A 57,671-nucleotide genomic window follows, 5' to 3' on the forward strand; every position below is an offset into this window, starting at 1 on the left:
CCTTAACGATTGGTTATTACGCCGATTAATAATTATTATAAAGCGATAATAAATAAAAAGTTAAATAATTCACTTTGTTCAAAAATAACCTATATAGATAAATAATTATATCGTTTTTTGATATTTGATTATTTTAAATGAGCCAAATTATTTTAATATAAATGGCAACGTTAAAATAATATTAACTCCTCTTCAACTAGTAATATTGGGCTACAGCGTTAATAAAATATATTCCGGTTGAAAAATAACTCACAACAATAAATAACAAAAGGTGATGCAGTGAAAGGGATGAAATTTACAGTGTCAGTAATTGGCGCTAGGGGATGACTCGATTCCGTTTTGGCCCTTCATAAAACGGTCACAACGACCATTTTGAAACAATCAAAGCAGGCAGCTATCGCGGCAATATACAAGCGCTCACTCACTTAAAGTGGATGAGCGCAGATCTCATCTAAGTCAACCAGAAACACACACTGTACTAGCGGTTTTTTTGGCTATATCTAATGCACTTTCAATAGAATCCGCAATAGCCAAAGCAACACCTAATCGGCGAGTACCTGCAATTTCAGGTTTACCAAATAATCGTAATTGGGTATCAGACCCCAACGCTGAACCTATATGTGAAAAAACCACATTTTGACTGTGTAAATTGGGTAAAATAACGGCTGAAGCGCTTGGCCCATATTGGCGGATCACACCGATTGGGAAACCAAGAAATGCACGCACATGTAAGGCAAATTCAGATAAACTCTGTGAAATAAGTGTCACCATCCCCGTATCATGAGGGCGAGGTGAAACTTCATTAAAGATGATATCATCACCACACACGAATAATTCAACACCGAATATTCCGTAGCCCCCTAGAGAGGTAACAATTTTCTCAGCAACGTCCTGCGCTTTTTTCAATGCAACCTCACTCATGTACTGTGGTTGCCAAGACTCACGATAATCGCCTTTTTCTTGCCGATGCCCCACGGGTGCACAAAAGTGAATACCATCTATCGCACTGACCGTTAACAATGTAATTTCAAAATCAAAATTAACCATTTTTTCAACAATCACACGTCCCTGCCCTGCTCGCCCACCTAGCTGTGAGTAATCCCAAGCCTGCTCTAATTCATCTTGAGAGCGGATCACACTTTGCCCCTTCCCTGACGAACTCATCACCGGTTTAACAATACAAGGAAAACCAATTTTTTCTGCCGCTGTGACAAAATCGGGTTTGCTATCCACAAATTGGTACTCTGATGTTGGCAGCTTCAACTCTTCTGCGGCTAATCGGCGGATCCCTTCTCTGTCCATAGTAAGCACAATGGCTTTCGCTGACGGAACCACTTTTTGCCCTTGCTGTTCAAGCTCCATTAATACCTGTGTCGCAATCGCTTCAATTTCAGGCACAATAATGTCGGGTTTTTCAATTGAAACGATTTGCTTCAGCGCTTCGCCATCAAGCATATTTATCGTATAACTGCGGTGTGCAATATGCATCGCCGGCGCATTATCATAGCGATCAACTGCAATAACTTCGATACCCAACCGTTGACATTCAATCGCCACTTCCTTGCCTAACTCTCCAGCGCCTAACAACATCACTTTTGTTGCTGATTTACACAGCGCAGTACCTAATTGATTCATAATTGATAACCCTACCGACAAAAAGTTAATATCAATTATATACGCAATCGATTGCTTTTACTATCAAGGATAAAAAGTCACAAAACAAAAACCTCATAACCATTTGATAATAATATCAATAAATTAATCTAGCGGTGTTTTATCACGCCCTGTAATAAAGGGGTCTTTATGTGAAAATTTAATATACTGTTTGCGTAAAATAGCGAATACACAAAACATTAAACCAACCCAGATGAGTGAAAAACTGATGCCTTTAACCCAATCAAATAGCTCATTAAATAAAAATACGGCTAATAAAAATTGAATTGTTGGTTCTATATATTGTGCCAACCCGATCACCGTTAATGATGTTCTTTTAATTGCTGCTGTAAAAAAGAGCAACGGAATTATCGTAACAGGAGCGGCCAACATATAAAGAATTTTGATTTGCCAATCGCCTTGTGCCACTTCACTTAAACCATTAGATACTAACCACCACGTGATCGCTATTGCGATAGGAAGTAGCCAAAGTGCCTCTAGAAATAAAGACGTAATCACATCAAATCGAATAAATTTACGAATTAACCCATATATCGCAAATGCACTACCCATAACTAACGCTAAAATAGGTAATTCACCATACTGCCAAATTTGGTAACCGACCCCCGCACAAATAAAAATAACAGCCATTTTTTCTGCGAAAACAAGCCGTTCGCGAAGAAACAAAACGCCAAGTAAAATAGAAAATAATGGGTTAATAAAATACCCAAGGCTAGCGGCTAACACCTGCCCATGAGTTAATGCGTAGGTAAATGTTGTCCAAGATATCGCCATAACCGACGAACTAAATAAACAGAGGATTATCGATCGTTTATCAGACCATACCTGGCACCACAAAGATTTGTTTTTAATAATTAAGCGAACAAAAAAAAGTATAGGGATAGACCAGATAAGACGTTCAGCAAGCAGCTCTAGAGGTTCAGCGCCGGGAAGTAAACGATAAAATAATGGTGTTATTCCCCATAAGATATAGGAAAAAATAGCAAGGGCCACTCCCGAGCGAAGCAACATAATTTATCCACAATACAATCTGATTAAATATATTAGCTCCGTATCATACGCCAAAATGCAGAAAATAAAACTTGTTAGAAAAAGCGGTTTATTGGGAACTCAAAAAATCAATTGAATAGCTTCTTATTAGGTTTGATTTTCTCGACAAAATTAAAAAGAATCACGTTCTAACAACTCACAAGCAACATATTCAACACGGCTTTGCTGCCGTTCTTCTATAATATGCAAAGCAGCTTATTGGCCTAACTGATAGTGTGGCAACACAACCGTACTTAATGGTGGATAAAACAGCTCCCCAACCCCTATCATATTATCATAGCCAAGTACTGCAATATCTTGTGGGATACGCAAACCATGGCTAAGCAGTACTTGATAAGCTAAAAAGGCAATACGGTCATTTCCACAAATAATGACATCAAAATCAGGTTTTTTATTATCAAAATGACTATTAATTAAAGCTATCACATCTAAATAGTGTTCATCACCTAACTCTAAATGGTATTGCTGAAGTGATGATAGTGGTAAATTAGCATTTGCCCATGCAGACTCCACCGCTTCACGGCGCGTTTTTCCAGCTAGAGTCTCTTGTGGAATATAAAGACAAAGAGGATTTCGATACCCTTTCTCTATTAAGCGATTCACCGCATTAAATTGACCATTAAAATCATCTGGCACATAAGCTGGAAATTGCCCTTTTTTATCTATGCAATTAGCTAAAACCAAACGATTATTATGCAATGCTTCTGGAATAGCCACTTCTCGAAGCCCCATTGTAGTATAAATAATACCATCTGGCCGCTGAGATAATAATTGCCGAACAGCTCTTTCATTATCTTCACTAGATGTAATATTAACAACAAAGCTACTCCAACCAAATTGCCTCGCTGTTTGCTCTATGGAAAGAATGATTTCGACAGAAAACGGGGTTGTTGCTGTATCCAGGGCCAAAACGCCGACGGTTGACACCCTAGAACCTTTTCCTCTAATTTTTCGTGCCGAAAAATCAGGAACATAATTGAGTGACTCAATAGCTTGTTGGACCTGTTTCAAGGTTTCAGGCCTAAGTAATTCAGGATTATTAATTGCCCGTGATACTGTCATCAATGAAACGTTTGCAAGCCGAGCTACGTCTTTTAAAGAAGCCATTACGTATATTCACTCATCGAAACTAGATAAAAATAAATTCTAACATGTTAGATATAAAAAGCACTTAATCTTCATCAATTCACAAGTTAAGTACTATCACCTAAAAAAATAGCATAAAGTTCACATCTAAGACTTTTTCTGACTAATGATTTAAGATATTATTGATTAGCTTTAACAATATTTCCATCAATCACTTTATGTTAAAGAATACATTTAATAAGTAAATTTACCTAAGATGTTACACATCATTAATCTAATATTACTCAATGACACAAACTTTAACTATTGTTTCTATTTTTATATTAAATTTAGCTAGATGATGTTTTTAATATAAATTAAGGTCGGTTATACATTATAAAAAAAACAACGATCAGTAGAAAATATTATTGTGAAATTTAAATTTCACTTTATTTATCTACGTATTTTATCAGATTGATATGAATATCAAATCAGTTCAACAGGAGTATGGTGATGAATAACACCATTCATATAATTGTAGAAAGTGATAATGTCTTTAAGAATAAACTGAAATTAATGATAGAATCTTTTGGTTTCACCTTGAGATTTTATAATAATGAAGAAGTGTTTATGAGTAATTATACTTATCCTAATGAGGATAATGTAAAAGAGTGTATTTTATTATTCTTAAACAATGATGAAAATCGTATTAATCGATTAAACAATATAAGTAATTCATTTGGTATTGTTCCATTCATTGTGCTTGCCGAAGAGCCTTCTGTCAGTCTGTGTCGAGAGAGCTTTAAAGCTGGAAGTTTTGATTTTTTTCCCTTTCCTTTCAAGGACATTGAAATCTCAAATGCCATCAATAGTGCAACGGAATTATTTTTAAGCACGCATGAAAAGCATAAGAAATATACTCATCTCTCTGATAAATTTAACCGCCTTTCGGTTAGGGAAAGAGAAATTATGGATATGATATTAGAGGGCAATACGAGTAAAGAAACGGCTGAAAAACTGTCTTTATCACCAAGGACTGTTGAGGTTCATCGCTCTAACATTTATACAAAATTAGGTATTAAGTCATTGCCACAACTTATTCAAGAATACGAATACATTAATACTTATCCTAAATATATTTAATTCATATGATATGTTTACTTTTCTATAGCGTTATTATTTCTGATGGTTTTATTCTAAACCATCAGAAATTAATTATCTGAGAAATGCTAAAGACACTATAATTTAGATAAATATAGATTAAAATTCTGCCAATTATGAAATAATGATTTATTTTTACATGAGATAAACAATAGTACCACTCTATTATGGATTAAAAAACCAAGTAAATTGATAATTCCAATAGGAATAACAGCCCCTAATACTTACAAGATAAAATAATATTTTTTTAGGTTATTGAAATACTATTTAAAATAAAATGTTTTCTATCACGCCATTTTTTAGTAAGACAATAGCCTTTCTCATCGGTATTCATCCATCATAAATCTAAAAAAACAAGGCTAAAAATAGTATACCGCCTTACCAAATCCCTGCATAATGAGCATCGTTTTCATTTTCTTTTCTCGATACATCAAGTAACGATACAAGCAGATAGCTACGCTTTATTTATCTATTGGCTGTCGTTCAAAATATTGGTAAATTTTGTGCGCTTTGCTATTTTTGTTTTGTTGTTGTCCACAAAAACATGCGAAAGCGCTATTTTTTTACTCATCAGAACACATGCAAGAAACTATTTATAGTCTTTAATGTTGATTTCGTACTGCTTTAGTTTGCGCCATAACGTTGTCCGCCCCATAGCAAGGACTTTATGCATTTGCTGAATTTTACCTTTGCAAGCTTGTGCAACTTCAATAATCAAAGCTTTCTCAACTGAGTGAATATCCAAGTTAGTGAATCGTTGCTCTTCCTTATCTACCTTAAAAGCCTCTTGTTCATAATAGTGGAATTTCAATTTTTCACTCACTTCTCTTGCCAAAGATTGCGTAAGCGCAAACAAAACATTGCAGCAATTCTGAGTTGAAGATATAGCGACAACTAATACAGGCTCACCAGTGTGTGAATATACTGGTGCTAAATAATAAAAGATCCCATGTAGTTCAATTGGAGCTGCATATAGCCTAACTTGTGATCCACAAGTTAAATTACCTGATAACAAGTTTGCTATTTCAAAATTACCGCTAAACTCATTACTAAGCCAAAACGTTTTTCCATCAGTGCTAACGAGAGAACTACGAATATGATCATCATGTAATGAGGCTAATCCATCTTCAATAGTTGTATAAGCAAGCTCAACGATGTCTTCGTAATCATCTGAATTATAATTACTTTCTATTACAGGTGTTGTAGTTGGAAATGTTAAATGGGTTGACATAGTTATCCTTATTCTTCGATAAGAGTTATCTGATTATGTCAACTTGCCATTTAATTTTTATATTCTAGATCAAGTTATTAATTGATAGATTTAAAACCATTGATCTGCATCAATTTTATAATTAAAAGCAGTATATCTGTGTCCTAAAAAACAAAATGGCTAACTTAATTTACCTAAGTTAGCCACATAGACTTTTAAAACGCTTTCATCAAATTACGAAGTAACTATATTCCCCCACAGATCATATTCATCTGCATGCTCAACGAATACTTTCACTATATCTCCAGCGCTAACTCCAAATTCACCATTAAGATAAACCATGCCATCAATTTCTGGTGCATCAGCCATACTACGGCCAATGGCACCTTCATCATCAACTTCATCAATAATAACTAAAATCTCTTTACCAATTTTATCTTGTAATCGCTGTGTAGAAATTTGCTGTTGTAGTTGCATAAAACGATGATAACGTTCCTCTTTAATTTCTTCAGGAACTTGATCAGCTAACTCATTCGCTTTCGCACCTTCGACAGGACTATACTTAAAGCAGCCTACTCGATCTAACTTAGCTTCTGACAAGAAATCTAATAGCATTTGGAAATCTTCTTCTGTCTCACCAGGAAATCCGACAATAAAAGTTGAACGTAAGGTGAGTTCAGGGCAAATTTCACGCCAACGTTTAATACGTTCAAGTGTTCTTTCAACAGCACCAGGGCGTTTCATTAATTTTAAAATTTTGGGACTTGCATGCTGTAACGGAATATCTAAGTAAGGTAAAACTTTACCTTCTGCCATCAAAGGAATGACATCATCAACATGTGGGTAAGGATAAACATAATGTAAACGCACCCATACGCCCATTGAAGCAAGTTGTTCGCATAACCCCACCATGCTGGTTTTTACAGGTTGCCCATCCCAAAAGCCTGTTTTATTTTTAACATCAACACCATATGCGGAAGTGTCTTGTGAAATAACCAGTAGCTCTTTTACGCCTGAAGCGACCAAACGCTTAGCTTCATTTAACACATCACCGATTGGACGGCTATCTAAGTCCCCTCGCATAGAAGGAATTATGCAAAAAGTACAACGATGATTGCACCCTTCGGAAATTTTTAAATAAGCATAATGTTTCGGTGTCAGTTTTACCCCTTGTTCTGGGACTAAACTAAAAAAAGGGTCATGTTCAGGCTTCGGAACATAGTGGTGCACATGGTTAAGTACCTGCTCATAGCTATGTGGACCTGTGATCTCCAATACTTTCGGATGCACTTCACGAATTTGGTTCTCTTTCGCACCAAGGCATCCTGTCACAATCACTTTACCGTTCTCATTCAGTGCTTCCCCAATCGCTTCTAACGATTCCTGCACTGCACTATCGATAAATCCACACGTATTCACAATAACTAAATCAGCATTATCATAGCTTGGAACCACTTGGTAACCATCAGTGCGTAATTCAGTTAAAATACGTTCTGAATCAACTAGGTTTTTTGGGCAGCCAAGAGAGACGAAACCAATTTTTGGCACCGGATTAGTATTTTGCGACATAACTCACTTCTTTTATTGTGTTATAAATATTGTTTTAGAAAAATGGGCGAAATTTTACCTGAAGAATTGAGGGAATTGTATAAATTTTTGTCGAAAATAATCTGTATTTAGAGCTGAAATAGGATAAAAAAATCTTGCTTGAAATAGGCGATTTCTGCAAAGTATTTTTGTAAAAACCACCTAAGAATGTTAATCAACGATTAACTGAACGAGCAATACGTGAGTAAGTGTGCCTAACCCCTCGGATCACAATACTATAATTTAAAATATTCTCAGGTAATGCAATTCCGTTATACCCTGAATCACCAATATGATGTAAATCTGTCCCGGCCATTTTACACATTAATGCTATTTGTCGAATAGTTTGTAAATCTGCACCTTCTTGAGAAGTCCCAATCGCTGTCATTGTCATCACACCTTGGGAATGGCAATAACTCACCATTTTTTGCACAAATTCTAACGAGATCCCGGGGACCGTTCCCGGCGCTGGGAGCAAAATGATATCTGCACCACTGTTAATAAAAGTACGAATATCATCTTCTGTTATGAGTTGCTCAGCTGAAGCATTCAAAACCCCTGAAGCGTGCATTTTCCCTGTAATAAGCACAATATTTTCACCTACAACAGCTTTAAGCTCTTTAAGACTTTGGTTAATTTCCTGATTAGTAACTCCATTTCCAGGGTTTCCCGTTAAAACAATAATGTCAGCACCCATTTCTTTTAACTTAATGGCATTTTTTACTGTTGCTAATCGCCCTTCAGATATTTTCCATTGCTCATCTTGTGTCGGATTATTAAATCCATCAGGGACGGGCTCTAAATTAACGCCTATTGCTCGCCCTGTTAAACGCTTAAGTGTGCGAATGATTTCTTCGGGTTCAATCCCTTCAGGTAGGCCTTGCATAATTGGTTGATTAACATCAAAAACATTTAGTAGCAAGATATCTGCGCCTTGACTCGCGGCTAATTCAGCATTCGTCACTGTCATTAATACAGGTTGAATAGTACCAATGGTTTCGGAAACTAATATCCGCCCTTCACTGGCTTTAATAGATTCTAATAGTTTCTTTTTATTGAAATTTATAATTTCAGAAGCTGAACAATCAAGATAACGTCGTTGCATGGCTGTACCTTTATTTTCAACAAAATTGATGAAGAACTCTTTCGAAATAAAATATCTACGTTCGAAATATATCACGTAGTTAATAATAAACAGCCTAATAGAACACACTATTAGTAAGTTATTTTTTTTAAAATAATAACTATCTCTAACACTCAGATTTTTATATAAAAACAAACTTTTCAGTGGCAAGTAATTTACTTATCGTAAATTACTACTTGTTTTTTAGTAATAGTAATGATTATCATTACAGCTCTATATCACTTATGGTAAGGACTAAAATAATGAAACTCGCCTACAAAGCTGCTGTTTCAGGTCTTGCGTTGTTTTCAATCTCTGCATTAGCTCAAGAGTACCCTCTCGGTCACCCTGTGATCAAAAACGGAATGGAAATCCAAGGTGTTTATCTACAACCCATTACAATGGATACCGAAGAAGGCCATCATGCAATGTCGCACTTAGCAGCAGATAAAGCAGATGTCCACTTAGAAGCAGATATTCACGCGGTTGAAGATAACCCAAATGGCTTTGCAGAAGGTGATTGGATCCCTTACCTAACCATTGAATATTCGGTTACCAAACTCGGTGATAAACCACAAACTCAAACGGGCACGTTTATGCCGATGGTGGCCAGTGATGGTCCTCATTATGGGGAAAACATTAAATTAGATGGCAATGGTAAATACCGTGTCACTTATAAAATTTATCCACCATCACACAATAAAGATGTTGCCTTTGGGCGCCATATTGACAAAGAAACGGGCGTAGCACCTTGGTTCCAACCTTTCGAAGTCTCTTGGGACTTTGACTATGCAGGTGTTGGCCGTAAAGGTAGTTACTAATTTTAATCGAAATTAACTAAGGGCTTAATCAAGGAAGTTTTCTTGCATGAGCCCTTTTTTGTTCGTACTTATTATTTGTACTTATTATTTTATTTGTTTGTACTTATTAAAGGATAAACCAAGCCAAAATGAAAACATTACTGCGTTTTTTACTGGTTATCGCTTGTACAATAATTCCCCTATCTTCATTTGCTGCGGAAAAATACACTGTCGAATTAGAAATGAAAAATGGTGATCTCATCCCACGTGTTCTTGAAGTTCCCGCAAAAACGATTATTCGAATTAAAATTACCAATACAGGCACTGAGCCCGCAGAATTTGAAAGCATTCAGTTAAGAAAAGAAAAAGTTTTAGCACCTGGAGCAAGCTCAGTTGTTGTTATCGCACCACTAAAACCCGGTACTTATTCTTTTTTTGATGACTTCCACCTTTCTCACCCCAAAGGCGAGATCATTGCGAAATAAAAGGATTTAATATGGGACAAGTTCTATTTGTTGTTTGGCGTGAAAGTTTTGAGGCGCTACTTGTCATTGGCATTATTTATGCGTGGATTAAACGTCATCCTGACGCACAAAATGGTATGAAATACCTTTGGGCTGGTGTCGCTATAGGGGTTATTACCTCCATTTTACTAGCACTTCTAATTTATGGCGTATTCAATGTCCTTGATGATACAGGACAATCACTGTTCATGATTTTTATGGAATTACTCGCCTGTATTTTGATTGTCCAAATGGTGTATTGGATGAACAAACATGGCAGCTCAATGAAATCAGAAATTGAATCAGGAATTAGCCGTAATGCCTCTCATCATAACTGGTGGGGAGCCGCACTAATTATTGCCATTGCCATCGCCCGTGAAGGAAGCGAAATCGTCGTCTTCCTATCTAGTTTTATTATGTCTTTAACCGCATCTAATGCATCGGCTTTCTTTATCGAGGTAGGTGGTGGAATTGCAATTGCAGGTCTTACACTTTATATCTTCTTATTAACAAATCGCTTAGTTTCTTGGTCTATCTTCTTTAAAGTTACAGGGGTTATTCTATTATTCCTTGCATTATCTCTGTTGCTTAAAGGGGTCGAAGAAAGTGCAAACTTACTAATCGAATATGATTTTACTATCCCTGACTTTTTAATTTATCCCGCTTGGGATACAACTGCATTTCTCGATGATTCTGGTATCGCTGGCAATTTTATCTCTTCTTTCTTTGCTTATCGTTCACAACCTATTTGGCTCAGCGTCATTACCTTTGTCCTTTATTGGGCTATTGTGATCCCATTGTTTGCTCGGAGCAAAAAAAATGTCTAGCTCACTGAGACGGAATATCAAATGGATATCTTTTAGCTTAATACTCAGTGCTGCGCTGCCTACTTTAGTTCAAAGCAAAGCACTGAGATCCCCTGTGCAAACAGGGGATAACATCATTATTGCTAAAGGGGATATACCCACTCCAGAAAAATATCAACATGCAATCCAAACCTATCTCACCTTTGCCAATACTGAGCTAGCAGAAATGGTCACGCAATTGGAATTATTGCAACAGAGTTTACAGCAAGGAAAGCTACAACAAGCTCAAACTGCATATATTCAAGCTCACCAGCATTATGAAACAGTGCGCCCGATTATTATTCTATTTGGTAATACAGATAGGACGATTAATCCAAGAGCCGATTATTTCCTCGATAAAGAAACTGATTATCGCTTTACGGGGTTTCATCTTGTTGAGTACCAATTATTTGAGCAAAAAAATGCAAAACTTGCTTTAACCGCAAACCAAGATTTATTACTCAAAGGGCGTGACTTACATAAACGAGTGGTAACTGAAACTATTGAAATACCAAAGCTCGTGCAAGCCTCGGCTGATTTTATTGAAATGATCTTAGAAACGAAATTAGGCGGTAAAGAAAATATCTACAGTTTGTCTGATTTAACTGATATTGCCGCTAATTTAAAGGGATCACAAAAAATAATTGAGGTTCTTAAACCTTTTATCAAGCCAGAAACACTTGAGAGAATACAACAGAATGAGCAACTCATTAATCAAATAATGCAGCCATATCAACTGCCAAATACCACTACCACATATCAACCTTATAGCCAATTACAATTAAAAGACAAAATGGCGCTTTATTCATTACTCACTCAGCAAGCTGAAACCTTAGCGAAATTACGTGCTGAGCTCGATGTCGATGTTTACTATAAATATTAAGGCATATATTTATGCAAGCTAAACTAAGAAGTATATTGCAAACCAACGGAATGTCTCGGCGTAATGCCCTAAAAATGCTCGCTATTAGTAGCGCAGTTTTAGCGGCTCCAACATTAAAAGCTCAAGGGAAAATTGCTAATTGCCAACTCACCTATAACAAAGCAATCAATTACCTTGGGTTTAACCAAGCCGGTGTTTTAACGCCTGAACCCAAAAATGCCAGCTTTATTGCATTTAATATTACAGCGAATTCTGTTGAACAATTACAAACTGTTTTTACTTTACTGACTCAGCGTATTGCTCACTTAACTCAACCCCAAATAGAGCCGTCAATCAATAACGATAAGATCCCTCCTGCAGAGTCAGGTATTCTTGGGACACAACAACAACCCGACTCACTAACTATCACTGTTGCTTTAGGGAATTCTCTTTTTGATAACCGGTTCGGCTTAAATAAAATTAAGCCTAAACATCTTAGTGAAATGACCAGTTTCCCTAACGATCGACTAGAACAAAAATGGTGTGGTGGTGATCTCCTTCTGCAAATATGTGCGAATAGCCAAGAAAGCGTTATCTATGCATTACGTGACATTCTACGTCATATTTCGCCATACAGCTTTCCTCTCTGGAAAATAGATGGCTTCTTACCTGCACGGGATATTGATAACCACTCAACTCCTATCAACCTTTTTGGTTTTAAGGATGGAACAGGAAATGCGCCTGCCGATGACAATTCGTTAATGAACGAATTAATATGGATAACAAAAGGTAGCCAAGAACCATCTTGGTGCGACGGAGGGACATACCAAGCAGTACGTCTTATTCGTTTTAATTTAGAGTTTTGGGATAGAACACCATTAGAAGATCAAGAAAATGATTTTGGTCGGCATAAAGACTCAGGGGCTCCAATCGGCATGAAAAATGAGCATGATGATCCTAAATTTGGCGAAGATCCCCATGGTGACCGTATTTTATTTGATTCCCATATGCGTCGTGCAGAGCCTCGTAATCCTGAACGTTATACCGCAAAACTGAGGCGTAGAAGTTACAGCTATTCACTCGGGCTGACCGAAACTGGGGCCCTCGATATGGGGTTGATTTTCGTCTCTTTTCAGCAAAATTTAAAAACAGGCTTTATTGACACTCAAAAACGTCTCAATGGCGAACCACTTGAACGTTATATCAAACCTTTTGGTGGTGGATACTATTTTGTATTACCAGGAGTCGAATCAGCACAAGACACCCTTGCTGAAAAAATGTTTACGGCTTTAAAACAAACCGAGTGATGATACTGATAAAATAAAGCCCCTATTACACTTTCTATAGGGGCTTTACTCGGAGCGATATCATCAATTATTCAACATGTTAATTAATAAAATGCCCTCTAGATTTGTATTCATTATTATTTTTTACGTTCATTCACATCCGCTTCGACTTCTTGCTTCCAGTCCTCTGATATTGGCGCAGACATTTGTTTAGCTTCCACCGCTTTATTTACAGCACGATAAGCCTTATCGTATCCAGTCCCATCTTGGACATAACCCGTGGCATTTGAACTTTTAATTCCAATATTTTCAGCTTCAGAAATGGCATCAATATTGGCACCTAAGAAAATAAAATCCCATTTGTCTTCTGTTTCTGCTGACTTAATCATCGCTTTAATTTTTGCTTGGGAATACTTACGGCTACTATTTTCTTGCCCATCGGTAATGATTACAAAAAGAACATTATTATTTTTAGTAACTTTTCTATTTTCTTGCATTTTTTCAATGCCTTCTCCTATTGCGTCCAATAATGCGGTATAGCCACCAACAGGATAATCATCAAGCGTTAGATTAGAAACTTTTTCAATGGGTTCTCTATTATGGAGTAAACTTGTTTTATCATTAAATAAAATAGTTGTAATGTAGGTCTTTGCTTTTTTTCCTTTATTTTCAGTCAATACACTATTATATCCACCGATTGTATCAGTCTCGAAACCTGACATTGAGCCACTTTTATCAAGAATGAATACTAAATCCAAAACATCAGGATCTTTTTTGGTATCAATAATAGTTGTACTGCTAGCGATAGAAGAAAATAAAAACAAAAATACAGCTGATATGACGGTGAAAACAGATTGTATGGATAAATTCATCGCCGAGTTCCTTGGTGAGGTTAATAAAAATATAACCACCTCAATCTCGCTTTTTCACCAAATATTTCAAATAAGATTACTCTGTATACTTAATAAGCATTTTCTTAATTAATTTCAAAAAACCACTATCACATAAAAATAATATTTTTAATCAATACACAAAAAAGTAAATATACTTAAATGGTTACTCTTTCAACCAAATACCATTTTCTCTAAGTATGTTAATTTCTTGAATAAAATTATTATACTTTATATTTTCAGCAACAGAGCTTGACGAAGCGCTTCGAGACTGTTCAAGTACTAATTCTGTGATAGCATGGTGAAATTCTTGGTTTAATTCTTTATGAATATCAACATCATCGGTATTTTTTAATAGTGTAACCAACTGAATTAATTTTTCGGCTTTTACCTGTACATCTGGATTATCAAAAATAACTGTTGGAACTTCATACATAAATAGCATATTGATAGAATCTAAAGTTTTATGACTAGCAGGATCCTGCAATAAGCTTTGACCATATTCATTATCTAAATAGGTAACTAATTCTTGTTTATCAAAGCACTTAGACTTAATATTTCCATCTAATTTATCATCATAAAGTGTAATTGAATCAGGAAAGCTTTCACCCACAGGGTAGCTACACCTGAATATATTTGTATCAATAAGCGTCGCGTTGGAACTGCGAGCGGGTAGTTCAAGCTCAGGCCCATTAATTGTAATGGGGTAGCTCGCAGGCTTAAACTTATCTTCTTGGCCATCGACGGCATAGACTTCAGATAATGTGTAATAAACAAAATTATTTGGGTTAATAATACCACCAGAGTTATTTTCAAAAACAAAAAAATCTGTCACATGACCTTCATCACTTTTTAACTGGTGTAACCCACTAGAAAGTAAAACAACCCCTTTATCATCTGGTAAAACGTCATAATCTTTACCATCTAGCGTAAACGTAATAGTGTTTTCACTTGGATTACTATAATAAAATTTGCCTTTACCACTTAAAAGATCCATATCATCACAAGCGGAAAGTAACATAACTGCAGAGACAATACAGCTATATTTTAGTATAGTATTCATAATGTTATTCCAAAGCTTTTTAAAATTAATTTATTAACTAAAAACACCAGAGCTATCCATGATGCTCTTTAACATATTATTGTCGATATTAGAAACCATTATTCAGTTATTCGAATAAAATAACTTTACGATAAATGCGATAATAACCAAACTTAGTGGATATATCTCATACGTTATTTTCACGCAATACTTTTAACAATACCTGAAAAACCTCATCCATTAATGGTGTTGTTTGCTGGCTATTGCGAATTAAAGCGACTGTACGCGTTAACTCAGGTTGTTGTAATTGCAAAACTTTCAATTCAGGGTCACGTAAATGTACAGTATAAAGCTGTGGTAAAATAGCAATCGCTAATTTCGAACGAACTAAGCCATATAAGGTTTCAATATAATCTACTTGATAACGAATATTTAATTTTAGTCGGTGACTTTCCACCGTAGCAGCAACTAAACGTTGAATATTTCCTTTCGAAAATACGGCAATATCACGATTATTTAGCAATTTCCACGGCAAGTGAAACGCATTAACAGATACAGGGTCATCATGATGAATAACGGCAACAAAAGGGTCATCCTGCAATGGAAAGATATTTAAATTTTGAGGCACTGAGCTATCTAACACACCAATGCCAAAATCAATTTCATGATTGATAAGCTTTTCCACCAAAGCGTCATTCGTTTGGTCATAAAATTCAATATTAAGCCTCGGAAAATATTGAGTTAATAATTCAGGTACTGCTGGAAATAACAAAGAACTTACGGAAGGAACTAACCCAATACGTAATGTACCATCCCCTCCCTCTACGATGATTTTCTGAATTTCACTAAATGCACGGTGAGAAACACTCAGAATTTGCTGTGCATATGGCAAAATTGCAGCGCCTAGCTCCGTTAATGTTACGGATGAAGCTGTGCGATTAATTAACTTTCCTCCAATAACCGTTTCTATTTGCCGCAAAGCACTACTCAAAGCAGGTTGGCTCACCGCTAGACGATTTGCTGTCTCGGTAAAATGACGCAGTTTTGCTAATGTCACAAAATACTGCAGTTGTTTGAGCGTGAGTGCTGGCAGTCTCTGCCAAGGTTCTATCATAATAATGTACTTTTATTTTTATTGGGTTAGCCAATATATCTGTTCATTATAACCATTTCTTATCGCATGATAAATTTTATCATCTTGGCAAACGTTTGCGTTGCTCATAAAGTAACAGTCATAAACTGTAGCAATGGTAACTTTATGTGCATAACAAAACAAAATAGGCGTCATGTCATTCAATCCGCTAAAGGTGAAAAGCCTTTTGACCTTTTACTCGCTAATGCCAATATTGTCGATATGGTCACAGGTGAAGTTCGCCTTGCAGATATCGGGATAACCGGCAACCTAATTGCTAGCGTTCACCCTACAGGAACTCGTAGTGATGCAAATGAAACCCATGATTTATCTGGCTATTTCATTTCACCCGGCTTAATAGACACTCACGTCCATTTAGAAAGCTCACACTTACCCCCTGTTCGTTATGCAGAAATAGTTCTAGCCCAAGGAACAACAGCTGTCTTTTGGGATCCCCATGAACTTGCCAATGTATTAGGTTTAGAAGGTGTACGTTATGCTATTGATTCTAGCCGAAATTTGCCGCTAGATGTTATGGTTGCAGCCCCTTCATCAGTGCCATCAACACCTGGCTTAGAAATGTCTGGTGCGGATTTTGCTGGGAATGAAATGTCAACTATGCTGAGTTGGCCGGAAGTCCGCGGTGTGGCTGAAGTTATGGATATGTTTGGTGTGCTCCATGGCAGTGATAGAATGGAAGAGATTTTAAATGCAGGAATTACATCAGGCAAACTTATAGAAGGCCATGCAAGAGGTTTAAAAGGGGCTGAGCTCCAAGCTTATCTGGCGGCTGGCGTCACCTCTGATCATGAATTAACTTCGGCTGAAGATGCCCTTGAAAAGCTGCGTGCAGGCCTTACGTTAGAAATTCGAGGCTCACATCCTTATCTCCTTCCCGATATTGTTGCCGCATTAAAATCTTTACCTCATTTATCATCACAAATTACGGTATGCACAGATGATGTGCCACCCGACATGTTGATTGAAAAAGGTGGAATTATTGCGTTGCTAAACCTTTTAATCGAGCATGGAATGCCGGCAACTGACGTACTGCGCTTTGCCACATTCAATGCGGCAATACGCCTACAACGCCATGACCTTGGCCTGATTGCTGCGGGGAGAAAAGCAAATTTAGTCATTTTCGATTCATTGGAAATATTAAGAGCACAAGCGGTGTATGTATCAGGGCAAAAAATTGCAGAAAACAACCAACTTATTAATGCGTTAAGTATCCCTGATAATATTTTACCACCACGCGATACCATGCGACTTTCGCCAATAACCCCAAATGATTGCACATTAAAAATTGATGGAATCAATAATGGTAGTGCGCGTTTACGTCACATTCGTGGAGCACGCTTTACCCAGTGGGGAGAAATTGACGTACAAATCAAAAATAGCGTGGTACAACTGCCGAATAATTTCAGTCTTATTCGAGTTCAGCACCGTCACGGCCGTCACGATGCTTTACCTCAAATAGCCTTACTTGAGGGCTGGGGGGAATTACGCGGAGCCATTGCAACTAGCTATTCACACGATTCACATAACCTCGTTGTGCTTGGTCGTGATCCTGATGATATGGCCACTGCCGCTAATTTATTAATCGAAAGTGGTGGAGGTATGGCGTTAGTACAAAATGGCAAGGTTTTAGCTCATGTCGCAATGCCAATTGCCGGTATGTTATCTGATTTACCCGCAACTGAACTGGCCGCTCAATTTCGTCAATTACGTGAATTAAGTAGTCAAATCGCAGATTGGGAGCCGCCATATCGAGTCTTTAAAGCCATTGAAGGAACTTGTCTTGCATGCAATGCGGGACCGCATTTAACTGATTTAGGATTAACTGATGGAACAACGCGTCAAATCGTTAACGCAATCATCCATACTGTTAAGCATGCCTAGAAAACTATAAATATCAAAAATAATAATAGGAGAGCCAATTAATGGCTGACAATTCAATAGATAAGCCAACATCAGGGAGTTGGCTGGAAAGACGCTTTGCTTTACGTGAGCGTGGAAGTTCAGTGAAAACAGAGTGTTTAGCCGGAATTACTGGTTTTTTAGCCGCGGCTTACCTTCTTGTGGTGATCCCCGGTTTACTTGCCGCTGGAGGGATGGATAAAGGCGCAGCAACCACTGGAACGATTATTGTCTTCGTTATTGCCAGTTTATTAATGGCATTCTACGCAAACTTACCCTTTATTGTTGGCCCTGGTATCGGAGGTTCTGTTCTTGTCGGTATTACTCTTGCAGGCAGTGAAGGTATTGACTGGCAAATAGGGCTAGGCATTGCTTGTTGGTCAGGGATCTTATTTTTTCTATTAACTAAATTTGGCTTGCGTGAAGTCGTTACACGCTCTGTCCCTCAATCAATTAAACTCGGATTAACTGCATCAATTGGTCTTTTCGTTGCCGTTTTAGGCTTTCGAAATGCAGGATTAGTCCTCGCTAACCCAAAAACAAATGCATTAATGCTTGGTGATTTCCTTTCTCCTGGAGCGTTAGTCGCACTCGCAGGCTTTTTCATTGCCATTGCTCTACAAGCTCGCAAAATACCAGGCGGAATTTTATGGGCAATTTTATTTGCCACCCTTTTGGGTATTCCATTTGGCGTCACAAAATTACCTGAAAGTTTTATTGGTATTCCACATTCTGTTGCCCCTGTCTTAGGCCATGTTGATTTAATTGGCGCACTAAATATCGCGTTTCTCCCTTTCTTATTTGTCTTTTTTGCCGCTGAATTTTTTTCAACGATGGGAACAACATTAGCCGTTGGCGGAGAAGCCGGTTTATTAGATAAAGAAGGTAATATGCCAAATATTAACCGCCCTTTTATCGTTGATTCTATTGCTGCTGCATTAGGCCCGTGGGTTGGTATTCCTGCGGCAACCGCACTCATAGAGTCCTCCGCTGCCGCAGAAGCTGGGGGGAAAACAGGTATGACCGCCCTTGCCGCTGCCTTTATGTTTTTATTAATGCTGTTATTTACGCCTATCGCATTAATGATCCCAGCCCAAGCCACAGCTCCAGCGCTCATTTTAATTGGACTAAATATGTTCAGCGGCTTACGAAAAGTGGACTTAGGCAATTTTACTGATGGCTTACCGGTATTAATGATGGTGATGATTACGTTAATCGCTAATAGTTTTGGTACAGGCATTGCGGGTGGGCTGCTATTTTATATTTTAATCAAAGCGGTTGCAGGCAAATGGAGAGAAATTCCAATTAGTTTGTGGATCCTCGCGGTACCGCTTGTTTATTATTTTTCAACGTTAGTAAAACACTAATACCACGAGTGCCAGAAAAGCCGATACATCTGTTGTCGGCTTTTCTATTCGAATAAATTTAGTTCAAAACTGCATGAGCTTCTATTTCTATTAACCATTCCGGCAAGGAAAGCCCTGAAACAATAACCCAAGAAGATGCAGGTGGCATATTGGGAAATTTTTCTTTTAATGCTTTCGCAATATCAGCTTGTTCCTCATGGCTATTAAAGCCCTCTTTGATATAAATACGTAGCATAGCCACATGAGATAAATCGCCACCGGCCTCATGCAGTACATGTTCAATATTAATTAATGATTGCACGGTTTGTTCGTAAATTCCCCCAGCAACAGTTTCTTCCGCAGCATTCACACCAACCTGGCCTGATAGAAATAATTGTCGGGTTCCCGTTGTTTCTACGGCTTGGCTAAAGCCGTACTGCAAAGAATTGAAGACAGACGTTGGATTTATCAATTTTTTAGTCATTTTTGTTCCATCTTGAATAAAACAGTGAGGCAGTATAAGACTTTTTCTTTTCAATTCATTAAATATCAGGCAAACGTTATTTAATTAGTATAATGAATCAAAAAATATTTTTGCAAAATAACCAATGCTTTTTCTGCTCGGGGTGGAGTCACCATTAATGTCGCGCTCTATGATATTTAACCATGCCAATACCCATATAAACAGTAATCCAATCAACAAAGTAAGCCAATAAATCAATAAGTTATATTTATAGCTCAAATAAAATCATACTATTATTTTAATCAATAATATTCGCATTAATTCCACTGAGGTTAAAAGCAATTAATCGTTCAGATACTGAGCCCAAACGACATGTCCAAGACATCAATTTTCATTTGAATTATTAAGCGCATTCTACATCATGTAGCATTACCCCTCTTCTCTTATATTTGCTAAGCGTCTTACATGCGGCACATCACACTTCTCATCATTCATATTGAATACGGTTTTATTACCACGAGATAAAGCCAGTGCAAATATTAGTCACTACATAAATGTTCCCCAAATACACATCAGATATAAACATCATAATTAACAATTAGTTAAGTTAAAAATGAATAATCTATTGCAGAATTTAATGACTCAATAAATGAAAAAGTAAAAATATCGCGGTTAACTAAAAGTTATAGATACCCAAACAAAACTCATTGTTAAATAAAAGTTACGCAAAGTAACTTAATTTATCGCTAATGTTAAATAACAACAGTGAAAGTTCTGGTAAACTAACTTGAGGTAAAATAATGATCCTAGATGCCAGCTACACTTTATTAGTCGCTTGTTTGGCGCTATTGATTGGTATGTTTGTTGTAAAATACACACCTTTTCTACAAAAAAACCATATTCCTGAAGCCGTTGTTGGCGGTTTCATTGTTGCTATCATTCTACTAATTGTTGATAAAACAGCAGGATACTCATTTACTTTTGATGCCTCGCTACAAAGCATTTTAATGATTACCTTCTTTTCATCAATTGGATTGAGCTCAGATTTTTCGCGATTAATAAAAGGTGGTAAGCCACTTGTCTTATTAACTATCGCGGTGACTATCTTAATTGCTATTCAAAATACCGTTGGTATGGGAATGGCTGTCATGCTTAATGAAAGCCCATTTATTGGTTTAATTGCGGGTTCAATCACACTAACTGGTGGCCACGGCAACGCAGGGGCTTGGGGACCAATACTGGCTGATAAATATGGAGTGACAGGTGCCGTTGAATTAGCCATGGCATGTGCAACCTTAGGTTTAGTACTCGGTGGGTTAATTGGCGGCCCTGTTGCTCGCCATTTATTGAAAAAAGTTTCAATCCCTAAAAGCACTGAACTCGAAAAAGAAACGATCGTCGAAGCTTTCGAACAACCGAGTGTTAAACGAAAAATTAATGCTAATAATGTTATTGAAACCATCTCAATGCTAATTATCTGTATTGTCGTGGGCGGCTATATTAGCGAGTTTTTTAAAGATACCGTCATGCAATTACCAACCTTTGTTTGGTGTTTGTTTGTTGGCATTATAATTCGTAATGTCTTAACGCATGTATTTAAACACGAAGTTTTCGAGCCAACGGTTGATGTTTTAGGTAGCGTTGCCTTGTCCTTATTCTTAGCAATGGCGCTAATGTCTTTAAAATTCGGTCAGCTCGCCAGTATGGCAGGCCCTGTTCTAATTATTATTGCCGTACAAACGGTGGTTATGGTTCTATTTGCAACGTTTGTTACCTTTAGAATGATGGGCAAAGATTATGACGCAGTTGTTATTAGTGCTGGGCACTGTGGGTTTGGAATGGGAGCAACACCAACCGCAATAGCAAATATGCAAACAGTCACTAAAGCATTCAGTCCTTCTCATAAAGCCTTCTTAGTGGTGCCAATGGTAGGTGCATTTATTGTCGATATTTCAAATAGTATCTTAATTAAAATCTTTCTCGAAATTGGTACGTACTTTACCTAGCACACAATCATAAAGGCCAGGCTATAACTTATGTATATAGCCTGGCCTTCACTTTTTATCTCTTTTTAATTTATACCGCCTAATTTCCTTCACCATTTTCAGTACTAAATGAAGAGTTATTCAGATTAATTTGTATTAATTCGGTAGAATATGCGAATTAATACCAACAGTCGGTTTCTGTGAGTAAAGACAAATAATAGGTTTCTGAAAATGAAATTAAGGCATCTCGATATTTTTTATGCGGTCATGACCTGTGGTTCTTTAACCCGTGCAGCGGAGGTTTTACATATCTCACAACCCGCAGCAAGTAAGGCCTTAAAACATGCAGAACAACAACTTGGCTTAGTCTTATTCCAGAGAATAAGAGGAAAATTAATTCCGACTGCTGAGGCAAACCTACTATTTGAGGAAGCCAAAGAAGTTTATCATAATTTAGATAAGCTCAGAATTTTAGCGCAAAACTTATCACGTGATCCACAAGGTAAATTAGCCATTGGCTGCTTACCTAGCTTAGGGCTAAACTTAGTGCCTGAAGTAACCGCGCAATTTATAAAAAAGCACCCCAATATCAAACTCACGATCGGTACACATCATACAACGGATATTCTGCAGCTATTAACCCAACAAGATCTCGATATTGGTATTGGCTTTAATCTTGAAATTGAAGGGGGGATTACTGTTCTCCCCATTGCTGATATCCCATTAGTTTATGTAGATAGCAAATTACCATTACACTCCCCTGTATCACTCACTGATATCGACCAAGAGCGTTGGATCCACCCTGGTTCTGATTCCTTATCTCAGCTATTACAAAAGCGTCACGAGTTTGCAGAATCAAGTATTAGTGTGCACACCTACCATATGGCAGCAGAATTTGTCCAAGCTGGATTAGGCTGCAGTATTACCGATATTTTTTCAGCCGAACACACATTACCTGAATCGATGATTTACCCATTACAGGAAGGTTTACATCTTGCCGTATCTGTTTTTCATCGAGCAGATAAGCCATTAACCAAAGCCGCACAGAATTATGTTAACACCTTGGCATCCACACTCGAAAAAAGAAACAAAGTAGTTAACCAAAAGTTATACTCTAGTAATGAAAACTCAATTGTTTAGTTAGCTTATTCGCCGTTAAATAATAACATCTTGGTTATTATGGGTTACGGATTATTATGACTAAACATGTGGTGGTAATTGGAGCTGGTGTTATTGGTTTAAGCACCGCCTATTCATTAATTAAAGCAGGCCAAACCGTAACATTAGTTGAATCAGATACCGATGTCGGTATGCAAACCAGTTTTGCTAACGGTGGGCAGCTCAGCTATCGCTATGTATCACCCCTTGCTGATGCAGGTGTTCCTTTACAAGGCTTACGTTGGATGGGGAAAAGTGACTCACCTTTAAATTTAAAAATAATGCCTTCATTACAACAATGGTCTTGGTTAGCGCAATTCACATTAGCTTGTAACCGTAAAACCAATAAAGTTAATGGTGCCCATCTTTTACGTTTATCACTCCTGAGCCAAGAAATAATGAATAAATGGCGTAGCAATGGTGATATCGCTGATTTTGCTTGGGAAAAATCAGGGAAATTAATTATTCACCGTGATAATAAAAGTTTCCAAAAAGCCAGTGAAACGGTTGATAAACAATTTCAAAAAGTATTAACACCCGCTGAAATTGTTGAACTAGAGCCTTCTTTAAAAAAGATACAGTCTCAGCTAGTAGGTGCAATATATGCCCCTGATGATGAGAGCGCTGATTGTTATTTATTCTGTAAAAATCTACTGCAATATTTACTCACACAACCTAAATTTAAACTTTGTTTGCAGCACAGTGTTAAATCTTTCATTACTCAAAATAACGAAGTCACTGGAATAGCCACTCACCAGGGAACGATCCAAGCTGATGATTTTATTGTTTGTGCAGGAAATGGTAGCCACGAATTATTAAAACCACTGAATATTAATGTTCCTATTTTAGGGTTAAAGGGGTATAGCCTAAGTGTCGAATACCCGCAAACTGAACATATTGTTCCGAAAATTAATGTTACCGACTACGCCAATAAAATTGTCTATGCCAAACTGAATGACCAATTACGCATTGCTGCAATGGTTGATATTGGCTATGACAATCAAGGTTTACGTGAAAATAGAATACAAGCACTCAAAAATATTATAAAAAATACCTTCCCTGAATTACCCAAAATTAACGATGCTGAAAGTTGGTGTGGCTTACGCCCTTCAACACCCAAAGGCCCTCCTTTATTAGGAAAAACTGCCTATAAAAATTTATGGCTTAATATTGGACACGGTAGTTTAGGGTTTACTCTTGCCGCAGGCAGCGCGGAAATATTGACTCAGCTTATAACAAAACAAACATCCCCCATTTCTTTAACTGGATTAACGAGGTAATCATGTCAATTAAACGGAACACCCCGAAACCACGCTTAGCAGACAGCGTTGAATATGCAGGGATAGTTTATTTATCAGGGCAAGTACCTAATGATCTAACTGGCGACATAATTCAACAAACAACTGAGGTTTTAGCGAAAATTGATGCCTTACTCGCTGCAAGCGACAGTGATAAAACTCGAATTTTATTTGCTCAAGTTTGGATTAAAGATATGGCAAGGGATTTTTCAGCGTTTAACGCTGTGTGGGAAAAATGGATGCCAGTTGAAAGCAGCCCAGCCCGTGCTGCTGTTGAAGCCAATATGGCTCGAGACCAAGTGCTTGTTGAAATAATGGTAACAGCCGCTAAATTTTAATATTACATTTAATAATAGCAGCGAGATCTTATAATAAAGATCTGCTGCTTTTTATTCATTATTTTTCAATTCATTCTATCAGATAGAAAATGACTATTTTTCAATTTAACAAATATACTCAATCCCATTACGAATAATAATATTTTATTATTTACCACATTAATTAGTATTAATTTTATAAAAATAAAAATCACAAGACTATTATTAATTAATAATTGGAGAAATAAAATGAACGAAACTGTGATTGAATATATTTTATCTAAACTATATGACTTAGGAATTGAAGATATTTTTGGTGTACCGGGTGATTATTCCTTTCCTACTAATGATACGGTTTGTACAATGCCTTATTTACGTTGGGTTGGTAACTGCAATGAACTCAATGCAGCCTATGCTGCTGATGGGTATGCTAGAGTTAAAGGAATGGCCGCATTATCAACAACATTTGGCGTTGGCGAACTAAGTGCGCTAAATGCGATAGCGGGTTCTTTTGCAGAACGATTACCAATATTTCACTTAGTTGGGATGCCACCAAGCCAATCACAGCAAAACCAACGCATTGCTCATCATACATTAGGAAATGGAAACTATGATGCATTTTATAAAATGAGCCAGCATATTGTCTGTGCTCATGCCATCATTACCCCTGAGAATTGTATTGAAGAAACAAAGCGACTAATAGCTTGTGCATTACATGAACGACGCCCAGTTTATTTTGGATTACCTGCTGATTTTGCAATGCAGCCTATTATCAAACAAACTAATACCCCCTTATCATTAGAGCCAAAAAGCTGTTCAAAAACGCTAAAAATCACCGTTAATCAGATAATTAATAAATTAATTAATAGTAAACAAGCCTGTCTATTGGCTGGCTCTATATCTTTACGTTTAGGGCTAGAAAAAGAGTTACAAGATATTATTGAACATACCCAAATTCCCTATGCAACCCTCTTTATGGATAAGAGCGTGTTAGATGAAACTAACACACAATATATGGGAATGTATGCAGGTGATTTCATCAATCCACAAGTGACTTCATTTGTAGAAAGCTGTGATTGTATTTTAAATTTCGGCACAATTATGTCAGATTTTAATACGGCTTGTTATACCTCAAATATTAAAACTGAAAACATCATCCATATTATGGATAACTACGTAATTATAGATGGCCAATGCTACAATAATATTTATATGAAGGATATTCTTTTAGCCTTAAAGAATAATTTAATATCTCCTACTCATTATCCTTTTAGTCAAAATTCATTCCCAAGAGCACAATCACTTGGGGAGCCAATCGTTTCAGCCACAAAAGAAATAACGGAAACATTCTTATACCCTCGATTAGAAAAAATGCTCAAACCTAACGATATGATATTTGGTGATACAGGCACATTCACCATGGGCTTAGCATTTGCACTTTTACCTAAAGGTGCATCCTTTCAAACTCAATCTTTGTGGGGATCAATTGGTTGGGCGACTCCTGCTGCATTAGGTGCAGCCTTAGCATCTCCCTTTCGTCGTATTATTTTAATAACCGGTGAAGGTGCTCATCAATTAACTATGCAAGAAATTAGTCAATTTGCACGATTCGGATTAAAACCTATTATTTTTGTTCTAAATAACGATGGCTACCTTATCGAGCGACTATTTTGTCGAGAACCTGAATATTATTATAACGATGTTGCTAAATGGAATTATGCACAACTACCTTCGGCACTTGGGTGTGATGATTGGTATTGTAAAAAAGTAACAACCTGCGAGGAACTCAATGACACCTTACTGCATATTGAAACTCTAGAGACCGCAGCTTACATTGAAATAATTACCGATCGGTATGATGCATCAAAATATTTGGTGAAAATGGGAGAAGCGATTACCTCCATATATTAACTAGATTATTTGTAATTAGCTCCGCCATCTAAAATGGCGTGAGCTATTAGAAATACAATTACGTTATATTTAATTTATACCCATCAATTTCTTAGTTTTATATGCAGTATCTGATGAGGTCACGCCATTTTTATAAGCAACAATGTCGGCCATTATCGCTAAAGCAATTTCAGGTGGTGTTTTGCTACCTATCGGAATACCAATGGGGGCATGGATACGCTCTATTTCCTCTTCCATCATCCCACCGGATGCGATAAGCCGTTCACGACGGCGAGCACTCGTTCTTACTGACCCCATTGCACCAATGTAAAAAGCATCTGTATTAACCGACTCCATCAGTGTTAAATCATCAATTCGGGGATCATGGGTTAAGGAAACAATGGCAGTATTTGGAGAACAACCTTGTTCTTCTAAATAGCGAGCGGGAAATAAAGAAACAACCTCAACTTGAGGTGGAATTTGTGGTGCAAACCGCGCTAGTTCGTCTTCTCGGTGATCGCAAATAATGACCTCAAACCCTAATGTTAAGGCAAAATTAGCGCAATAAGCTCCGACGGTAGAAATTCCTGCAATAATTAACCGAGGAGGAGCCGCAATATATAGCTGAATTTTATCACCATCACGTTCTATCTGTGTTGGTTGCTCTGATTTATTAGCTATATGAATTTCACCGCTCTGCGGCAAGGTGACTTTCTTGATAATCGCCGAATAACCCAATAGCGCATTTTGGATCTCAACAAGGTAATGAAGCGATTTTTCATTATTGGGTAAATATTCAATCAAAACATCTAAGCTGCCATCACAGGGCAAGTTGACTTTAGTTTCAATCCCACCTCTTCCATAGCGAACAACTTGGCTGCGACTAACATAATCAATATTTTTGATTCGTTGAATAAAATCCTCTTCAATGCAGCCACCAGAAAGCGAGCCTACATATTGGCCATTCTGTTTTGCAACCAGCAAGGAGCCAGGACTTCTAGGCGAAGAGCCATAAGTATTCAATACTGTACATAACCAAACTGGCTGCTCTTTTATCCAATCAACAGCTTGGGAGATAACAAAAACATCTTCACGCAACATATTTGTTCCTTACTCGTTATCAACACTTGGATAATCAATATCTTTCACAACATTTTCATCATTTATGTCTAGTTTATAGACAAAATTATTCTGTAATATTGATTTTGCCCCTTCATCTCCAGACAATTTAATTAAATCTGAATAATATTTTGCAGATATTCCCACAGGATGTCCCGGCAAGCCATTATATACTGGCCGTACTAATGTATATTGTTTTAATTTATTCGCTACACGGATAAATAAATGGCTATTGATGTATGGCATATCCGCCAAATGAATTATCCACCCATCTAAATTTGAAGTGTTTTTAACACCAAATGCGATTGAGTCGCCTAACCCATTACTATTAATCAATGAGTATGGAATATTAAATTGTAAACAATTATTAATGACACCTTCATTCTCAGGCCGTGTTACCACATGCATAGGAAGTCCACTATCAATTGAATTACATAGTGTTTTTTCAAAAACTGTGTTTTCCTCTAACACAAAGTTTAATTTACTTCCTTTACCTCCAGCATTTTGAAAACGTTCACTTTTTCCTGCTGCCAATATTAAAATGCCAATATTCATAGTTTTTATTTTAAATCGATATACTGATTGCATACCTCATAAATAAAGTATATTCAGTAAGATCACAAGAACTACTTAATCATTAATTTGAAAATTATTAAGAGAAGTATAATATAAATGTGATACAAGTAATTTTTCTATGTGACTATAAAAATAAAAATACTGATGTAATAATAATAAGTGTAAGGGTGTATTATGAGCAAAAGCAATGTCGAACTCTCCCGCAGACACTTTCTAAAATGTGCCGTTATAGCGGGAATATCTGTTTATTTAGCCCCTTTGTATAGCCGTGCTTTCGATGTGCTATTCGAAGAAAAAATCCTTCAATCTCCTGACTGGAACCCGGTCGACAAACAAATCAAATTCCGTATTGATGGTTTTGCCAAAGTCCAAGGGGAGAAAGTCTTCGCCAGAGACATTCGTGCACGTGATATCCCTCACTGGCCAAAACAGCAAGGCCATGCATTTTTACTCCGCGTGACTCAAGCCGATAAAGTTTACCAAGGCTTTAACCTTGATCTGCTAAAAGATGGCCTGATGCCTGACCGCATCGTAACCGCAAGTGATTTAGAAAAAGATGGTGTCGCTTTCCCTGAATTTTATGGCGAGGATCTATTGCTTCCTGAAGGAAAAACACCAGCCTACCTCGGCCAAGCCGTCGCATTATTGATTTACCATGATTTTGCTAAATTTCGTTTTGCCAAAGAAACCTTAAAATTCCGTGACGATGTTATCCAATATGGCGCATTAACTGGCCCATTAGAACGAGACCCATGGGGAAGCTACCGTGGCGTGCGAGTTGGCAATGAAAACCCTTATGAGCCCGATATTTACTCAAGCCTAAAAGACATGCCAATCTCCCCTATTGGCATGAAAAAACACTTACCCGTTTGGCCTGAAGGCCGCGAAGGTGGAAAATTAGACCAACAAGGCATGCTATATGCTGATGAGCTCGCCAAACAACTGGAAAACCCGCCAGAAGACTGGTTAGTGATCAAACGAAAATACTTTTCTCAATCGATAGATACTGCCGCCTTAGAGCCTGATAATGCTAACGGTTGGTACGACGCCAAAACACAGTCATTCCATCTTGTTATTCCGACACAGTCCCCTCAGGAGGTTGCGGCATCATTACCAGAGATGTTGGCAAAATCACATTTCCCAATTAAGCAAATTTTCCTACACCCTTGTTTTACCGTTGGTTATGGTTCTAAAGACCACACTCCATTCCCCTATTATGGGGCGATGGCAACATTATATGGAGACGGAGTCCCTATTCGTCTGGCTAATGACCGTTATGAACAATTTCAATCCACCATCAAACGCCATGCTTTCGATATGGATTACACCTTAGCGGTTAATAAAAAAACGCATAAAATTGAAGCTCTTTCAGCTTCTTTTATCGGTGACGGCGGTGGTCGCTGTAATTTTACGCCTTCCGTTGTTATGGTCGGGGCTACAGGTGCTCAAGCTATCTATTATATTCCCCGCAGTGATTTATCTGCGGTCGGTATTGCATCACGAGCAGTAGATGCAGGTTCAGCTCGCGGTTATGGCACATTACAAGCCATGGCTGCAACCGATATGTTAATGGAAGAAGCCGCAAAACTACTCAAAGCCGACCCCATCGAGTTCCGCCTTAAAAATATCATCAAGTCTGGGATGAAAAATACCCAAGGGGCAATCCCTGGTGGCGCTATTCGTGCAGATGAAGTGTTAACTCGCTGTGCTGCGCATCCAATGTGGACAGATAGAGCCAAACGTAAAGCCGACTTTGAAGCGAAAAATAGCGGTAAACTATTTGGCACAGGGATTTCTTGTGTGCAAAAAGACTTCGGAACAGGCGCGGAATCCTCCTTTGCTCGCGTGGAACTCACCCCCGAGGGGAAAATTGCCATTTACCATAGTGGTGCAGAAATTGGTACAGGCATGTCCACGTCCCAATCGGTGGTTTGCGCTAAATGGTTAGGAAAGCCTGCGGAACAAGCTCATTTTTCTGTTGTTGATTGGTCAATTTTACCGATGGTATCGACAGGTAACCCATTTGCCATGTCACAAGATGAACAAAACCACCTAGCTCAAAACCCATTATGGACACCGAACTACTGCTCACCTGCGAGTGCCAGTAATTCCGCCTATTATTTCACCCATAGCACCGAAGCGGCAGCGCGCCTTATTTTTGATCATGGGTTATGGCCAGCGGCTATGTCAATTTGGCAAGAAGGCATTGGTGGCGGGCAAGCTGCTCCTCTCGTTGTTCGTCGTGAAGATGCACGTTGGGTTGCTGAAGGCTTAACCGCTGATGGGCTCGAGGTGCTGAGTTTATCGCGCTTAATTGAACGCACTTTTGCAATGGGCGGAGTAACCGGCGCAGTGTGCCACGTATTTAACCGCTGGCAATGGGCTGAAGCGGAATTCCCTATTCAGGGAGAAACCCGCCGTTTACCGATTGATGGGCTATCGCTACGATTTGCCGATAAAGAATACCAAGTTTGCCACCGCGAGAAAGCGTATTACCCTGATACACAAAGAAATAATGCCGGAGTTACATACTACAGTGCCGTTGCCACGGTGACAGAGCTCTCCGTCGACAAAGCGACGGGACATGTTGAATTACTCAACCATCACAGCGTGGTGGAATGCGGTAATCTCATTGTTCCACAGCTGGTTTCAGGGCAAATTCAAGGTGGATTAGCAATGGGTATCGGCCATGCGCTCCATGAATATTTACCTCTCTACGAAGATGGCCCCGGTGATGGGACATGGAACTTCAACCGTTATCATCTCCCTCTTGCCAGTGACGTTGCTGTTTGGCAACAAACCAACGAAGTCCTACCAGGACTTTCGGACACTGACCCGCCGAAAGGCGTTGCTGAGGTTGTTATGATCCCGGTGGTTTCAGCCATCGTTAATGCCATTGCAGATGCAACTGGTCATCATTTCTTGCATTTGCCTGTACGCGCAAAAGACATTTTAGAGGTAATATCATGAGCCTAAATTTCCTTCCCCTTACCTTAACCATTAATGGCCAACAGTATGGACCAATGGACGTGCCTGAAGGCCTCATGATGATCGACTTTCTTCATGATCATGAATATGTCGACCTAACAGGTTCTCGCCTAGGCTGTGGTCAAGGTATCTGCCATGCATGCGTTGTTATCTTAGATAATCCATCTGGTATCAGCGAAGAGATCCGCACCTGTATTACTGGCGCCCATTTTTTCAATAATAAAAGTATTCGGACTATCGAAGGGGCGGCCACTAAAGAAGAAAATGGAGAGGTAAAATTATCTCCGGTTCAGCAAGCTTTTGTTGAACATTTCAGTTTTCAGTGTGGTTACTGCACCCCAGGGTTTGTGAATGCCGCTACCGTATTTATTGAAGAACTTCAGCGAAACCCTATTGCAGAAGAAGAACTAGAAGATGCTATCAAACAAGCTCTAAATAACCATATTTGCCGTTGTACGGGCTATGTCCGCTATTATGAAGCAGTACGCGATGTGGTTCTTGCGACTCCTGGTCTTATCAAGGAGGCAATAAAATGATCAAACGAATTATTTTATGGTTGATAGCCATCGCTATCATCGTTTGGGCGGTGCTCTACTGGTATGAAAGCCGTACCTTAGATGGCCCGGTACAAAAAGTCACCGCGACTCCCCAAGAAATTGAGCGGGGCCGTTATCTCGCCCTTGCTGGTGACTGCGCTGCATGCCACACCAGCGCTGATGGCGCGCCATTAGCCGGTGGTTTTCCTCTAGATACTCCATTTGGGATAATCTACAGCAGCAACTTAACCCCTTCAGCTGACTTTGGTATCGGTCGCTGGACAAAAGATGATTTTTATAAAGCACTGACCCAAGGAATTTCACCGCCGAGTAAAAATCTTTATCCGGCCATGCCTTATACCTCTTACAAAGGGATCACTCGTGAAGATTCTGACGCTATTTACAGTTATTTGATGAGTCAACCCGCAGTTGATGTCGCGCCACCTGAAAATTCATTGCCATTCCCATTGAACCAACGTATGGCAATGATTGGCTGGAATTTATTGTTTTTTAACGACAAACCGCTCCCAGATAGCTCACAAGGTAGCTCCTCTGAATGGCTACGTGGCCGGTATTTAGTTAATGTATTAGAGCATTGTGCCGAATGCCATACGCCAAGAGGGAAACTGGGTGAAATGGATTTAGATAACTTTATGAAAGGCGGTGCATTAGGCCGTTTTATGGCGCCAGATATTACCCCGAAAGCGCTTGCAGAACGAGGATGGACAAAAGAAGATTTACAGCAGTTTTTCATGACTGGGCTCACGCCACAAGGTTCCGCCTACAGTGATATGCACCCTGTAATTTATCTGAGTTCACAACATTTAACTCCAGAAGATAATAGTGCCATAGCCACCTATTTAATGGGCGATAACCCACCAGCCACTTCACCATTAAGAATGGGGGAAGGTAACGCACAAGGCCGCCAAATTTATTTAGAAACCTGCTCCGGCTGCCACTCCTATGATGGTAGCGGCAAACCGAATGTTGCCGTGGCAATGAAAGGGAATTCAACATTACGTGATGCGGATAGCACTAACCTAATTAACGCTATTTTAGATGGTTTACCTGAACAGCCGTTTCCTAATAACCAAAACATGCAAAGTATGCCAGGGTTTGCTAATAAGCTAAATGACCAACAAATTAGTGAGTTAGTGAACTTCCTTCGCGTTCAATGGGGAGGACAGCCTGCCGATGTCACCCCGGAGCATATTAAATCTTTACGTCAATAATGACGAAAAATGACCAGTCGGGCTTGTTAATATTTAATGAGCCCGACTGGCCTCTATTTAATCCCCTTATAGGAATATACTTTATATAATAGAATACATATTGATTTAATTATTCATTAATAAGAATTAATATCATTTAAATAAAATACATTCTAATAAAGCTCAGTTATTTTATTCAATACTGTCATATTAAGATGACTCCAACAATATTATTCACTTTCTTGTATAAATCCCCTTACTCATTCTTGATATATCATTACAGATACCCATAATATTTGTGTAACTTACTGAGCTATCTGATATTAGTCATCGAATTGTGAGCTAATTTAATCAAAATAAAACAGTCTTATAGTGCATGGCTAAAAAATATTATTTACTTCCATTGCTCATAATAAAAACCCTAAAAATATAATCAGGGAGCACACTATGTCGGGTCATATTTCTAGACGTAACTTCATCAAACTAGGCACGATTGCAGGCATTGCTGTGATGGTCGGCAAACTCCCTTTTGCGATAGCAATGGAGCTCGATTCTGACTCTCCATCAACGGATTGGATTGGTCAAAACGGTAAAGCACGTTTTCGCTGGGATGGCGTTGAAAAGGTCACTGGCCGTAAAAATTTTGCTCGTGATTACCGCGCTAAAGACATCCCTGGCTGGCCTAAAAAACAAAGCTATGCCTTTATGTTAAAAGCAACAGAGGCAGATAAAACCTTTGAAGGCATTGATATTTCAATGTTAGGTCCAAATTTACAGCCTGATAAAGTTGTTTTACAAGAAGACCTTATCCGTGATGGCTTAAATATTCCTCAAGACACCAGTATGGGGAAAGGCTTTTATGGCACCAATATTTTAGTTCCTCTAGGGGATACCCCGCCGATTATTGGCCACCCGGTTGCTATCTTGATTTATCATGATTTCGATAAATACAGTGCAGCACAGCGGATGTTACGCTTCGCCACAAACACCGTAAAATACGGAACGGTGACAGGGCCAAAACCGCCCGCTAACTACGGTGCAGCACGTTATGTGCGTATCGGTGGTGACACCCCACTTTCACCTTCTATCTTTTCCCCTTATCAAGATTCGGGTATTAAAGGCGGGTTCGATGGCAATACGCCTATTTGGCCACCTTATGACCCCAAACACGCCATTTCAATTCCACCCGTAATCCGTAAAGATCGTGGTGGCGGCTTTATTCAAGCCCTTCATCAGGCAGAAAAGAGCCCTGATAAACAAGAAAAAGCGATGGATTATGCACGGCAAATTGAGCAAGAAATCGCAGCCGCTCGCCAGAACCCTGATAAGTTTGTGATTGAACGCCATGGTTTTTCACAATCCATCGACCCTTGCGCGATGGAGCCTGATAACTGTAATACTTGGTATGACGCACAAACCAAAACGCTGCATATCTTAACGGCAACCCAATCTCCTGCTGGTGTGGTCAATGCCGCGGCTGAGCTATCTAAACACAACAAACATTTTTCCGTCGAAAACATTGTATTATTAACCGGTTCGACTGTCGGTTACGGCTCAAAAGACTATTCAGTTTTCCCTTTCTATTCGATGGTTGCCAGTTTCTACGCTGATGGCTTGCCTGTTCGCATGGCAAATGACCGCTATGAACAATTCCAAATGGGGATGAAACGCCACTCCATCGAGATGGATGTCACCATTATTGGTGATAAAAAAACTGGTAAATTTGATGTTTTAAAAGGCACTTACAACTGTAATGGTGGAGGCCGTGAAAACCTCTCCGTTGCCGTATCCCACGTTGCGGTACGCGGCGCCCAATCTATTTATTATTTCCCTAAATCTGACCTCACCGCTCTCGCCATGGCCACTCCGGCTGTCGAAGCGGGCTCAATGCGTGGCTTTGGTTCCTTGCAATCGATGGCTGTCACTGAATTGATGGTCGATGAAATCGCTCACAACCTCAATATTGACCCGATTGAACTGCGCCGCCGTAATGCTATTTTAGAAGGTTATCCGAATACACAAGGTGGTGTTATCGCCGGTGACCCACGCAATGTCGAAATGTTAAATCTCGCAGAAAAACACCCGATTTGGGTCGATCGTGAGAAAAACAAAGCCAATTATGAAGCGAAAAACCCCGGTAAGCTATACGGTGTTGGCTTCGCACAAGTGCAGCAAGTTTATGGCTCTAGTGGTGTCCCTACCATTCTTTCCCTCGAATTTGATATCAATGGCAAGCTAACAATGCGCCATTGTATGCAAGAGATTGGTACAGGTGGTACAACCGCGCAGCAAGTAATGGTATGGCAAGCACTCAGCAAAGCCCCTGATGTGGTTGAGTTTGGGGTGACTGAGTTTGAAGAACTACCGCTTAAAACCAGTTGGGCAGACCAGAAAAAACAAGACGAATTGTCCAAAACTGATCCCTATTGGACTCCGGCTCTGATCCCTGACATGAGTTCATCGAGCGGTGTTTACTACATTGGGTTCGGCACGCGCCAAGCGGGTCATTTTTTATTGGAAAATACCCTCTGGCCTGCGGCCAAAAGCATTTGGAGTGAAGGCCCCGGCGGCGGTGCGTTCAACGGCTTAAATGTTGAATTTGCCGATATTCGCGTTGGCCCAGAAGGTATTGGCGGTGGCGGAATGAAGCCCATTCCTTTTGACATTTTAGCCAAAAGAGCCCATGAGATGGGGCTCATCACCGGGGTTGCTGTTCACGGCTATTCCAGCTGGCAGTGGGCTCGTGCAGAATTCGATATCCCAACGGTGGGCTTAAAAAATCTGCCTCTTGATGCGATATCCGTTCGTTATGGCGAGGGTGCGCCACAAGAACTGAAAAAACAGATGACAACTGGCGGTTATCATTTTATTAAACGTAAAATTGCCTATTACCCACCCACACAACGCGCAAAAGCAGACCCCACAACGGTCACACCCGCTTCTTGCCTAGTCGAGCTCAACGTCAACACGATGACAGGTGAGGTCGATGTCATGCGCCACCATATGATTATGGACCCCGGTACGATGATTGTCCCTGAATTAGTTTCAGGCCAGATCCAAGGAGGTACCGCGATGGGTATTGGCCATGCATTGATGGAAGAATTACCACTGTATGAAGATGGGCCAGGTAACGGGACATGGAACTTTAATCGTTATGTCCTACCGCGCGCAAAAGATGTGGCGGTTTGGCAGCAAACCATTGATTACTTACCACCTCTCTCAGAAACTTCGCCACCAAAAGGCATGGCTGAACTGGGGATGATCCCAATCTTACCTGCGACGAGTAATGCATTAACCCATGCGACAGGCAAGCGTTTCTATGAATTTCCTATCACGGTAGATAAAATTAAAAAGGCACTCTCATGAAAATCAACAATGCCGTTCCGATTATTGAGCGCAAGCCACTAACACTGACCATTAACGGCCAAAAAGTTGGTCCTATTGATGTCCCTGTTGGGATGCCAATGATTGAGTTTCTACATGAATACCTAGACCTCACTGGCACCCACTTTGGTTGCGGACAAGGGATCTGCCATGCTTGCACCATTATGGAAATCCAGCCCGATGGTTCAACGGTTGAAAGCCGCACCTGTATCTTTGGTGCCCATTATTTCAACAATAAAAATATTGTGACCATCGAAGGGCAAGCCAAACTAGATGAACAAGGCAAAGTTGTTGAATTAACGCCAATTCAACAAGCTTTTATCGAAAACTTTTCGTTCCAATGTGGTTATTGTGCGCCCGGTTTTGTCACGGGCGCGACGGTATTTCTTGATAAGCTGAAGAAAAACCCAGTGAAACGTGACCAACTCGAACACGCCATTGAAGAAGCCCTCAATGAGCATATTTGCCGTTGTACAGGTTATGTACGCTACTATGAAGCTGTGAGGAAAGTCGCTCTTGACACTCCTGGCTGCGTGATCGACTAGGGGGAAACATCATGGCTAAATCCAGCTCTCTACGTAAGAGCATTTATATTATTATCTTATTATTCATAATATTAATGCTTGCGATCCTGTTTGGCGCTTTTCGTACCTCCAGTATCGGCCCTGATTTAGATAAACCGCTGACCTCAGAAGAAGTCGCCAAGTTACTGCCTAGAGGACAAGAACTGGCAACCGCTGGGGATTGCTTTGGTTGCCACTCATTACCTGAAGGCCCATTGGCTGCGGGTGGTCGTGCTATCGGAACCCCCTTCGGTACCATTTACTCCACAAATATAACACCTGATAAGCAATTTGGTATCGGTAACTATACCCGTGCTGATTTCCATCGTGCTTTAAAAGACGGAATTGGCAAAGAGAGAGGTAATCTCTACCCTGCGATGCCGTTTGTATTTACCCATATGACCACATCGGAAGATATTGATGCCCTGTATGCTTATGTGATGTCACTTCCACCAATTGCGGTGCCAAACAAAGAAAATACAGGTGTATTTGTCCTACCCGTTCGCCCATTTATGAACTTCTGGACTTTGCTCAATTTTCCTAAACAAAATGCGCCCCATGACCCGCAACGCTCTGCCGAGTGGAACCGTGGCGCGTATATTGTCGAAGGTTTGGCACACTGCGGTGCTTGCCACTCACCACGTAACCTAATGATGGGTGTCGAGTTTTCACGGTCACTTCAAGGGGGTGAAGAAGCCGGTTTAGCGATCCCTGATATCACGGCAGAAGCGCTTTCCAAACATGGGTACGATACCGCCTCTTTGAGCCAGTTTTTACTGACAGGCAATGCCCCACAAGGCTCTGCATTTGCAGACATGAGCACAGTAACCCACTTTTCCACCAGTCAGATGAAAAAGAGCGATGTGGATGACATGGCGATTTATTTGATGACCGATAAACAAGGAAAAATACTCGGAGCCAAAACTCCACCAGCGCCATTACCTGAAGCAAGTTCACCAGAAGTGGGTGATGTCAGTCAAACCATGGAAACGGGCCGCTTGATGTATATGTCTACCTGCGCAGGCTGCCACGGGATCACCGGAGAAGGTGTGCCAAATGGTATTCCAGCGTTAAAAGGTAATGCTATCCTAGCCATGGACAGCCCTGAAACCTTTATCAGTGTGGTACTAACTGGTATTCCAACCACCACCTTCCCGAACGGGCAGCGTATGTATGCCATGCCAAGTTTTGCCGATGATTTGACGCCTCAAGAAATGGCAGATTTAATTTCATGGGCACGTGCTGAGTGGGGTGGACAAGGTAAACCCGTCACCGCCGAACAAGTTGAAAAACTGAAAAAAGTAGCGCAGTAACTAAAATACTCCTCGGCGACTTATATTAGCTCAAAGAGGAGTATTCATAATAACGACATAAGATATGACTAAAAACCCCTTACTAAAAATTAAGAAGTTAATTAAGGGGAAAAGACGTTTTTTCTATATTAGATAATAGCGCATCATGACATACATAAAGGCGCCAAAATACATAATGAAAAATACGATTAAAGACTCAGCGCTTCAATTCTGAAATAAGTCAGTTTAACCTTACACGCTAACATCACATCCCCTATTCCGCTTCCACCAAGTAAAGCATCACCTTGACGTTGACACTCACTGGTTCTGAACGCCAGAAAAGCATCCTGTGATTTTTTTAGAGAAGCAATCGCTTGTGCTGTTGCAGAAGAGTCAATTTTTTTCAGTTCAGTTTCATTATCTGCAAGTGATTTACTCATCATCTCATCTGCTCTATCTAGCTTACTTTGTAAACATGCTTGAACTGCTGTCCGTGGAGCATCTGCAATCTGCTCATAGCATTCGTTGAGAGGATCCGTTGCTAACCCAGGTACTGGGACATTACTAGCATAAACCATCACAGGCATAGTCATTGCTGCAGCGATAAATAATGCTTTTGATGTACTTAACTTCATAAAAACCTCTCAATTTGTATATGAAGTGCCTTTTTAACTTATACGAATAAAAAAATCGATATAACACACTAACTTTATGGACTATTCTTAGTATTTACTCATAGTAATAAAACTTATCCTACAGTCTAGATTTTTATCTTGAATTTGCATATTCCTAATATGAGGCAAAATCCAGAACAACATGCCTACATAAATTTCATTTTTAGTCATCAATTTTACCTTTGTATCACTAATACATATTTCAGACACTTTATCACCAAATGCACGTTGCTCCCGATAACCTCAACGTAATACCATAAAGAAATCCATGGCTAACACGTTTGCCTACTCTCATTTGATACGATCTGTGGTATTTTAGTCTCTGAACACCTCACAGAATTTAGTTAACTCAATACGTTAGAACAGACAACATTATGACTGATAAGCAAAGTTTCGAATCCCACACACCAATGATGCAGCAGTATCTAAAACTAAAAGCACAACATTCAGACATACTGCTGTTTTATCGCATGGGTGACTTCTACGAATTGTTTTTTGATGATGCTAAAAAAGCGTCTCAACTGTTAGATATTTCCCTCACCAAGCGAGGTCAATCCGCAGGGCAGCCGATCCCTATGGCGGGTGTCCCTCACCATGCTGCAGAGGGTTACTTAGCTAAATTAGTACAAATGGGTGAATCCGTCGCCATTTGTGAGCAAATTGGCGACCCAGCGACCAGTAAAGGGCCAGTTGAGCGCCAAGTAGTACGCATTGTGACACCAGGCACCATTACCGATGAAGCCCTATTAAATGAAAGGCAAGACAACCTTTTAGCCGCGGTATGGCAAGACCAACAAGGTTTTGGTTTCGCAACATTAGATATTACCTCAGGCCGCTTTATTATAAGTGAAATTGCCGACGAAGAAGCATTACAAGCCGAACTGCAACGCACTCGCCCTGCTGAACTTCTATACCCCGAAGATTTCGCCAGTATGGCATTAATTGAACATAATAAAGGCCTACGTCGTCGCCCACTGTGGGAATATGAGCTCGATACAGCAAAACAACAGCTCGGCTTACAGTTTGGCACAAAAGATTTAATCGGTTTTGGAGTTGAAGACGCACACAAAGCGCTCAGAGCCGCAGGCTGCCTATTGCAATATGTAAAAGACACGCAGCGTACTTCACTGCCCCATATTCGCAGTATTGTGATGGAAAAACAAAATGATAATGTCATTTTGGATGCAGCGACTCGTCGCAATTTAGAGATCACCCAAAACCTTGCAGGTGGCACAGAAAACACACTTGCCGCCATTTTAGATATGTGTGTGACCCCAATGGGCAGCCGTATGCTAAAACGTTGGCTACATACCCCATTGCGTAATATTCAAGTATTAAATAACCGCCAACAAGCTATTAGTGCATTGCAAGAATGCGGCTTTGAATTGCAACCATTTTTGCGCCAAATAGGGGATTTAGAACGCGTATTAGCACGTCTAGCCCTACGTTCTGCACGCCCACGCGACTTAACCCGTATGCGTTACGCATTCCAGCAATACCAAGATATTCATCAAATACTAAGCCAATCAAGTTGTTCGTATTTACAGGCCCTTCAAAATCGTATTGGTCAATTTGATGAGTTACAAGACTTACTTGAAAAAGCCATTATTGATGCGCCACCTGTATTGGTACGTGATGGCGGAGTTATCGCCCCGGGTTATAACAGTGAACTCGATGAATGGCGCGCCCTTGCTGATGGGGCAACCGACTACCTCGATAGGCTCGAAATTCGTGAAAGGGAAAAACTGGGGATCGATACCCTGAAAGTCGGTTATAACGCGGTTCATGGCTACTATATTCAAGTTAGCCGCGGTCAAAGCCATTTAACGCCTATCCATTACGTCCGTCGCCAAACGTTAAAAAATGCGGAACGCTATATTATTCCTGAACTCAAAGAGTATGAAGATAAGGTATTGACATCAAAAGGAAAAGCACTCGCTATTGAAAAAGCGCTGTATGATGAGCTGTTTGATATGCTATTGCCTCATCTTGCTGCGCTGCAAACCAGTGCTGAAGCACTTGCTGAGTTAGATGTCCTAGCCAACCTTGCGGAGAGGGCTCAAACTCTAGGCTACGCTTGCCCACAACTAACTGAAAAACCGGGTATTCAAATTACTGAGGGTCGCCACCCTGTTGTAGAACAAGTGCTTAGCGAGCCGTTTATTTCCAACCCGTTATCACTGTCACCGCAACGTCGTTTATTAATTATTACTGGTCCAAACATGGGCGGTAAAAGTACCTATATGCGCCAAACAGCATTGATTACCCTGTTAGCGTATATCGGTAGTTTCGTCCCTGCCAGCAAAGCGGTGATAGGCCCAGTCGATCGCATTTTCACCCGTGTCGGTGCCTCGGATGACCTTGCATCTGGCCGTTCAACATTCATGGTCGAAATGACAGAAACCGCTAATATTCTTCATAATGCGACAGAGCATAGCTTAGTACTGATGGATGAAATTGGTCGCGGGACTTCAACCTATGACGGTCTTTCTCTTGCTTGGGCTTGCGCTGAAAATTTAGTAAATAAAATCAAGGCAATGACATTATTTGCAACGCATTATTTTGAATTAACAACACTGCCTGAAAAACTCGAAGGCGCGGTCAATATCCATCTCGATGCTATTGAACACGGTGATACCATTGCTTTTATGCATAACGTTCAAGACGGTGCCGCCAGCAAAAGCTATGGCCTTGCTGTCGCTTCTCTTGCCGGTGTACCAAAGGAAGTGATTAAACGGGCAAAACAAAAACTTAAAGAACTCGAAGTTATCTCAAACAATGCCAATGCGAGCCATGTGGATAGCGCCCAGCTTAGCTTTTTAACCACAGAAGATGTCGAGCCATCACCAGTATTAACTGCTCTCGCTGAAATTGATCCTGATAAACTCACTCCGCGCCAAGCCCTAGATTGGATTTATCGGTTAAAGGATATGGATAACTAACATGGATGAGTATGCGCAATTACTCACACCAATCAGGCAGTTTCTGCAATGTGAAACGCCTGATGCGTGGGTAAAAAAAGCGAGTTTGCCTGAAAACTTGCCCATTATCTTAAAGGACCATTTGTTATGTGAATTAAAAGCCGCGCAAAGTGCGATGTTTTTAATTCGCAAATATGCCGTTGATAAAGAAAGTGCGGCAGTCCTACTCGAATGGTTTAAACCTTATGAATCATTTGCTTATGATAGGGTTGGTGACATCCATACATTAAGAAACAAAAATCAGGTTTCTAAGCAGATATTGGCAAAAAAACAATCACCTTATAGCCAAGACTTAATTGATAAAATGGTCTTGCTTATCAAAGAAGAACTTCATCATTTTTACCAAGTTCTAGAGATCATGCATGAACGTAACATCCCCTATGATGGCGTCACTGCAAGCCGTTACGCCAAAGGGTTGTTGAACCATATCGACCCGCACGATCCAAAAACCTTAGTTGATAAGCTAATAATTGGAGCTTATATCGAAGCGCGTTCTTGTGAACGCTTTGCTAAACTCGCCCCATTTCTTGATGAGCAGCTGGCAAATTTTTATATTTCATTATTACGCTCAGAAGCTCGCCACTATCAAGATTATTTGCACTTAGCACAATTAATTAGTAAACAAGATATTACTGAGCGAGTTAATTATTTTGGTATTATTGAAGCTGAATTAATTTCGACACCTGACGATGATTTTAAATTTCATAGTGGTGTCCCCATTAACTAAGCTTGTTCTCTATTATTTACATATAAAAAGCCCCTATAAACCTTAGCTTATAGGGGCTTTAACTACCGAATCAACACCCTACATATTAAATAGCGACTCCAGAGTCAGCTCTTCGCCATGTAAAATATCTTTTAATCGCTTTAAACCTTCTACTTGGATCTGACGAACACGTTCTCTTGTTAACCCAATTTCACGGCCAACTTCTTCCAGAGTTTCAGCTTCATAGCCTAAAAGCCCAAAACGTCGTGCTAAAACCTCCCTTTGTTTTGGGTTCAATTCATATAACCACTTAACAATATTATCTTTTAAGTCATTATCTTGAATTGTATTTTCTGGACCTGAATCATTATCATCAGACAATACCTCAAGCAAAGATTTCTCTGAGTCCCCTGCAATTGGCGTATCAACAGATGTGATACGTTCATTTAAACGTAACATCCTACTGACATCTTCGACAGGTTTATCTAGCTGCTCAGCGATCTCTTCAGGGCTTGGCTCATGGTCCAACTTCTGGGCTAATTCACGTGCAGTACGAAGGTAAATATTGAGTTCTTTAACGATATGAATAGGAAGGCGAATAGTTCGAGTTTGGTTCATGATCGCGCGTTCGATCGTTTGACGGATCCACCACGTTGCATACGTCGAGAAGCGAAACCCTTTTTCAGGATCAAACTTTTCAACAGCACGAATCAACCCAAGATTTCCTTCTTCTATCAAATCGAGTAATGCGAGACCTCGATTATTATAACGACGTGATATTTTTACAACGAGACGAAGGTTGCTTTCTATCATGCGCTGCCGTGATGCGATATCACCCCGCAATGCACGTCTTGCATAGAAAACTTCTTCTTCTGCTGTAAGGAGTGGTGAGAACCCAATCTCACTAAGATAAATTTGAGTGGCATCCAGAACACGTTGATTTGTGTTCTGGAGTAAATCCATTTCGTCATCTAGCTCAGTAACCAGATCCTCTTCTTTAAACTGACTCTCGTCAAAAGTGTCATTTAAATTACTTTCGTCGAGGTCATTATATAACTCGTTAACTTTCAGCGAACCTTGGCTCATCAGTGACTCCTACCCTAGATAATGCGGACAGAATGTCAAAGCACTCTGCCCAGTTTATCGTTGCGGTAAATAACGCAACGGGTTTACTGATTTTCCCTTGTAACGAATTTCAAAGTGTAGTCTAACCGAACTAGTTCCAGTACTACCCATAGTGGCTATTTTTTGACCTGCAGTGACGTCCTGCTGATCACGCACAAGCAATGTATCGTTGTGAGCATAAGCACTTAGATAGTCATCGTTATGTTTTATAATTATTAGATTTCCATATCCACGCAAGGCATTACCCGCGTAAACGACTTTTCCTGGCGCAGCAGCAAGCACAGCTTGGCCTCGAGAACCGGCGATATCTACCCCTTTGTTCCCACCTTGAGCATCAGAGAAACCTTCAATCATTTTCCCTTCGGCTGGCCAACGCCATTTTATTGACGAATTATTCGTACTACTGACTGCGGTAGAAGCGGTTGTTGTCGAGGCTGTTGTCGTCGTTGAAGCCTGCGTTGCAGGTTTCTTATTATTAGGCAACATCTTACCTGAATTTTGACCACCACTGTTTGCAGGATACTCATTAGTTGTTCGAAGATCAACCGCTTGCTGATGACTATTTGATGAATTTGCCGCTAATTGAGTGTTCGAGTTCACATTTGTGTTACCAATATTAATAACCTGCCCGACATTGAGACTGTAGGGCTCTGGAATATTGTTTCGCGATGCTAACTCACGGAAATCATTACCTGTTAAGTATGCGATATAGAATAACGTGTCACCACGCTGAACCGTATAGCTATTACCGTTATAACTGCCTTTTGGAATACTGCCATAATCACGGTTGTATACAATGCGCCCTTCACCATTAGTTGTTACAGGCCCTGAGCTACGACTTACAGGCTGAGTATTTGTATTACTTGATAAATTAGGACGAGACGATGGCATTGCCGTGCTCATCCCCGTATTTGGTGACGAGGCCGGTGTCGTCCTTTGCACCGTTTGCTGGCTAGACTGGCTATCATTCACACTCGAAATAGGTGCCGCTGTATGATACGGTGTAGAACAACCTGCCAATAGCGCTCCGCTAAATGAAAAGATGACGGCCCATCGAATTCTGCTTATAGGGCTAACAATTTTCATGCTTCTTCTCCCGTGAAGAAAAATCTGACGTGACAATTCAAAATAATGTCAGCAATAGAGTTATCATAAAATATTTCACTTATTAAAGCAGAAATACAAAATAGTGAACAAGTTAAATATATTAAAAATATAACAATTTGAGAAAATGACTAACAGTTTAAGCTATTCCCTCAAATTCAGCTGGGTAAAGTATCATATTTGGAATAGTTTTACTGCTATTTGAGTTAATAGAACCTTTGCAATGATATTTTATTTAAATCGATTATAAAAATAACCAGACTTTGATTAAATACCATTGCAAATAGGTTAAAGGAGGTCGCCGGCAATCAATGGAACAAAACGGACTTTTTCAATAACATTAGTATGGTAATCATTACCACGTCGAGTAATTAGCTTCAGAGCTTGTTCTTTATCACCGACAGGTAAAACCATTCGACCACCATCTTTTAATTGCCCTAATAGTAAAGCCGGTATTTCTGTTGGCGCCGCAGTAACGATAATGGCATCAAAAGGTCCTTTTGACTGCCAACCTTCCCAGCCGTCTCCATGACGAGTTGAAACATTATGTAAATCAAGCTGTTTCAAGCGCCGCTTTGCAGCCCATTGCAAGCTTTTCACCCGCTCAACAGAAAAAACATGCTTAACCAAGTGTGCCAATACTGCTGTTTGATACCCTGAGCCTGTCCCTATCTCGAGAACGTGATCATCCGGTGCTAAAGCCAATAGCGCCGTCATTTTAGCTACAATATACGGCTGAGAAATAGTTTGCCCATGACCAATAGGTAATGGGATATTGTCATAGGCTTTATGGGAGAGCGCTTCATCCACAAACCGTTCCCGAGGAACGAGTGAAATGGCATCTAATAGGCGCTCATCGTGAATTCCCTGTTGGCGTAATTGAGCCAAAAGTTCTTTCATGAGCCCTGTATTCATTTTACTGACACTCCTGATTTTTCTAGCCACTCTTCCACTAATGAGTGTGCTTTATAAGCGGTTAGGTCAACTTGTAATGGGGTGATTGAAACATACCCATTTTGCACTGCTTCAAAATCCGTTCCAGGACTGGCATCACGAATTTCCCCAACGGGACCTAACCAATACAATGTATTCCCTTTCGGGTCCTCTAAGCTATATACCTCAGAAGCGGCATGGCGGCTACCACAGCGGGTGACTTTGATACCTTTAATTTCTTCGTACGGGATATCAGGTACATTTATATTTAAAATGTTCCCAGCTCGCAATGGGTTTTTCTGTAAGAGTGCAAGGATCTCGCATGTCACTTTAGCGGCACTTTCATAATGCGTTTCCCCATCTAACGATACCGCAATTGAAGGTAAACCTAAATGGCGGCCTTCTGTTGCCGCTGCAACCGTGCCTGAGTAAATAACATCATCCCCTAAATTAGGGCCACAGTTGATACCAGATACAACAATATCAGGACGTGGGCGCACCACTTTATTCACCCCAATATAGACGCAATCTGTTGGTGTGCCTTCCTGTACAGCAAGGTCACCATTACTTAGTGCTTGAATTTTAAGTGGTTTATCTAATGTTAATGCGTTCGAAGCCCCACTACGATTGCGATCAGGCGCAATCACCTGAACATGATAATATTGGCGTAGCGCAGCTGCAAGGGTTTGAATTCCCGGCGCATTTACCCCGTCGTCATTACTCAATAAAATCTTTAGCATCGACATTATCCTGCCCATTTTGATTAATAATTTCTCTCACAACACTGGTTGCAAAACAACCTGAGTTTAAGAAAAAATTCAGTTTTACCGTCGAGTCGTCCAGCCATTCCCACTGTAAGTTTTGGGGTTTAACAACGATAGCCCTTCTAGCTGAAGAAACTCGTTCACGCTGCATTAAAGAGATAAAGGGCTGGTAATCCGCTAAACACTGAGTTTCAAATGCCAGTGCTTCATCCTGAGTTCCCAGCTCCCCATCACCGGGTAATGGCGCTGTGATGCTTAATTCGTTGGACTCCAAGCGAGGTTGTAATGTAGCAAATTCATCTTGTGTCGCGACAAACCAACTCCCTCTGCCCGTTAATTGCAATGCATCACCTAACATCACGTGTTGGGCGGTATTATTTGCAATTCGTTCGCTTGCTACATGGTTAAACATTGCACTACGAGCAGCAGAAAGATAAAAGCTACGCTTGTTGCGTTCACGCACGTTGATTTCTTGGTTTGCCCAACGCAACGCTTGCGATAAATTTTGGCCATCGCGTCCAAAACGTTGTTCACCGAAGTAATTAGGCACACCTGATAATGCGACTTTGTGTAAACGTTGTTCAACGTCTTTCGCATCCGAAATATCACGCAAGGTTATTTCAAACTGGTTTCCTTTCAAGGAACCAATACGTAATTTACGTTTTTGCCTGGTGACTGCCAGTATTCGGCAGCCTTCTAGCTGCCAAGTTGAAAAAACAGGCGTTTCTTTACCTGGCATTTGCAGACAGAACCATTGCTCCGTCACTGCGTGTCTATCTTTTAAACCTGCGTAACTGACTGCTCTGGCTGAAATTTTAGCAAATTTGGCGAGTTGTTCGGCAACAAATACTGTATTGCAGCCTGTTTTTTCCACGCGAACCATAACATGTTCGCCTTCACCATCTAGCTCAAAACCTAAATCTTCTTTGACGATAAAATCTTCTGGAACACTTTTTAATGTGCCAGAAGACAATGGCTTACCATGCAGGTACTGAACATTCATTACTTTCATTACTATTATCTTTTATTAAAAGAACAACCGCAGCACAGGCAATGCCTTCTTTACGCCCCACAAAACCTAATTGTTCTGTCGTGGTCGCTTTCGCATTGACATCATCCATATGGCACTCAAGATCTTCGGCGATATTCACACGCATTTGAGCGATGTGTGGCAACATTTTTGGTGCCTGAGCCATGATGGTGATATCAATATTACCAATGCGATACCCTTTGGCACGTACATGGCAAAACGCATCTCTCAATAAGACTCGGCTATCTGCCCCTTTATAGGCAGGATCAGTATCGGGGAATAATTTACCAATATCCCCTAATGCTGCAGCACCAAGAATTGCATCAGTTAACGCATGCAATACCACATCACCGTCAGAGTGCGCGAGTAAACCTTGTTCATAAGGGATACGCACGCCACCAATGATGATAGGGCCTTCACCACCAAATTTATGTACGTCAAAACCGTGTCCGATTCTCATTTTTTTTCCTTAGTTATTCATTCTTGAAAGATAAAATTCCGCTAAAGTGAGGTCTTCTGGGCGCGTCACTTTTAAATTATCAGCGCGGCCAGCCACTAACACCGGTTGGTGGCCGCAATACTCTAGCGCAGAAGCTTCATCAGTGATCACCGCGTTTTCTTTCAAGGCTTTACTTAGACAATCCCGTAATAATGCTAACGGAAAAAATTGTGGTGTGAGCGCATGCCATAGCGCTTCACGTTCAACTGTGTGGTCAATTAATTGACTCGCTGTTGAGCTGCGTTTCATGGTATCGCGTACGGGGGCAGCGAGGATCCCACCACAACAATTTTGTTCCGCTGCTAATTGAATAATTTCATTTAAATCTGATTGATGGAGGCAAGGACGTGCCGCATCATGCACTAATACCCAGCAATCTGAAAAGTTGGGGTTAGTGATTAAAAAATCCAGACCTGCTAATACTGAATCGGCACGCTCTTTGCCACCAATAACCGTCGTCACTCGAGGGTCATTAGCAATTGCAAGCTGCTGAAAATAATCGTCTTCCGCACTCAAAGCAACCACAATCTCTTGCACTTTATCATTTTCAAGCAATGCGTTTATGGTGTGCTCAATGATCGTTTTACCTGCAACCTGCAAGTATTGTTTTGGGCACTCTGCATTCATACGGCTACCTATCCCAGCTGCAGGGATCAGTGCAACAATTTGCGGGAGATTGCTTTGTGGGGCATGGTTTGGATTTGTCATTGTTGAATTCTTACATCAGAAATTATCAGGCTAATGGGTACACTATTTTGATATCATTTTATTGTGTCTATTTCTGGTTATTACTTTCTTTAACCATTCGATAAAATGACTCTCCAGGTTTGATCATCCCAAGCTCCGTTCGAGCTCGTTCTTCAATCGCATCTTGACCATCATTTAAGTCATTGATTTCAGCGAATAGCTGTTCATTACGCATTTTTAAGCGCGAATTTACAATTTCCTGAGCAGCGACATCATCTTTGACTTGTACGTAGTCATGTATGCCATTTTTGCCTAACCATAAGGAATACTGTAACCAAGCTAATATCGCAATTAATAGTAGCGTTAATTTACCCATTTTGCCCCCTGAAATGATTTGCTAATCATCCCATAACTCAACGATTGACGCTACTGTGATACTGAAATTGTGATAAAAAGTCAGATTAAGTCGGGTTTGAATCCGCAAAATACCACCTTATTTTACCATCGGATAAAATAAAGGGGGTATTTGAGCTGTATTAATAATCTAGCTGAATGACATGATTGCGTAATAAAAGCGCAATAATTTGGGAAAGGGAATCAGAAATCGGTTGTTGCCCATCCAGATGTAGCTCTGGGTGTTGCGGTTCTTCATAAGGGGAGTCAATTCCTGTGAATTGCTTAATTTTCCCTTCCCGCGCTTGTTGATATAACCCTTTAGGGTCTCGCTGTTCACAAACACTTACGGGTGTATCCACGTACAACTCAAAAAATTGTTCGGGTTCAAACAAGTCACGGACTTTCTGCCTATCCGCTTGAAAAGGTGAAATAAAGGCGGTTGCAACAATCAACCCTGCATCGACCATTAACTTCGCCACCTCACCCACTCGACGGATATTTTCTTGTCTATCAGCCTCACTAAATCCTAAATCACGGCATAAACCATGGCGGATATTATCGCCATCCAACAAATAGGTTTTCATTCCCATTGACGTAAGTTGGTGCTCTATTGCTCCCGCTAATGTTGATTTTCCTGAACCTGATAACCCGGTGAACCACAACACAGCACCTTTGTGGCCATTATTACTCTCACGTAGCTGGCGAGTTACCGCGTGTTGGTGCCAAACAATATGATTTTCTTTTGTCATCCCTATTATTTCCCACCCAATACATCACGTGCACCCCAATGAGGGAAATGGCGGCGAACTAATTTATTTAGCTCAATTTCAAATTCACTAAAATCGCTGGGCTGTTCAAAAACAGGGGCTTGTGTCTCGCGGACTAAGCCTGCCCCGACAGTCACATTTGTGAGCCTATCAATAAAAATCATTCCACCTGTGTCTGCATTGCGTTGATAGTTTTCCAGTAACAATGGTTCATCAAAGGAAAATTCCACTAAACCAATGCCATTCAACGGTAGTTCCGTAGCCACTTTCTGTGTTAAATTATTGATATCTACTTGATATTGAATATTTTCTACTTTTGCCCGGCTGCGTTTTCCCGCAATTTTAATATCAAGTTGTTGCCCTTGAACTAACGGCTGTTCAGACATCCATACCACATCGACAGATGCATGCTGTGTGCTTTGTAAGGTTTCATCTTGTGCAACAATCAAGTCGCCACGACTGATATCAATTTCATCTTCAAGCACTAATGTAATCGCTTCCCCCGGGACAGCAAAATCTTGTAACCCTGAAAATGTCACAATTTCTTTGATTGCTGAGGTCGCACCAGAGGGTAATACTTTGACCTTTTGCCCCACTTCGACAATCCCTGATGATAATGTTCCGCTGTATCCACGAAAGTCTAAATTTGGGCGGTTCACATATTGCACAGGGAAACGCAAAGCTTGCTCCGAGGCTTTTTGTTCCACTTGAACATTTTCCAATATCGATAATAGCGTATCACCTTGATACCACTTAAAATTATCGCTAGCATTCACAATGTTATCGCCATCAAGGGCTGAGATAGGTACAAACCATACCTTTAAATCAACCGGCAATTCCATCGCAAACTTTTGGTAATCCTGCTTTATTTTTTCAAAAATGGCTTCACTGTAATCCACTAGATCCATTTTATTGACGGCAACAATAAGATGGCGGATCCCAAGCAATGTACTAATAAAACTATGGCGACGTGTTTGTTCCTGTACTCCTTTTCGAGCATCGATCAACAAAATAGAAAGTGAGCAAGTTGATGCCCCTGTCGCCATATTGCGCGTATATTGCTCATGACCGGGGGTGTCCGCAATAATAAATTTACGTTTTTCTGTTGAAAAATAACGATAAGCCACATCGATGGTGATCCCCTGCTCACGTTCAGCAGCAAGGCCATCCACCAGCAAAGCAAGGTCAAGCTTTTCCCCTTGAGTCCCTATCCGCTTACTGTCACTTTGCAAGGTTGACAGCTGATCTTGGTATATTTGGCGAGTATCATGCAGTAAACGGCCGATTAAGGTACTTTTACCATCATCCACATTGCCACAGGTTAAAAAACGCAATAATCCTTTTTGTTGCTGCGCCAATAAATAAGGCTCTACACCACCTTGCTGTTCAATTTGATGAGCGATTGATTCATTATAAACGGCTTGTGCCATGATTTTTCTCCTGACTTTGCGTATTAACCTTGCCCACTAAAAATAACCTTGGCGCTTTTTCAACTCCATCGAAGCGGATTGGTCGCTATCAATCAGCCTCCCCTGCCGTTCACTCGTCGTAGAAATCAACATTTCTTCTATGATCTCAGGCAGTGTTTGTGATTCAGATGGCACAGCTCCCGTCAATGGCCAACAACCTAATGTTCTAAAACGCACTTTTTGCTGGCTAACCACTTCTCCAGGTTGTAGGTCAATACGGTTATCATCCACCATTAGTAAAGTCCCATCCCGCTGAATAACTGGTCGTTCTTTTGCAAAGTACAGGGGAACAATGTCGATATTTTCCAAATAGATATATTGCCAGATATCAAGTTCAGTCCAATTTGATAGCGGGAAAACACGGATACTTTCCCCTTTATTGACCTGCCCATTGTAGTTATGCCATAGCTCAGGCCGTTGGTTTTTAGGATCCCAACGATGAGATCGGTCACGAAAAGAGTAGATCCGCTCTTTTGCACGTGATTTTTCTTCATCACGACGAGCGCCACCAAATGCGGCATCAAAACCGTACTTATCCAAAGCCTGCTTTAAGCCTTCCGTTTTCATAATATCCGTGTGCTTAGCACTGCCATGCACAAACGGGTTGATCCCTAATTTTTCCCCTTCAGGGTTACGATGAACAAGGAGCTCAAAACCGTATTTTTCTGCAGTTGCATCGCGAAACTCGTACATTTCACGAAATTTCCATCCTGTATCAACATGTAAGAGAGGAAATGGGAGCTTTCCTGGATAAAATGCCTTGCGTGCTAAATGCAGCATCACAGAAGAATCTTTACCAATAGAATACAGCATCACTGGGTTAGCAAATTCGGCGGCAACTTCACGAATGATATGAATACTTTCTGCCTCTAACTGCTGTAAATGAGTCAATTTTTTGTCGTTCACGATAGCCCCTTACTTAAGCCAGTTCCAATACGGCACTGCGCCATCTTATGTCTTCAGTTTGAGAACCAAACCACGCGAGTTGTTGGTGCAATGCAGCCACTTCACCAACCACTATCAAAGCAGGCGCTGGTGCCTGCTGCGCTAATACTTCAAGCTCATCGAGTTTTCCGGTTACTACTTTTTGTTCACGCCTTGTACCACAGCCGATAACCGCTACCGGGGTATTTTTCGCTCGGCCGAATTGGATTAATTGCTCGCTGATTTTTGCGGCTTTCACTGTGCCCATATAGATAGCTAAGGTTTGATTTCCTCGGGAAAGCGCCTGCCAATCGAGATCCGTCCCATTTTCACGGCAATGGCCCGTAATAAAGGTAATGCTTTGTGAGTGTTCACGGTGAGTCAGCGGAACCCCTGCGTAAGCGGCTGCACCAATTGCCGCGGTCACACCCGGAACCACTTGAAATGGGATCCCCGCTTGCGCTGCAACTTGTAGCTCTTCTCCCCCTCGCCCAAAAATGAAAGGGTCCCCCCCTTTAAGGCGCACGACTTTTTTACCTTGTTGAGCAAATTTCACGATCAGCGCATTGGTTTCTTCTTGGGAAACACTGTGGGCCCCTGCGCGTTTACCTACACAAATCTTGTCTGCATCACGGCGAACTAACTCGAGAATTTCCTCACTCACCAGATGGTCATATAAAACCACTTCTGCACTTTGTAAAACGCGCAGTCCTTTTAATGTAAGCAGCCCCGCATCCCCCGGCCCAGCACCAACTAGGGTTAATTCACCGTGGTTATCTGGCTCATACAGCTGTCGTTCCAGCTGTTGTTCAGCTTCGCTGAATTGCCCTTTTTCAACTAAAGAGGCAAAACGACCACTAAAACTTTTTTCCCAGAAACGTTTTCTTTCACGCATATTAGTTAGCGTTTCTTTAACTTTATGACGCCAGCGACCAGCTATATCCGCCATTTTCCCCAAAGAGGTTGGCAACATCGTTTCCAATTTTTCTCTGAGTAAACGTGCTAATACGGGTGCGGTTCCCCCTGAAGAGATCGCCACAATCACCGGGGAGCGGTCAATAATGGAAGGAACAATAAATGAACATAATGGCTGGTCATCGACTACGTTAACGAATATTTTTCGTTCATTAGCATCGTAGAAAACCGTTTCATTCAGTAATGCATCATCCGTTGCAGCAATAACCAGAAATGCATCATCTAAATGAATGGATTGATAATCTTCTGCTAACCAAATAAATTTATTTTGTTGATATTCAGTTTGTAACTGAGTACATAACGTCGGTGAGATGACCACTAAATTTGCTTGTGCTTTTATTAGCAACTCTGCTTTTCGTGCTGCGACCACACCGCCGCCAATTAACACGACTTTGCGCGTACGGACATCGACAAATAATGGTAAATAATCCATCTTGCTCACCCATCGTTATATAAACTTATTATAAGAAATAGACAATTGACTATATGGCTTCAATCAACAGGTTTGAAATGACAAAAAGCTCTTTCTTGTAACTTAAAAGCATAAGCCTGAGCTCTTGCACAAAAACACTAAAAACCAGCCAATACCGAACAAAAATACAAGACTTAACGCAAACTTCTAATAATTATGAGAAAAACAAAAAATAATATAAAAATAAGAAATACTTATTTTTAACAAAGGGCATTCCTTTGTAATTAAACAAATATTTTATTAAATTCGTAATTATTTATGTTCTAAACTCAAGTCATGGCTTTGAACATGACAAATCAATCTTCTAAATTATTCAAATTGCGCGTAGCCAACAACGCTGCAGATTGAATTATGACCTAATCAATATTCTAAATAATTCAAGTTGCAGCTAGGCGACAAGTAAATGAGTCGCTAGGAGCATACACTAGTATGTGACTAGTGCGAGTGAGCGTAGCCAACAACGCTGCGGATTGAATTATGACGAATATTTAGTTTTCATGCAGCCCACACTCCCTCTTTAATCCAAAAAAACGCGTATCTTCTTCATTCATCCCCTCTTCCCATTTACGAGTTGTATGGGTATCACCAACTGATAAATACCCTTGTTCCCACAGGGGGTGATAAGGTAAATCATATTTTGTTAGATATTCATAAACTTGCTTATTATTCCAATCAATCACTGGTAAAACTTTAAAAATCCCTTTTCCGATCCCTAACACAGACAAATTTGCACGGCTCGCAGATTGTTCTCGCCGTAAACCAGAAAACCAGGTTTGTGCCTGTAATTCATGTAACGCACGCGCCATCGGCTCAACTTTATTCAATTGGTTATAACGCTCAATACCATCAAGCCCTTGTGTCCAAAGTTGGCCATACAGTGCTTCTTGCCAAGCAGGTGACTGCTTTGCGCGATACACCTGTAAATTTAAATTCAATTTATCTGTTAACGCCTCAATAAATTGATAGGTCTCTGGGAACAAATAACCAGTATCCGTTAAAATAACTGGGATATTAGGCATAACCTGCGTCACCATATGCAGCGTTAGTGCCGCTTGGATACCAAAGCTGGAAGACACCACAAACTCTGCCGGTAAGTATTCAACCGCCCACTCAACCCGCTGTAATGCATTCATCGCTTCTAACTGGGAATTAAACTCAGCGAGATAAGCGATTTGTTGAGGCTTATCGAGTTCGATAAGCGTTGCTAGTTCAAGTCGGCTCATACTGCCTCCTTAACCTCATAAAAATCAACAGCAGAATTTAATACGGGCTTCACAACATTGGTGCGAATAACAAAATCGCCAAATCCTTCATTAGGTAGACGTTTTTTTGCCCAATCACCGATTAACTCATCCAAAATAGCTAAAATCTCTGTACTAGTGATGTTTTCACGGTACATGCGTGGAATACGGGTGCCAATGCGATTTCCACCTAAATGTAAGTTATATCTATCAATCGCTTTACCGACCAGCCCTACTTCCGCCAGCATCGCTCGTCCACAGCCATTAGGGCAACCCGTTATCCGTAGAACGATATGTTCATTGGCGACTTGATGAGCGGCCATAATATTTTCTACCTGACTAACAAATTCAGGTAAAAAACGTTCCGCTTCTGCCATCGCAAGTGGGCAAGTTGGAAATGAGACACAAGCCATGGAATTTTCACGTTGCGCTGTAATTTCATCACTCATTAACCCATGAGCTCTGGCAATCGCTTCAATCGCCGCTTTTTCACTTTCGGGTACACCCGCAACAATTAAATTTTGGTTTGCGGTTAAACGAAAATCACCTTGATGAATACGCGCAATTTCAGCCACACCCGTTTTTAATGGCTTATTTTCTAAATCAATTAATCGACCATTTTCAATAAACAATGTTAGGTGCCAGCGATTGTCAATTCCTTTAAGCCAACCAATCTTGTCACCGCGTTCAGTAAATTCATATGGACGAATAGGTTCGAAAACTACGCCTGAGCGCCTTTCGACTTCAGCTTTGAAGGTGTCGATACCCACACGCTCAAGAGTATATTTGGTTTTCGCATTTTTACGTTCAGTACGATTTCCCCAATCCCGTTGGGTAGTCACTATCGCTTCTGCAATGGCTAATGTTTTGTCTAATGGAATAAAACCAAACTCACTGGCTAAGCGAGGAAACGTCGCTGTATCACCATGTGTCATTGCAAGGCCGCCACCCACCAGCACGTTAAAACCGATCAATTCCCCATTTTGGGCAATCGCGACAAAGTTCATATCATTTGCATGCAAATCCACATCATTTAATGGTGGGATCACAACAGTGGTTTTAAACTTTCTTGGCAGATAAGTTTGCCCTAAAATAGGCTCTTCATCCGTTGTCACTATCTTTTCTTTATCTAACCAAATTTCCGCGTAAGCACTAGTGCGTGGTAGTAAGTGTTCAGATATTTTCTTTGCCCATTCATAAGCTTGTTGGTGCAATTCAGACTGCACTGGGTTAGAGGTACATAACACGTTACGGTTAACGTCATTCGCCGTTGCAAGGGCATCTAAACCAACGTGACTTAGCATCTGATGGGCAGGCTTTACATCCCCTTTTAAGATGCCATGGAACTGAAATGTTTGCCGATTCGTAATGCGCACACTGCCATACAGCGTGTGCTCTGTGGCAAACTTATCAATATCAAGCCATTGCTTGGGGGTGATAATGCCGCCCGGTAAACGACAGCGCAGCATCATTGCATGGCGAGGCTCGAGTTTTTGTTCCGCACGCTCAGAACGAATATCACGGTCATCTTGTTGATACATGCCGTGAAAGCGTATCAACAGGAAATTATCCCCCTCAAAACCGCCCGTTAACCCATTTTTTAAGTCGTCCTTAATGGTTCCACGCAAGTAATCGCTGTCTTGCTTCATGCGTTCACTGTCTGCGAGTTTACCTTCGACAATTAAGGGCTTTTGTTGTTGTTCATTGCTCATTAATAAACATCCCTCTGATAACGGCGCATTACGCGCAGCTCACTTAAAAATTCATCAGCTTCTTCACTGTCCATGTTCCCGTATTGACTGACGATATCTAATAATACCTGTTCGACATCTTTGGCCATGCGGTTTGCATCACCACACACATAGATGTGCGCACCTTCTTGTAACCATTGCCATACTTCCTCGCCTTGTTCGCGAAGTTTATCTTGTACATAGATTTTTTCTTGTTGGTCGCGAGACCACGCTAATGAAATATGGGTTAGTAAACCGTCTTTGACATAACGCTGCCATTCCACTTGGTAGAGAAAGTCATCAACAAAGTGTGGATTACCAAAAAATAACCAGTTTTTCCCTGTCGCACCGTCATTGTCACGCTGCTGTAAGAAAGCACGAAATGGCGCTATCCCTGTTCCTGGGCCAATCATGATCACTGGCGTATTTGGGTCTTGTGGCAGACGGAAGTTATCATTGTGCTCAATGAATATACGGAGTTCATCATCCTCATTTAAGCGATCCGCTAAGAAACCTGAAGCACCGCCAGTGCGAGCCTTACCATCAATCTCATAGCGGACAACGCCAACCGTTGCGTGAACTTCATTTTCCACCTCTGATTGTGAAGAAGAAATCGAGTACAAACGAGGGGTTAACGGGCGCAGTAGTTCAACAAATTCTTGGGCAGTAGGCTGAGATGCTGCTTGGCGTACCATATCGACAATTGGCGTATTTTGCGCGTAGTGCAAAATAGCTTGCTTATCACTAATTAATGACAATAGTGCATCATCTTTTGATAGCTGAGCGTATTTTTCGACAATTACTGGGGTATTTTGTGTCAGTTCTAATTGATAAATCAGCGCATCACGTAATGAATGCCGCTGTGAGCCAATAAAGACCTCTTCATCACCTTGTAGCCACAATAAAGCCACCAACTCA

48 protein-coding genes and 1 pseudogene (1 of these 49 running past the window's edge) are annotated in these 57,671 nt (G+C 40.3%); 21 read left to right on the plus strand and 28 right to left on the minus strand.

Features of this window, described 5'->3' with window-relative positions:
* Positions 1–456 precede the first annotated feature (456 nt).
* From purT to PSF67_RS16130, 3 genes and pseudogenes are all read right to left on the minus strand, one after another.
* Positions 457–1,635, minus strand: coding sequence for a formate-dependent phosphoribosylglycinamide formyltransferase (gene purT, locus PSF67_RS16120; RefSeq protein ID WP_272677255.1), 1,179 nt, complete (start codon positions 1,633–1,635; stop codon positions 457–459).
* A gap of 123 nt (positions 1,636–1,758) precedes the next feature.
* Positions 1,759–2,685, minus strand: coding sequence for an EamA family transporter RarD (rarD, locus tag PSF67_RS16125; protein WP_195697633.1), 927 nt, complete (start codon positions 2,683–2,685; stop codon positions 1,759–1,761).
* A 150-nt stretch (positions 2,686–2,835) separates the two neighbouring features.
* Positions 2,836–3,831, minus strand: a pseudogene (locus PSF67_RS16130) (LacI family DNA-binding transcriptional regulator).
* Between the two features lie 471 nt (positions 3,832–4,302).
* On the opposite strand from PSF67_RS16130, the gene PSF67_RS16135 reads away from it, so the two are divergent.
* Entirely contained in the window at positions 4,303–4,932 is a 630-nt protein-coding gene (locus PSF67_RS16135; protein WP_102140074.1) for a response regulator transcription factor, read from the plus strand.
* 607 nt (positions 4,933–5,539) lie between these two features.
* Here PSF67_RS16135 and PSF67_RS16140 read toward each other — a convergent pair.
* From PSF67_RS16140 to PSF67_RS16150, 3 genes are all read right to left on the minus strand, one after another.
* Positions 5,540–6,181: a helix-turn-helix domain-containing protein gene (locus PSF67_RS16140; protein WP_102140075.1), complete on the minus strand. Its 642-nt coding sequence runs from the start codon at positions 6,179–6,181 to the stop codon at positions 5,540–5,542.
* 213 nt (positions 6,182–6,394) lie between these two features.
* Entirely contained in the window at positions 6,395–7,729 is a 1,335-nt protein-coding gene (gene rimO, locus PSF67_RS16145; RefSeq protein ID WP_102140076.1) for a 30S ribosomal protein S12 methylthiotransferase RimO, read from the minus strand.
* 193 nt (positions 7,730–7,922) lie between these two features.
* Entirely contained in the window at positions 7,923–8,852 is a 930-nt protein-coding gene (locus PSF67_RS16150) for a DUF7916 family protein (RefSeq protein ID WP_272677256.1), read from the minus strand.
* A gap of 281 nt (positions 8,853–9,133) precedes the next feature.
* On the opposite strand from PSF67_RS16150, the gene PSF67_RS16155 reads away from it, so the two are divergent.
* The 5 genes from PSF67_RS16155 (at position 9,134) to efeB (ending at position 13,187) form a co-directional block, all read left to right on the plus strand.
* On the plus strand, positions 9,134–9,691 hold the full coding sequence (locus tag PSF67_RS16155; protein WP_004913787.1) for an iron transporter: 558 nt from the start codon (positions 9,134–9,136) through the stop codon (positions 9,689–9,691).
* Positions 9,692–9,819: 128 nt separating this feature from the next.
* The gene (locus PSF67_RS16160) at positions 9,820–10,155 is read left to right on the plus strand and encodes a cupredoxin domain-containing protein (protein WP_102140078.1); all 336 of its coding nucleotides are present in this window, start codon (positions 9,820–9,822) and stop codon (positions 10,153–10,155) included.
* Between the two features lie 11 nt (positions 10,156–10,166).
* Positions 10,167–11,000, plus strand: a complete 834-nt coding sequence (locus PSF67_RS16165; RefSeq protein WP_102140079.1) for an FTR1 family iron permease — start codon at positions 10,167–10,169, stop codon at positions 10,998–11,000.
* Positions 10,993–11,901, plus strand: coding sequence for an EfeM/EfeO family lipoprotein (locus tag PSF67_RS16170; RefSeq protein WP_272677257.1), 909 nt, complete (start codon positions 10,993–10,995; stop codon positions 11,899–11,901). The genes PSF67_RS16165 and PSF67_RS16170 overlap by 8 nt, the downstream gene beginning before the upstream one ends.
* Positions 11,902–11,912: 11 nt before the next feature.
* Positions 11,913–13,187, plus strand: coding sequence for an iron uptake transporter deferrochelatase/peroxidase subunit (gene efeB / locus PSF67_RS16175; RefSeq protein ID WP_272677258.1), 1,275 nt, complete (start codon positions 11,913–11,915; stop codon positions 13,185–13,187).
* 116 nt (positions 13,188–13,303) lie between these two features.
* On the opposite strand, the gene PSF67_RS16180 is transcribed toward efeB, so the two are convergent.
* The 3 genes from PSF67_RS16180 to PSF67_RS16190 all read right to left on the minus strand — a co-directional run bounded on the left by PSF67_RS16180 (position 13,304) and on the right by PSF67_RS16190 (position 16,212).
* Complete coding sequence (locus PSF67_RS16180) at positions 13,304–14,038, minus strand: vWA domain-containing protein (protein ID WP_166265775.1); 735 nt, start codon at positions 14,036–14,038, stop codon at positions 13,304–13,306.
* A 184-nt stretch (positions 14,039–14,222) separates the two neighbouring features.
* Positions 14,223–15,119, minus strand: a complete 897-nt coding sequence (locus PSF67_RS16185; protein ID WP_272677259.1) for a hypothetical protein — start codon at positions 15,117–15,119, stop codon at positions 14,223–14,225.
* A 166-nt stretch (positions 15,120–15,285) separates the two neighbouring features.
* Positions 15,286–16,212 carry a LysR family transcriptional regulator gene (locus PSF67_RS16190; RefSeq protein WP_102140084.1) on the minus strand — a complete coding sequence of 309 codons (927 nt, stop codon included), beginning with the start codon at positions 16,210–16,212 and terminating at the stop codon, positions 15,286–15,288.
* Positions 16,213–16,356: 144 nt separating this feature from the next.
* On the opposite strand from PSF67_RS16190, the gene PSF67_RS16195 reads away from it, so the two are divergent.
* Entirely contained in the window at positions 16,357–18,132 is a 1,776-nt protein-coding gene (locus tag PSF67_RS16195; RefSeq protein WP_210848505.1) for an adenine deaminase, read from the plus strand.
* 41 nt (positions 18,133–18,173) lie between these two features.
* A complete protein-coding gene (locus tag PSF67_RS16200) occupies positions 18,174–19,517 on the plus strand; it encodes an NCS2 family permease (protein WP_102140086.1) in 1,344 nt (447 codons plus the stop codon).
* 58 nt (positions 19,518–19,575) lie between these two features.
* Here PSF67_RS16200 and PSF67_RS16205 read toward each other — a convergent pair whose 3' ends face one another.
* A complete protein-coding gene (locus tag PSF67_RS16205) occupies positions 19,576–19,980 on the minus strand; it encodes a RidA family protein (protein ID WP_166265784.1) in 405 nt (134 codons plus the stop codon).
* A gap of 779 nt (positions 19,981–20,759) precedes the next feature.
* Between PSF67_RS16205 and gltS the strand changes: the two genes are divergently transcribed.
* The 5 genes from gltS (at position 20,760) to PSF67_RS16230 (ending at position 26,628) form a co-directional block, all read left to right on the plus strand.
* Positions 20,760–21,965, plus strand: a complete 1,206-nt coding sequence (gltS, locus tag PSF67_RS16210) for a sodium/glutamate symporter (RefSeq protein WP_102140088.1) — start codon at positions 20,760–20,762, stop codon at positions 21,963–21,965.
* Positions 21,966–22,175: 210 nt separating this feature from the next.
* Positions 22,176–23,084, plus strand: coding sequence for a LysR family transcriptional regulator (locus tag PSF67_RS16215; protein ID WP_272677260.1), 909 nt, complete (start codon positions 22,176–22,178; stop codon positions 23,082–23,084).
* A 56-nt stretch (positions 23,085–23,140) separates the two neighbouring features.
* Positions 23,141–24,382, plus strand: a complete 1,242-nt coding sequence (locus PSF67_RS16220; RefSeq protein ID WP_166265787.1) for a D-amino acid dehydrogenase — start codon at positions 23,141–23,143, stop codon at positions 24,380–24,382.
* A 2-nt stretch (positions 24,383–24,384) separates the two neighbouring features.
* The gene (locus tag PSF67_RS16225) at positions 24,385–24,738 is read left to right on the plus strand and encodes a RidA family protein (protein WP_272677262.1); all 354 of its coding nucleotides are present in this window, start codon (positions 24,385–24,387) and stop codon (positions 24,736–24,738) included.
* A 228-nt stretch (positions 24,739–24,966) separates the two neighbouring features.
* The gene (locus tag PSF67_RS16230; RefSeq protein WP_272677264.1) at positions 24,967–26,628 is read left to right on the plus strand and encodes an alpha-keto acid decarboxylase family protein; all 1,662 of its coding nucleotides are present in this window, start codon (positions 24,967–24,969) and stop codon (positions 26,626–26,628) included.
* A 69-nt stretch (positions 26,629–26,697) separates the two neighbouring features.
* Here the strand turns inward: PSF67_RS16230 and PSF67_RS16235 are convergent, their stop codons facing one another.
* Positions 26,698–27,708, minus strand: a complete 1,011-nt coding sequence (locus tag PSF67_RS16235) for an XdhC family protein (protein WP_210844651.1) — start codon at positions 27,706–27,708, stop codon at positions 26,698–26,700.
* A 9-nt stretch (positions 27,709–27,717) separates the two neighbouring features.
* Complete coding sequence (locus tag PSF67_RS16240) at positions 27,718–28,281, minus strand: nucleotidyltransferase family protein (RefSeq protein ID WP_102140094.1); 564 nt, start codon at positions 28,279–28,281, stop codon at positions 27,718–27,720.
* Positions 28,282–28,476: 195 nt separating this feature from the next.
* Between PSF67_RS16240 and PSF67_RS16245 the strand changes: the two genes are divergently transcribed.
* From PSF67_RS16245 to PSF67_RS16270, 6 genes are all read left to right on the plus strand, one after another.
* A complete protein-coding gene (locus PSF67_RS16245; protein ID WP_272677265.1) occupies positions 28,477–31,272 on the plus strand; it encodes a xanthine dehydrogenase family protein molybdopterin-binding subunit in 2,796 nt (931 codons plus the stop codon).
* On the plus strand, positions 31,269–31,826 hold the full coding sequence (locus tag PSF67_RS16250; RefSeq protein WP_272677266.1) for a (2Fe-2S)-binding protein: 558 nt from the start codon (positions 31,269–31,271) through the stop codon (positions 31,824–31,826). Before PSF67_RS16245 ends, PSF67_RS16250 begins: the two co-directional genes overlap by 4 nt.
* Complete coding sequence (locus tag PSF67_RS16255) at positions 31,823–33,058, plus strand: c-type cytochrome (RefSeq protein ID WP_102140097.1); 1,236 nt, start codon at positions 31,823–31,825, stop codon at positions 33,056–33,058. Before PSF67_RS16250 ends, PSF67_RS16255 begins: the two co-directional genes overlap by 4 nt.
* A 426-nt stretch (positions 33,059–33,484) precedes the next feature.
* The gene (locus PSF67_RS16260) at positions 33,485–36,403 is read left to right on the plus strand and encodes a xanthine dehydrogenase family protein molybdopterin-binding subunit (RefSeq protein ID WP_272677268.1); all 2,919 of its coding nucleotides are present in this window, start codon (positions 33,485–33,487) and stop codon (positions 36,401–36,403) included.
* Positions 36,400–36,966, plus strand: a complete 567-nt coding sequence (locus PSF67_RS16265) for a (2Fe-2S)-binding protein (protein WP_102140099.1) — start codon at positions 36,400–36,402, stop codon at positions 36,964–36,966. Before PSF67_RS16260 ends, PSF67_RS16265 begins: the two co-directional genes overlap by 4 nt.
* Positions 36,967–36,977: 11 nt before the next feature.
* Positions 36,978–38,297, plus strand: coding sequence for a cytochrome c (locus PSF67_RS16270; protein ID WP_244974737.1), 1,320 nt, complete (start codon positions 36,978–36,980; stop codon positions 38,295–38,297).
* Between the two features lie 188 nt (positions 38,298–38,485).
* Here PSF67_RS16270 and umoC read toward each other — a convergent pair whose 3' ends face one another.
* Positions 38,486–38,911, minus strand: coding sequence for a lysozyme inhibitor LprI family protein (umoC, locus tag PSF67_RS16275; RefSeq protein WP_102140101.1), 426 nt, complete (start codon positions 38,909–38,911; stop codon positions 38,486–38,488).
* A gap of 413 nt (positions 38,912–39,324) precedes the next feature.
* On the opposite strand from umoC, the gene mutS reads away from it, so the two are divergent.
* Both mutS and miaE read left to right on the plus strand, forming a co-directional pair.
* Positions 39,325–41,892: a DNA mismatch repair protein MutS gene (mutS, locus tag PSF67_RS16280; RefSeq protein WP_102140102.1), complete on the plus strand. Its 2,568-nt coding sequence runs from the start codon at positions 39,325–39,327 to the stop codon at positions 41,890–41,892.
* A gap of 1 nt (position 41,893) precedes the next feature.
* Positions 41,894–42,658 carry a tRNA isopentenyl-2-thiomethyl-A-37 hydroxylase MiaE gene (miaE, locus tag PSF67_RS16285; RefSeq protein ID WP_166265817.1) on the plus strand — a complete coding sequence of 255 codons (765 nt, stop codon included), beginning with the start codon at positions 41,894–41,896 and terminating at the stop codon, positions 42,656–42,658.
* 78 nt (positions 42,659–42,736) lie between these two features.
* On the opposite strand, the gene rpoS is transcribed toward miaE, so the two are convergent.
* The 15 genes from rpoS to cysJ all read right to left on the minus strand — a co-directional run.
* On the minus strand, positions 42,737–43,723 hold the full coding sequence (rpoS, locus tag PSF67_RS16290) for an RNA polymerase sigma factor RpoS (protein WP_272677270.1): 987 nt from the start codon (positions 43,721–43,723) through the stop codon (positions 42,737–42,739).
* 54 nt (positions 43,724–43,777) lie between these two features.
* A complete protein-coding gene (nlpD, locus tag PSF67_RS16295; RefSeq protein WP_166265820.1) occupies positions 43,778–44,848 on the minus strand; it encodes a murein hydrolase activator NlpD in 1,071 nt (356 codons plus the stop codon).
* A 306-nt stretch (positions 44,849–45,154) separates the two neighbouring features.
* A complete protein-coding gene (locus tag PSF67_RS16300; protein WP_102140106.1) occupies positions 45,155–45,781 on the minus strand; it encodes a protein-L-isoaspartate(D-aspartate) O-methyltransferase in 627 nt (208 codons plus the stop codon).
* A complete protein-coding gene (gene surE, locus PSF67_RS16305; protein WP_166265823.1) occupies positions 45,778–46,539 on the minus strand; it encodes a 5'/3'-nucleotidase SurE in 762 nt (253 codons plus the stop codon). The genes PSF67_RS16300 and surE overlap by 4 nt, the downstream gene beginning before the upstream one ends.
* Positions 46,517–47,575, minus strand: a complete 1,059-nt coding sequence (truD, locus tag PSF67_RS16310) for a tRNA pseudouridine(13) synthase TruD (protein ID WP_166265826.1) — start codon at positions 47,573–47,575, stop codon at positions 46,517–46,519. The genes surE and truD overlap by 23 nt, the downstream gene beginning before the upstream one ends.
* Positions 47,541–48,053, minus strand: a complete 513-nt coding sequence (ispF, locus tag PSF67_RS16315) for a 2-C-methyl-D-erythritol 2,4-cyclodiphosphate synthase (protein ID WP_004260732.1) — start codon at positions 48,051–48,053, stop codon at positions 47,541–47,543. Before ispF ends, truD begins: the two co-directional genes overlap by 35 nt.
* Positions 48,054–48,062: 9 nt before the next feature.
* Entirely contained in the window at positions 48,063–48,800 is a 738-nt protein-coding gene (gene ispD, locus PSF67_RS16320) for a 2-C-methyl-D-erythritol 4-phosphate cytidylyltransferase (RefSeq protein WP_195697645.1), read from the minus strand.
* A gap of 67 nt (positions 48,801–48,867) precedes the next feature.
* A complete protein-coding gene (gene ftsB / locus PSF67_RS16325) occupies positions 48,868–49,155 on the minus strand; it encodes a cell division protein FtsB (protein ID WP_004260736.1) in 288 nt (95 codons plus the stop codon).
* Between the two features lie 160 nt (positions 49,156–49,315).
* Entirely contained in the window at positions 49,316–49,924 is a 609-nt protein-coding gene (cysC, locus tag PSF67_RS16330) for an adenylyl-sulfate kinase (RefSeq protein ID WP_272677272.1), read from the minus strand.
* A gap of 5 nt (positions 49,925–49,929) precedes the next feature.
* Positions 49,930–51,372 carry a sulfate adenylyltransferase subunit CysN gene (gene cysN / locus PSF67_RS16335; protein ID WP_272677273.1) on the minus strand — a complete coding sequence of 481 codons (1,443 nt, stop codon included), beginning with the start codon at positions 51,370–51,372 and terminating at the stop codon, positions 49,930–49,932.
* A 36-nt stretch (positions 51,373–51,408) separates the two neighbouring features.
* Positions 51,409–52,317, minus strand: coding sequence for a sulfate adenylyltransferase subunit CysD (cysD, locus tag PSF67_RS16340; protein ID WP_102140112.1), 909 nt, complete (start codon positions 52,315–52,317; stop codon positions 51,409–51,411).
* Between the two features lie 13 nt (positions 52,318–52,330).
* Complete coding sequence (gene cysG / locus PSF67_RS16345) at positions 52,331–53,743, minus strand: siroheme synthase CysG (protein WP_239978975.1); 1,413 nt, start codon at positions 53,741–53,743, stop codon at positions 52,331–52,333.
* Positions 53,744–54,270: 527 nt separating this feature from the next.
* Positions 54,271–55,005, minus strand: a complete 735-nt coding sequence (cysH, locus tag PSF67_RS16350; RefSeq protein ID WP_102140114.1) for a phosphoadenosine phosphosulfate reductase — start codon at positions 55,003–55,005, stop codon at positions 54,271–54,273.
* Positions 55,002–56,735: an assimilatory sulfite reductase (NADPH) hemoprotein subunit gene (gene cysI / locus PSF67_RS16355; RefSeq protein WP_166265835.1), complete on the minus strand. Its 1,734-nt coding sequence runs from the start codon at positions 56,733–56,735 to the stop codon at positions 55,002–55,004. The genes cysH and cysI overlap by 4 nt, the downstream gene beginning before the upstream one ends.
* Positions 56,735–57,671, minus strand: the 3' portion of a protein-coding gene (gene cysJ, locus PSF67_RS16360; protein ID WP_102140116.1) for an NADPH-dependent assimilatory sulfite reductase flavoprotein subunit. It continues 869 nt past the right edge of the window; 937 of the gene's 1,806 nt are visible here — the last part of the coding sequence; its start codon lies off the right edge, out of view — the gene reads right to left on this strand; its stop codon occupies positions 56,735–56,737. The genes cysI and cysJ overlap by 1 nt, the downstream gene beginning before the upstream one ends.

Source organism: Providencia sp. PROV076 (assembly GCF_028483405.1).
GTDB classification, from domain to species: Bacteria; Pseudomonadota; Gammaproteobacteria; order Enterobacterales; family Enterobacteriaceae; genus Providencia; species Providencia huaxiensis.

Excerpts from the sequence above, each read along its gene's own strand:
- PSF67_RS16245 (WP_272677265.1), top strand. The coding sequence starts at position 28,477 with ATGAGCAAAAGCAATGTCGAACTCTCCCGCAGACACTTTCTAAAATGT.
- cysN (WP_272677273.1), bottom strand. The coding sequence starts at position 51,372 with ATGGCACAAGCCGTTTATAATGAATCAATCGCTCATCAAATTGAACAG.
- truD (WP_166265826.1), bottom strand. The coding sequence starts at position 47,575 with ATGAAAGTAATGAATGTTCAGTACCTGCATGGTAAGCCATTGTCTTCT.
- PSF67_RS16205 (WP_166265784.1), bottom strand. The coding sequence starts at position 19,980 with ATGACTAAAAAATTGATAAATCCAACGTCTGTCTTCAATTCTTTGCAG.
- cysC (WP_272677272.1), bottom strand. The coding sequence starts at position 49,924 with ATGACAAAAGAAAATCATATTGTTTGGCACCAACACGCGGTAACTCGC.
- PSF67_RS16150 (WP_272677256.1), bottom strand. The coding sequence starts at position 8,852 with ATGCAACGACGTTATCTTGATTGTTCAGCTTCTGAAATTATAAATTTC.
- ftsB (WP_004260736.1), bottom strand. The coding sequence starts at position 49,155 with ATGGGTAAATTAACGCTACTATTAATTGCGATATTAGCTTGGTTACAG.
- PSF67_RS16265 (WP_102140099.1), top strand. The coding sequence starts at position 36,400 with ATGAAAATCAACAATGCCGTTCCGATTATTGAGCGCAAGCCACTAACA.
- PSF67_RS16165 (WP_102140079.1), top strand. The coding sequence starts at position 10,167 with ATGGGACAAGTTCTATTTGTTGTTTGGCGTGAAAGTTTTGAGGCGCTA.
- PSF67_RS16250 (WP_272677266.1), top strand. The coding sequence starts at position 31,269 with ATGAGCCTAAATTTCCTTCCCCTTACCTTAACCATTAATGGCCAACAG.
- PSF67_RS16190 (WP_102140084.1), bottom strand. The coding sequence starts at position 16,212 with ATGATAGAACCTTGGCAGAGACTGCCAGCACTCACGCTCAAACAACTG.
- ispF (WP_004260732.1), bottom strand. The coding sequence starts at position 48,053 with ATGAGAATCGGACACGGTTTTGACGTACATAAATTTGGTGGTGAAGGC.
- nlpD (WP_166265820.1), bottom strand. The coding sequence starts at position 44,848 with ATGAAAATTGTTAGCCCTATAAGCAGAATTCGATGGGCCGTCATCTTT.
- rimO (WP_102140076.1), bottom strand. The coding sequence starts at position 7,729 with ATGTCGCAAAATACTAATCCGGTGCCAAAAATTGGTTTCGTCTCTCTT.
- surE (WP_166265823.1), bottom strand. The coding sequence starts at position 46,539 with ATGCTAAAGATTTTATTGAGTAATGACGACGGGGTAAATGCGCCGGGA.
- PSF67_RS16230 (WP_272677264.1), top strand. The coding sequence starts at position 24,967 with ATGAACGAAACTGTGATTGAATATATTTTATCTAAACTATATGACTTA.
- PSF67_RS16135 (WP_102140074.1), top strand. The coding sequence starts at position 4,303 with ATGAATAACACCATTCATATAATTGTAGAAAGTGATAATGTCTTTAAG.
- PSF67_RS16235 (WP_210844651.1), bottom strand. The coding sequence starts at position 27,708 with ATGTTGCGTGAAGATGTTTTTGTTATCTCCCAAGCTGTTGATTGGATA.
- mutS (WP_102140102.1), top strand. The coding sequence starts at position 39,325 with ATGACTGATAAGCAAAGTTTCGAATCCCACACACCAATGATGCAGCAG.
- umoC (WP_102140101.1), bottom strand. The coding sequence starts at position 38,911 with ATGAAGTTAAGTACATCAAAAGCATTATTTATCGCTGCAGCAATGACT.
- rpoS (WP_272677270.1), bottom strand. The coding sequence starts at position 43,723 with ATGAGCCAAGGTTCGCTGAAAGTTAACGAGTTATATAATGACCTCGAC.
- PSF67_RS16220 (WP_166265787.1), top strand. The coding sequence starts at position 23,141 with ATGACTAAACATGTGGTGGTAATTGGAGCTGGTGTTATTGGTTTAAGC.
- PSF67_RS16200 (WP_102140086.1), top strand. The coding sequence starts at position 18,174 with ATGGCTGACAATTCAATAGATAAGCCAACATCAGGGAGTTGGCTGGAA.
- PSF67_RS16255 (WP_102140097.1), top strand. The coding sequence starts at position 31,823 with ATGATCAAACGAATTATTTTATGGTTGATAGCCATCGCTATCATCGTT.
- ispD (WP_195697645.1), bottom strand. The coding sequence starts at position 48,800 with ATGACAAATCCAAACCATGCCCCACAAAGCAATCTCCCGCAAATTGTT.
- PSF67_RS16300 (WP_102140106.1), bottom strand. The coding sequence starts at position 45,781 with ATGAATACAGGGCTCATGAAAGAACTTTTGGCTCAATTACGCCAACAG.
- cysI (WP_166265835.1), bottom strand. The coding sequence starts at position 56,735 with ATGAGCAATGAACAACAACAAAAGCCCTTAATTGTCGAAGGTAAACTC.
- PSF67_RS16195 (WP_210848505.1), top strand. The coding sequence starts at position 16,357 with ATGTGCATAACAAAACAAAATAGGCGTCATGTCATTCAATCCGCTAAA.
- gltS (WP_102140088.1), top strand. The coding sequence starts at position 20,760 with ATGATCCTAGATGCCAGCTACACTTTATTAGTCGCTTGTTTGGCGCTA.
- cysH (WP_102140114.1), bottom strand. The coding sequence starts at position 55,005 with ATGAGCCGACTTGAACTAGCAACGCTTATCGAACTCGATAAGCCTCAA.
- PSF67_RS16170 (WP_272677257.1), top strand. The coding sequence starts at position 10,993 with ATGTCTAGCTCACTGAGACGGAATATCAAATGGATATCTTTTAGCTTA.
- PSF67_RS16240 (WP_102140094.1), bottom strand. The coding sequence starts at position 28,281 with ATGAATATTGGCATTTTAATATTGGCAGCAGGAAAAAGTGAACGTTTT.
- PSF67_RS16225 (WP_272677262.1), top strand. The coding sequence starts at position 24,385 with ATGTCAATTAAACGGAACACCCCGAAACCACGCTTAGCAGACAGCGTT.
- rarD (WP_195697633.1), bottom strand. The coding sequence starts at position 2,685 with ATGTTGCTTCGCTCGGGAGTGGCCCTTGCTATTTTTTCCTATATCTTA.
- PSF67_RS16270 (WP_244974737.1), top strand. The coding sequence starts at position 36,978 with ATGGCTAAATCCAGCTCTCTACGTAAGAGCATTTATATTATTATCTTA.
- PSF67_RS16215 (WP_272677260.1), top strand. The coding sequence starts at position 22,176 with ATGAAATTAAGGCATCTCGATATTTTTTATGCGGTCATGACCTGTGGT.
- miaE (WP_166265817.1), top strand. The coding sequence starts at position 41,894 with ATGGATGAGTATGCGCAATTACTCACACCAATCAGGCAGTTTCTGCAA.
- PSF67_RS16155 (WP_004913787.1), top strand. The coding sequence starts at position 9,134 with ATGAAACTCGCCTACAAAGCTGCTGTTTCAGGTCTTGCGTTGTTTTCA.
- PSF67_RS16260 (WP_272677268.1), top strand. The coding sequence starts at position 33,485 with ATGTCGGGTCATATTTCTAGACGTAACTTCATCAAACTAGGCACGATT.
- PSF67_RS16160 (WP_102140078.1), top strand. The coding sequence starts at position 9,820 with ATGAAAACATTACTGCGTTTTTTACTGGTTATCGCTTGTACAATAATT.
- efeB (WP_272677258.1), top strand. The coding sequence starts at position 11,913 with ATGCAAGCTAAACTAAGAAGTATATTGCAAACCAACGGAATGTCTCGG.
- cysG (WP_239978975.1), bottom strand. The coding sequence starts at position 53,743 with ATGGATTATTTACCATTATTTGTCGATGTCCGTACGCGCAAAGTCGTG.
- PSF67_RS16180 (WP_166265775.1), bottom strand. The coding sequence starts at position 14,038 with ATGAATTTATCCATACAATCTGTTTTCACCGTCATATCAGCTGTATTT.
- purT (WP_272677255.1), bottom strand. The coding sequence starts at position 1,635 with ATGAATCAATTAGGTACTGCGCTGTGTAAATCAGCAACAAAAGTGATG.
- PSF67_RS16140 (WP_102140075.1), bottom strand. The coding sequence starts at position 6,181 with ATGTCAACCCATTTAACATTTCCAACTACAACACCTGTAATAGAAAGT.
- PSF67_RS16185 (WP_272677259.1), bottom strand. The coding sequence starts at position 15,119 with ATGAATACTATACTAAAATATAGCTGTATTGTCTCTGCAGTTATGTTA.